This is a genomic window from Streptomyces sp. MUM 2J, from assembly GCF_022414535.1.
GTDB lineage: Bacteria > Actinomycetota > Actinomycetes > Streptomycetales > Streptomycetaceae > Streptomyces.
On sequence record NZ_JADWYM010000016.1, the window covers coordinates 57,672 to 115,342 of the forward strand.

A 57,671-nucleotide genomic window follows, 5' to 3' on the forward strand; every position below is an offset into this window, starting at 1 on the left:
ATGAACATCCCGACCATCGACTCGACGTCCGTCACCGCGGGCGGGCGCCCGGAGACGGTCGTGCCGAACACCACGTCCTGACGGCCTGTGAGCTGGCCGAGCAGCAGCGCCCAGGCGCCCTGTATCAGGGTGTTGACGGTGATGCCCAGCTCGGAGGCGCGCCGGACGAGTTCATGCGCCTCGTCGAGCGGGAGATCGATCTCGACCTGGTCCCGGCGGCCGTCGTCCGCGGTCGCGGAGTCGGGAGCGAGCAGGGCCGGCTCCTCGATCCCCTCGAGTTCGGCCGCCCACGCCCGTGCCGACTCGTCCTGGTCCTGCCGGGCGAGCCAGGCGAGGAAGTCACCGAAGTCGCGGACGCCGGGCAGGACGGTCGGGTCGCCGCCGGAGGCGTAGAGCATCAGCAGGTTCTGCAGGAGCAGAGGGGTGGACCAGCCGTCGTAGAGCGCGTGGTGGGCCGTCAGCACGAGTTCGGGCCGGTCGGGGTCGAGGGCGGCCAGTGCCAGCCGGATCAGCGGTGGGTTGTCCGCGTCGAAGTAGGTGGTCCGGTCCTGGTCGAGGAACCGTTCGAACGCCTCGGTGCGTTCCGGCTCGTCGACCGCGGTCAGGTCGAGGTACCGCCACGGCAGGGTCACCGACTCCGGTACCACTTGTACGACATCGCCCTCCGCCCGGTTGACGAACGCCGCGCGCAGGGCGGGATGGTGATCGAGCAGCGCCTGCCCGGCCCGGCGCATCCGCTCCGGGTCGACCTGGCCGGACAGGTGGAACACCAGCTGTATGTGGTACGGGTCGAAGGACGCCCCGGCCAGCATCGCCTGGAAGAGGATCCCGGACTGTGCCGGGGTCGCCGGCCACACCCTGGCCAGCTTGCCGAAGCGCGCCTCCCAGGCGTCGATCTCCTCCTGGCCCACAGCGACCAGGGGCGCGTCGCTGGGGGTCAGCCCGCCGGCGTCGGGGGTGGTGGCGTGCCGGGCCAGGGCGGTCAGCGCCTCGACCCACAGCCAGGCCAGTTCGCTCACCTCCTCCCGGGTGAGCACCCCGGTGGGGAAGCCGAAGTAGGCGGTCAGCTCCGCCCCGCCGCCGTCCCCGTCGCCGGCGTCGGTGGCCACCGCGTTGATCTCCAGTGCGGACAGCACCGGCATGTCCGCGTCGGGCGCGGCGGTCAGATCCCGGTACGTGGTGTCCGGAGTCCAGCCGAGGCCCCGCAGTTCCTCGGGGATGTCCGTGCTGGATGCCTTGCCGAGGTAGTTGAACCCGATCTGCGGTCGGCGTGTTCCGGCCAGCTCGGTAGCGGTCCGGGGGTTGAGGTGGCGCAGCAGGCCGTACCCGACCCCGTTGTCCGGCACGGCCCGCAGTTGTTCCTTGACGGCCTTGACCGCCTTCCCGGCGGCCCTGCCGCCGGCGAACGCCTCCGCCACGTCGATGCCGGCCACGTCCAGGCGCACCGGATACATCGAGGTGAACCATCCGACCGTGCTCGACAGGTCCGCGCCGGGCACGAGGTGCTCCTCGCGGCCGTGGCCCTCGAGGCGTACCAGTGCCGAGGATCCGGAGGTTCCCCGTGATCCGCGCCAGCGCGCCAGCGCCAGCGCGAGGCCGGCGAGCAGTCCGTCGTCGACACCGCCGTGGAACAACGCGGGCACCGTGTTCAGCAGGGTCTCCGTGACGCCGGCCGGCACCTGGACCCGAACGGTGTCGACGGTGGCCGCGACATCGCGGACGCGGTCCACCTCACGCGCTCCCAGCAGCGGCTCGTCACCGGCCAGGATCTCCCGCCACACGGGGAGTTCCGCCACCCGCTCGGGGTCGGCCGCCTCGTCCGCCAGGGCACGCATCCATCGCCGCAAGGAGGTGCCCGCACCCGCCGGCTCGGGGGTGTGGCCGCCCCGGACCCGCTGCCAGGCCGAGATCAGGTCCGGGACCAGGATGCGCCACGACACCCCGTCGACGACCAGGTGATGCAGCACGATCAGCAGCCGGTCCGCCTCCGCGTCGGAGGTGAACCACACGAACTGCGCCATCACGCCCGCGTCCGGGTCGAGACGGTCCGCGGCCGCGTCCAACTCGGCCCTCACGTCCACGTCGCCGTGGGCGACCTGCCGCACCAGCGCCTCTGCGTCCACCGTGCCGGCCGGCTGCATCCGCAGGCCCGGCCCCGTCCGGTCGAGCCGGGAACGCAGCACATCGTGCCGGTCCAGCACCGCCTGCAACGTGGCGACGACTCCGCCACGGTCGATGTCCTCGGGCAGGGTCAGCATCGCCGACATGCAGAACCGGCCGATGCCACCACCGAGTGCGAGCACATGCGCGGCCGTCGGCGGGAGCGGAGCCCAGCCGACGCCACCGCCGGGGAGCTCGGCCAGTGTCTTGCCCTCCTCTTCTTCCCGGCCCTCGACCAGTTCCGCGAGCCGGGCGGCCGTGCGGTGCTCGAAGACCTCCCGCGTACTGATCACGACACCGCGCGTCCTGGCCCGCGCCACCACCTGGATGGACCGGATGCTGTCCCCGCCGGCGGCGAAGAAGTCGTCGTCGACGCCCACCTGCCCTGTGCCCAGGACATCGGCGTACACCTCGGCCAGCACCCGCTCCGCCCCGCTGCGCGGCGCCCGGTACCCGGTGCCGGAGAACTCCGGCTCGGGCAGCGCGGCCCGGTCCAGCTTCCCGTTCGCGGTCAACGGCAGCCGGTCGAGGACCACGAGCCGGGCGGGCACCATGTAGTCGGGCAGCCGCTCGGCCGCGAACCGCCGCAAACCCTCCACCGGGACACCGGCGCTCACGTCCCCGTCACCGTCCGCGCCCCCGGAGCCGGCCCGCGCCACATAGCCGACGAGCCGTGTGGTCCCGGTGCGGTCCTCGCGCACCACGACCGCGGCCCGGCCGACCGCGGGGTGCTGGGCGAGGACCGTCTCGACCTCGGTGGGCTCGACACGGATGCCGTTCACCTTGGCCTGGTGGTCGGCTCGTCCCGCGTACCTCAGCCGGCCGTCCGCGTCCCACCGGGCCAGGTCCCCGGTGCGGTACATCCGCGCCCCGGCGGGGCCGGAGGGGCAGGCGACGAATCGTTCCGCGGTGGCAGGGCCGTCCTGGTGATAGCCGCGGGCGACCTGGCCGGCCACGTACAGTTCACCGGTCACACCCTGCGGTACCGGCGTCAGTTCCGGCCCCAGGACGTGGGCGCGCATGTTCGCCAAGGGCGTTCCCACCGGTATCGCGCCGGTCTCGGTCCACTGCGGAGGAACCGTGAAGGTGGAGGCGTAGAAGCTCTCCGTCTGTCCGTAGGCGTTGACGACACGGACCCCGGGCAGGGCGTCGCGTACCCTGTGGACCAGGTCACAGGAGAGCGCCTCGCCGGCGAACACGACGGTTTCCACGTCGATGTGGGGCCCGTCCGCGTCACCGGCGGCCATCTGGTCCAGCAATGCCGAGAACACCGCCGGCACGGCGCTGACGGTGGTGCCCGACCAGCCGCCGCGCTCGGCGAGTTCGAGCACGTCACGCACGATCTCGACGCTGGCGCCGGTGGTCAGCGCGGTGAACATCTCGAACACGGAGACGTCGAAGTTCACCGAGGTCGCGGCGAGCATCCGGGAGCCCGCGGCGACATGGGTCCGCCGACGCAGGTCCTGCACACCGTTGACCACGCCCGCGTGCGTGATGGCGACGCCCTTGGGGGTCCCGGTGGATCCGGAGGTGAACATCACGTAGGCCAGGTCCTGCGGCCCTGCACGGACGTCCCGGGCTACGGCGCCGGGGCCGTCCAAGTCCAGGTCATCGAGGTGAAGTACGCGCTGCCGGCACGTCGCCACGGTCGCCGCCGTCGCACGATCGGTCAGTACCAGGGCCGGACCGGCCGTGTTGAGCAGGAGGTCGACTCGCGCGGCCGGGTAGTCGGGGTCGATCGGCAGGTAGGCGCCACCGGCCTTGAGCACGGCGAGGAGTGCGACCACCAGGTCCGCGGAGCGTGGCAACGCCACGGCGACCAGGGCATCCGGCCCGATGCCGCGGTCCTGCAGGACCGCGGCCAGCCGGCCCGCTCGGGCGTTGAGTCGCCGGTACGACAACGAGGTCTGCCCGGACACCACGGCTGTCGCGTCCGGTGTCCGCGCTGCTCGGGCGGCAACCAGCTCCGGCACCGTCGACGACGGCAGCGGCGCCGTCGTCTCGTTCAGCCGAGTCAGCCGGTCCCGTTCGGCACGGCTGAGCACGTCCACTGAGCCGAGCCGCGTGCCGGGTTCGGCGACCACCTGCCGCAGCACGCGCACATAGCGGTCGGCCAGGCTCTCGGCCGTGGAGTGGTCGAACAGTTCCGCGGCGTACTCGAGGCGCCCGTACGCGCGCCCGGACGGGTCCGGGACGATGTTGAAGAACAGGTCGAACTTCGCGGTGCCGGTCCCCGCCGGGACGGGGGTGACCCGCAGGTCCGGCATCTCGATCTCCGACCACGCGAACTGCCAGGCCAGCATGACCTGGAACAGCGGCTGGTAGGCGGTGGTCCGGTCCGGATCGAGCAGTTCCACCAGATGCTCGAACGGAACGTCCTGGTTGTCGTACGCGGCAAGGGCCCGGTCCCGCACCTGCTCCAGCAGATCGCCGAACGACGGGTTCCCCGACAGGTCGACGCGCAGAACCCAGGTGTTGGCGAAGAAGCCGATCAGGTCCTCGAGTTGCTCGTCGGGGCGCCCCTCGATCGGGCTGCCGATCGAGAGGTCGTTGCCGGCGCCGAGGTGGTGCAGGAGTACCGCGAGCACGGCCTGGGCGACCATCGGCGCCGTGGCGCCACGGTCCGCGGCCAGCTTCCCGATGCCCGCGACCAGTGCCGGTTCCAGCTCGAAGTCGACATGGCCGCCACGGTGGCCTGGCGACGTCGGCCGCGGCCGGTCCAGCGGCAACTGCGTCGGCTGCGGCACCTCGGCCAGTTCCCGTCGCCAGTACTCCAGTTGCTCGGCGGCGACGCTGCCCGGATCCTTCTCGTCGCCCAGCATCCGCCGTTGCCACACCGTGTAGTCCTTGTACTGCACCGCAAGCGGCTCCCACTCCGGGGCGTGGCCCTCCCTCCGAGCGGTGTAGGCCGACAGCAGATCCCGCGTGAACGGCGCCATCGACGCCCCGTCCGCGGCGACGTGGTGGAGCACGAACACCAGCACGTGCTCCTGCGGGGAGACGCGGAAGACGGTGGTCCGCAAGGGCAGGTCCGTGTCCAGCGCGAACCCCGCTCGCACGACCTCGCGCATCGCGTCGTCCAGTGCGTCCGCGGCCACGTCGACGACGCGGAACGGGACGACCGCCTCCTGCGGGGGCAGGATGCTCTGCTCCGGTGTGCCGTCCTCGTTCTCGACGAGCAGGGTGCGCAGGCTCTCGTGCCGGGTCACGACGTCGGTCAGCGCCGCGGCCAGGGCCGTCGTGTCCAGCGGTCCGTCCAGGCGCAGCACGAACGGGATGTTGTACGTCGCGGACGGCCCTTCCAGACGGTGAAGGAACCACAGCCGGCGCTGGGCGAAGGACAACGGGATCATCGTGCTACTCCTCAACGTTCATCTGTCGCAGCTTGAGGCGGTTCGACCTGCCGGACTTCCCGATCCGGGCCGCCAACTCGGTGACGGTCCGATGGCGGAACACCGTCGTGACCTTCACGTCGACACCGAGCTCGTTACGCAGGCGACCGACCAGCCGGGTCGCCAGCAGCGAATGCCCGCCGTTGTCGAAGAAGTCCGCGTCGACGCCGACCTCCTCCATCCCCAGCAGCTCGGCGAAGAGCCGGCAGAGGACTTCCTCGTTGTGATCGCGCGGCCCCCGCCCGGTCGCGGCCTCGGTGCGGTCCGGCGCGGGGAGCGCGCCACGGTCGAGCTTCCCGCTGGGTGTCCGGGGGAAGTGGGCGAGCGGCACGATCGCCGAGGGGACCATGTACTCCGGCAGATGCTCGCGAGTCAGCTCCGTCAGGGCCGTGATGTCCAGCTCGGCCGGATCCTTCGTACCGTTGCCCGGCACCACGTACGCGACCAGCCGGTGGTCATCGGCGCGGTCCTCCCGCGCCACGGCCACCGCGTCGTCGACATCGGGGTGCGAGGTCAGTACGTGCTCGATCTCGCCGAGTTCGATGCGGAACCCGCGGATCTTGACCTGGAAGTCGGAGCGGCCGATGTACTCGACCTGACCGTCCCGGTTCCATCGCACGACGTCGCCGGTGCGGTACATCCTGGAACCCGGCTCGCCGAAGGGGCAGGCGACGAAGCGGTTCGCGGTCAGCCCGGTCTGCCCGAGATAGCCCCTGGCCAGCTGGACGCCGGCGAGGTACAGCTCACCGGTGCCCCCGGGCGGGACCGGGGCCAGCGCCGGGTCCAGCACGTAGACCCGGGTGTTCCAGATCGGCGTGCCGATCGGCAACCGGTCCGCACCGGGAACGTGCCGGCAGGCCGTGACCTCGACCGACGCCTCGGTGGGCCCGTAGAGGTTGTTCGCGGTGCAGCCGGGCAGCAGTTCGACGAACCTGTCGGCCAGCGCGGCCGGGAACGCCTCGCCCGCGACCTCGATCCAGCGCAGGCTGGTGCAACCGCGCGCCGAGGGCTCGGCGACGAACGCCTCCAGCAGGGACGGTACGAAGTCCGCACCGGTCACCCTCTCTCGCCGTACCAGTTCGGCCAGGTAGGCCGGGTCCCGGCGGCCGTCCCGGCGCGCGATGACCACAGCGGCCCCGACCTGGAGCGGCGCGAACAGCTCCGGCACCGACACGTCGAAGCTCGCCGTCGTGCTCAGCAGCACCCGGTCCTCGACACCGACGTCGAAGTGCGCCAGACCCCATCTGAGCCGGTTCATGATCGCCCGGTGTGCGACCGGCACACCCTTCGGACCACCGGTGGAACCCGAGGTGAAGATGGCGTACGCGGCATTGTCCGGCGACAGCTTCCGCTCCGGGTTCGTCTCGGGGTACGCGGAGACGTCGGGAAGCTCTTCGTCGAGCACCAGCAGCGGTCCGGCCCCCTGAAGCACATGTCGTGCCCGGTCCTCCGGCAACCCGGGGTCCACCGGCACATAGGCCGCACCTGCCTTGACCACCGCGTAGATCGCCACCATCAGATCCACGGACCGGGGGATCCTCACAGCGACCAACCGTTCGGGGCCCGCGCCCCGCTCGACCAGCCAGTGCGCCAGCCGGTTCGCCCGCCGGTTGAACTCCCCGTAGGTCAGCTTCTCCCGCTCGCCGATCAGCGCCACACGGTCCGGGGTCCGTGCCACCTGCGCCTCGAAGGCACCCGGCAGGGTGTCCACGGCCACCGGATGCACCGTGTCGTTGATCCGGTCCACCAGCCACTCCCGCTCCTCCTCTGCCAGCACCTCGACGGCACCGACGGGCACGTGCGGGTCCTGGAGCAACTGGTCCAGGACCCGCACGAGCCGGGCGGCGATCGCCTCGGCCGCGACGCGGTCGAGGAGGTTGGTCCGATGGTCGAGGGAGAGCCGCAGGTAGGGGTCGGAGGCGTTGAGGGTGAGCGGGTAGTGCGAGCCCGCGAAGGGACGGATGGCGTCGATCGTGAAACCCGCCGAGGCGTTCGCGTCGACGATGCCCTCGCGGTCGACCGGGTAGTTCTCGAACACGACGATCGTGTCGAACAGGACGGGCAGCCCGGCGTCCCGCTGGATGTCGGCCAGACCGTAGTAGTGGTGGTCGAGCAGGGTGATCTGCCGGTTCTGCAGATCGGTGATGACGTCGCTCACGCGGTGGTCCGGCCGGCACAGCGCCCTGGTCGGCGAGGTGCTGATGAACAGGCCGACCATTTCGTCCGAGCCGGTCAGGTCCGCCGGCCGGCCGTTGACGGCGGCGCCGAAGACCACGTCGTGCTGCCCGGTCAGCTTCGAGAGCAGGATCGCCCACGCGCCTTGCAGCAGCGTGTTCAGCGTGACCCCGAGTTCGGCGGCCCGCCCGGCGAGTTCCCGCCCCTTGTCGACCGACAGCGGTACCTCGACCCGTCCGAGGGAGGAAGCCTCTCCGGTGAGCGGCATGTCCGCGGTCACGCGGGTCGGCTCGTCGAATCCGTCGAGCTCGGCCTTCCACCGGGCAGCCGACGCGTCCCGGTCCTGGCGGGACAGCCAGGACAGGTAGTCGCCGTAGCTGCGGACCGGAGCGAGCTCGGCGGACCCGGCGTACAGCCGGATCAGGTCCGTGATCACCAAAGGCGACGACCAGCCGTCGAACAGGGTGTGGTGCGCCGCGAGAACGAGCTTCGCCCGCTGCGGCCCGCAGGTGAGCAGGGTCAGGCGGAGCAACGGCGGCCGGACGGGGTCGAACCGGTCGGCCCGGTCGGCGGCGAGGGCCCTGTCGAGCGCCGCGTCCTGCTCGGCCTCGCTCCGACCGGTCAGATCGATGTGCCGCCAGGGCAGGGCGACGTACTCCGCCACGACCTGCGCCGGTTCGCCGTCGGCCGTGGTGACGAAAGCGGAGCGCAGGTTCGGATACCGCTCGAGCAGCGCCTGGCCGGCCGCCCGCATGCGCGCCGGGTCCACGTGCCCGGACAGGTGCAGGACGAACTGCATGTGGTACACGTCGAAGCTGCCGTCGGCGAGCGCCGCCTGGAACTGGATGCCCAGCTGCCCCGGGGCCTGCGGCCACACCTCGACCAGCCGGCCGTAGCGCTCCTCCCAGGTCTCGATGTCGTCCTGCCGCACCGGGACCAGCGGTGCGTCCGAGGGCGTGAGCCCGCCGATCCGCGGGCGAACGGCGTACGCGGCCATGCCGTGCAGCACCTCGACCCACAGCTCGGCCAGTTCGGTGGTCCGCTCGCGGGACAGCACCCCGGTGGGGAACCTGAAGGTGGCCTGCAGTTGCGTGCCGTCGGCGGTGTCGGTGGCGACCGAGCTGACCTCCAGGGCGGACAGCGCGGGCAGGTCCGGGTCGGGCTCCGCGATCAGCTCGGCGGACCAGGACGCCGGTCCCCACCCCTGTGCGCGCAGGGCCTCGGGCACGTCGGCGGCGGAGATCCGGCCGAGGTAGTTGAACCCGATCTGCGGCTCCGGGTGGTCGGCGAGTTGCCCGGCGGTCTCCGGGTTCAGGTAGCGCAGCAGCCCGTACCCCAGGCCCTTGTCCGGGACCTGACGCAGTTGTTCCTTGACCCGCTTGATCGCCGTCCCGGCGGCGGGACCGCCTGCCAGCACATCGGCCGGGTCCACGCCCCGCACGTCGACCCGTACCGGGTACATGCTGGTGAACCATCCGACGGTCCGGGAGAGGTCGGCCCCGGGGACGACGTCCTCCTCGCGGCCGTGTCCCTCCATCCTGACCAGGGTGGAGCGGTCCGCACCGCGCCACCGGTTCACCGCCAGCGCGAGCGCGGCGAGAAGCACGTCGGTCCCGGTGGCCCGGAACGCCGCGGGGAGTTCGGTCAGCACCGCCGCAGTGACCTCGGCGGGCAGTTGTACCCGCACGGTGTCGAGTGTGGACCACACATCCACCGCCGGGTCGAGGGCCCGCGTACCCAGCAGGGGGTCGGGCGACTCGAGCAGGTCCCGCCAGTACGCCAGTTCCGCTTCCCGCTCCTCGCTGAGCGCCTCGTTCCGAAGCGCCGACGCCCAGCGGCGGGCCGACGTGCCCACCGCGGGCAGCTCGGGCTCCTCGCCCGAACGGACCTGCTGCCACGCCTCGGCGAGGTCCGACATCAGGATGCGCCAGGAGACACCGTCCACCACCAGGTGGTGCAGCACCACGAGCAGCCGGCCCTCGCCCGACGGCGCGGCGAACCAGACGAAGTCCGCCAGGGTCCCGGCTTCCGGGTCGAGCCGGCCGACCGCGTCATCCAGTTCCGCCCTGGCCGCCCGAAGCGAGGACGGCTCGTCCCACCGGCCGTCGCAGTCGACCCGGCGGATGAGGCCCGCCGCCCGCACGGTGCCCGCCTCGCGCGCCTCCAGTGCCGCGGCAGGCACCGTTCGCCCGTCAGGGAGCGGCGTCCGGTGCGTGCTCCCGGCGTGCCGGCCGGAAGTCCTCGTACTGGGCGTACTCGGGCTTTCGGCCGGTGCGGCGGGAGTGCGTGCCGGGCGCCGCGACGGGGCGGACGTCGCCTGTTGCGGCACTGGGCAGGGTTCGTCGCCGCGCACCAGCCGCGCGCGCAGGAGGTCGTGCCGGTCGAGTACGGCGTCCAGCGTCGCGGCAAGGCCGTCCGCGCTGATTCCGGCGGGCAGTTCGAGGACCATCGACATGGCGAACCGGTCCGTCCCACCACCGCGCCCGAACACCTGTCGCGCCACCGGTTGCAGCGGCATCGGCCCGACGCCGCCGCGCTCGTCCTCCGCGAGCAAGGGCAACCGGTCCCGGCGCTCGGTGGCCACCTCGGCCAGCCGGGCCGCCGTGCGGCACTCGAAGATCTCCCGCGTGGTGAGTTCCACACCCCGGGCCCTGGCCCGGGCCACCGCCTGGATCGACCGCAGGCTGTCCCCGCCCATCGCGAAGAAGTCGTCGTCGACGCCGACCCGGTCCACACCGAGCACGTCCGCGTACGCGGCTGCGATGATCTTCTCGGCCTCGGTGCGGGGCTCCCGGTAGACCTCGCCGAGGAACTCCGGTTCGGGCAGGGCCGGGCGATCCAGCTTGCCGGTCGGCCCGAACGGCAGCCGGCCGAGGGTCACGAAGGCCGACGGCACCATGTAGTCCGGCAGCCGTGCCGCGACGAACCTGCGCAGCTCGGCGGAGGAGGCGCCGGCCAGCACATCCACGTCGCCGATACCGCCGAGGCCGTCGTCGCCGACGGCCCCCTCGCCGGTATGCACCACGTAGGCGACGAGTTGCCTTCCGCCCGGGGGCGTCTCCCGGCTGATCACCACGGCCTCGCTGATCCCGGGGTGCTGTGTGATCGCAGCCTCGACCTCGGCCGTCTCGATGCGGAAGCCGCGCACCTTCACCTGGCCGTCTCCGCGGCCGACGCACTCCAGCTGCCCCTGCGCGTTCCAGCGGGCCAGGTCGCCCGTGCGGTACATCCGCTCGCCGGCGGGGCCGAACGGGCTGGCGACATAGCGCTCGGCGGTCAGTCCGGGGCGGCCGTGGTACCCGCGGCCCAGGCAGGTCCCGGCCACGTACAGCTCGCCGATCACGCCCTGCGGCACCAGGGCGAGTCCCGGACCGAGGACGTAGGCACGCATGTTCCCCAGCGGGGTGCCGATGGGGGCGACGTCGCCCCCGGGCCACTCCTCGGACGCCGCCAGGGAGAACGTGGTGGCGTAGAAACTCTCGCTCTGCCCGTAGCAGTTCACGATCTGAACGCCGGGAAGGGCCTCGCGCACCTTCCGCACCAGCCGGCCCGGGAGCACGTCGCCCGCCAGCACGACCGTGCGCACGTCGGGCACCTTCTCCAGGTGGCCCACCAGTTCCCCGAGCACCGAGGGGACCCCGCTGACCACGTGTCCGTCCCAGCCGTTCCGCTCGCCGAGCGCCAGCGCGTTCTCCACCACCTCGGCCGTGCCGCCGGTGGTCAGGGTGGTCAGCAGCTCGAAGACCGAGACGTCGAAGTTGACCGAGGTGCCGGCCAGCATCCGCCACCGGGGCGGCGCGTCGAGGACGCGCACCAGTTCCCGCACGCCGTCCACCACGCCCCGGTGGGTGATGGTCGCGCCCTTCGGCTTGCCCGTGGAACCGGAGGTGTACATCACGTACGCCGGGTTGTCCGGGCCGAGCGGCGAGACCCGGCCGGCGTTGTCCGGCGCCCCCGCGGGTACGTCCCACTCCGCGCGACGGTCGAGGTCGACCCAGGCGATGCCGCCGTGCGGCAGGTCCTGCCACGTCGCGGTGTCGGTGACCGCGAACCCCGGGGCGGCTTCGGACAGCACGGTCTCCGCTCGCCCACTGAGGTACTGCGGGTCCAACGGCACGTATCCGGCACCGGACTTGAGAATCCCGAGCAGACCCACCACCAGAGCCTCCGTGCGCGGCAGCGCGAGGACCACCAGGTCCTCCGGGCCGGCCCCGCGCCGGACGAGTTCCCACGCGAGGCTGTTCGCCCGGTCGTCGAGCTCCCGGTAGGTCAGCGTCCGGCCGTCGCACACGATCGCCGGGGCGTCGGGCGTCTCGGCCACCTGCCTCTCGAACAGTTCGGGGACCGTCAGCCCGGACCCCGCCGCGGCACTGCCGTCGAACCGGGTGAGCAGCAGGTGCCGCTCGGCCGCGTCGAGCACGTCGACGGTGCCGACGGCGCGCTCCGGGTCGGCCACGAGCCGGCCCAGCACGCGGACGAACCGCTGTGCGACGCCCTCGGCCGTGTCCCGGTCGAACAGGCTGGCGGCGTACTCCAGACGGCATCGCGCCCCGCCCGAGCCGTCCGGGAGCAGGTCGAAGAACAGGTCGAACTTGGCCGTCCGGGTCTCGAGTCTCTCGGCCCGGACACCGAGGCCGGGGAGTGCGAGATCCGGCACGGGCGGCTGCCAGGAGAGCATGACCTGGAAGAACGGGTTGTAGGCGGTGGAACGGTCCGGATTGAGCAGTTCCACCAGCCGCTCGAACGGCATGTCCTGGTTGTCGTACGCGGCCAGGGACCTGTCCCGCACCCGCTGGAGCACCCGGCGGAAGGCCGGGTTCCCGGACAGGTCGACGCGCAGCACCCAGGTGTTGACGAAGAACCCTACGAGGTCCCGCAGTTCCTCGTCGGTGCGGTCCGTGATCGGCACACCGATGGGCACGTCGTCGCCGCACCCCAGGTGGTGCAGGAGCACCGCCAGCGCCGAGTGCATGACCATCGACACCGTGACGTCCAGCTCCGTGGCCAGCTTCTCCACGGCCCCGAGGAGGCCGGGATCGATCGAGAACCGGACCCGGTCGCCGTCGGTGCTCATCGCCCTCGGGCGCGGGCGGTCCGTCGGCAGGGCCAGCGGCTGCGGCAGGTCGGCCAGAGCCTCGCGCCAGTAGGCCAGTTGCCGGGACGACAGGCTGAGCGGATCGGACTCGTCGCCGAGCACGTCCAGCTGCCACAGTGTGTAGTCCGCGTACTGCACCGGGAGCGGGTCCCACGCCGGGCTCGTCCCCTCGGCGCGGGCCGCGTAGGCGGTGGCGAGATCGCGGAACAGCGGCCCGAAGGACTCCCCGTCCACCGCGATGTGGTGCGCTACGACCACCAGGGTGTGGTCCCGTGCTGCGCACCTCACCAGCCTGACGCGGATCGGCACGTCGCGGGCCAGGTCGAAGGTCCCGGTGGCCACCTCGTCGACCGCCGCCGCCCGCTCCTCCTCCGCGACCTCCACGACCGGCAGCTCGAACGGCCGCTCCCCGGACGCCAGCACTCTCTGGTGCGGGACGCCGTCATCGTCCTCGACGATCACCGTGCGGAGGACCTCGTGCCTGTCGATGACGTCGCCGACCGCCGCCTGCAGCGCACCCGCGTTCAGCTCACCGGTCAGCCGCAGGGCGAAAGCGCCGTTGTAGGTCGGCGAAGGGCCTTCGAACCGGTCCACGAACCACAGCCGGCGCTGCGCGAACGACAACGGGATCATTGTTTCTCCAAATCGGCGGAACCACGAGGAGCGGGTCGTCACTCAGCTCAGGTCGAGCAGGGTCAGGAGTTCGTCGTTGTAGAAGTCGTCGATGGAGCAGGCCCCCGACAGGGTCGAGAAGTACCGGTCGACGTGCTCCTGGTGACCGGCCAGCTTCCGCAGCATGTCGATGCGCCCCTGGGGCTTGAGCTCGGCCACGTTGAGCGCGCCCTGGTAGTGGCCGAGGGCTTCGCCGCTCAGGTCGTTCTCGTAGCGCCTCAGCGCCGTCCCGAGCCCGGCGTCGTCGTGCAGTCGCTCCCCGATGTGGCCGGTGAGCGACTGGGCCTGGACGAATGCTTCGGTGATGCCGCGGGCGGTGATGGAGTCCTTGTGGTTCACGGCGTCGCCGACCAGCACCCATCCGGGCCCGTAGGCCTTGCGGAAGTAGTTCTCCTGGTGTCCCGTGCCGTACAGCTGCTCCACTCGTTCGCCCGCCGACATCCGCTCGTACAGTCCGGGTGCGGTCGTGCGGAAGCTGTCGAGGTAGAAGGGTTCCGCTCCTTTGCGGACCTCGTGGTACTCGTCCTGCGGGAAGTAGGTCATGAGCAGCGTGAGGTCGTCGTTGGTGGGAATGACGCCGATCCAGCGCCCCGGCCGCTCGTACAGCTCGAAGTGCGACGGAACACCGGCCCAGTAGCTGTAGTAGGTGCAGGACACCCGCGGGTGTTCGATGACGTTCGGCGCACCGGCCCTGCGGGCCACCAGCGAGCGCATGCCGTCCGCGCCGACGACAAGGCGCGCCCGGTCCGTCGCCTCGGCGCCGCCGGGCGTCGTGTACCGCACGCCGACGACCCGGTCGTCCTCCCAGACCAGGTCCTTGACCGTGCAGCCCTCCCGGAACTCCGCACCGGCCGCCACGGCACCGTCGGCGAGGATCGGGTCGAGCACGAAGCGCCTCGGCGCGTACGTGTACCGCAGGCCGTCGACCGGCAGGGAGAAGCCTTCTATGCGGACACCGGGCCCCTCGTAGCTCTGGCGGGTGATCGGCCGGCAGCCGGCGTCGCGGAGCCTGCCGAGCAGCCCCCACCGATGGAGCAGCCCCATGCCCTGCATGTGGATGTAGTGCGAAGACAGCGTGTCCCGGGGGAACCGCGCTTTTTCCAGAAGCAGGACACGATACCCCTGCCGTGCGAAAAGCATGGCCGTCGGCGAACCCGCGCAACGGGCACCGATGACAATCACGTCGTACATGGCGCGCCTCTCTTACAGGTAGTCTCTGGACGCAACGCGGACGCAGCCGGAAGATCCCTTGTGGTCGAGTGCGCCACCGGCACGGCGAACAGAACGACCGGCGCCGAGCACGCATGTGGTGCCGGCCATCCGGACCGTCCCGGAAAGGAAGGCCGGACGAATACGGACCGGGGCGGCGACCCGGCCCGACGCTACGAGGCCACCGCACCCGAGGATTCGATGTACGCGGAGATCAACGCCACCGTCGGGTTGAGGAACATCTGGTCCATCGGGACCTCGACACCCAGTTCCTCCATGTAGGCGCCCTGAATCCTGACCATGATCAGAGACTGGCCGCCCAGGACGAAGAAGTCGTCGTCGGCCGATATGTCATCGCGCTGCAACTCCCGGCACCAAATGGCGTGCACGCTGTCGGCGATCACGACAGTCCTCTCTGGTTCTTCAGCAAGGTCTCCGTGGACTATGCCGCCGTGTTGCTGTCGGTGTACTGGTTCTCGATTGCATCCACCAGCGCCGCGCGGTCGATCTTCCCGTGCGGGCTCAATGGAATGCGCGGGACGTTCACGAACCTGGCCGGAACCATGTTCCGCGGCAGCGTCCTCAGCAGGCCGCCGCGCACGTCGTTCTCGGCGAGGTCGTCCGACGCCGGGACGATGAACGCCGTCAGCTCGGCTTCTCCGGCCTCGGTGTACCTGACCGCCACGGCGGCCTCCCGGACCCCCGCCAGCCTGCCGAGCGCGCGCTCGACGTCGGTGGGGTCGATGCGCATGCCCCGCACTTTCACCTGCGCGTCCATCCGGCCGGCGACGACGAGTTCGCCTGCCTCGGTCACATAGCCGCGGTCGCCCGTGCGGTACAGCCTGAGCGGCTCCCCGCCGACGTCGATCGTCGTGAACCTCTCGTTCTCCGGGCCGGAGGAGCCGAGGTAGCCCGCGCCGACGCCGGCTCCGGCGATGCAGATCTCGCCGTACTCCCCCGCCCCGACACCGCGCAGTTGTTCGTCGAGGAGGTGGATGTCGGTGTTGTAGGCCGGCCTGCCGACCGGTGCGATCCCCTCCGGGCCGGGCCAGTGGTCGGCGAGGTCGTACGACGTGGCGACGTCCGTGCACTCGGCGACGCCGTACTGGTGCAGGAGGGTGCACCTGTTGTCCTCGCGCCGCGCCCAGTCCGTGAGCCGTTCGGGCCTCAGCGCCTCCCCGCCGAACAGCACGTAGTCGAGCCGGGCGAGCGCGTCGCCGCCCCGCGCGGTCTCCCAGTCCACCAGCAGGTACAGCGTGCTGGAGGCGCAGTGCACCACGCGTATCTCGTGCTCGGTCAGCATGCGGTGGGCCATCAGGGCGTCGAAGTTCCGGCTCGCCATGAGGTACTGGGTGGCGCCGCAGAACAACGGCGTCATCAGGGCGCGCTGGGAGAGGTCGAACCCGAACGCGCTGACCACCAGGTGGTGCGACCCACGGTGCAGGCGGTACTCGACCGTCAGCCAGTTCAACAGGTTGAACCAGCCCTCGTGCCGCGCCGCGGTCAGCTTCGGCGTCCCGGTCGACCCGGAGGTGAAGACCGCGTAGCAGATGTCGTCCCCGGTGACGGGGACGTCGGGCCGGGTCACCGGGTGGCCGGCCAGCCGGCCGGACAGCTGCCGGAGGTCGACGACCTCGGCCGGCGCCGGCTCGACCAGCGCGACCGTCGCGGGGGACGCCACGATCAGCGCCAGGCCGGGGATCCGGCCCAGCAGCAGCCGGAGTCTCGCCGACGGGTAGGCCGGGTCGAGTGGCACGTAGGCCGCACCCGCCTTCAACGTGCCGAGGATGGCGACGAGCATGTCGATCGAGTAGTCGAGGCAGACACCGACCTTCGCACCGCGCGCTCCACGAGCGAGGAGGAAGTGCGCGAACCGGTTCGCCTCCGCGTTCAGCTCCGCGTACGTCATCCGCCGGCCGGCATGGAAGACGGCGACGGCGTCCGGGGTGGCGTCCGCGTACGCCTCGAACCGCCGGTGGACGACGGGCGCCGGGGGCAGGTCGACCCGCTTGCCCTGAAGGATCATCAGCTGGCTCCGATGTGAGAGGGCGCCCGGTCGGTCGAGCCGCCGGCACGCCGCCGGGGATGGGGCCTTGGCCGGCGCCTCTAGGCGGTGCGCCGGCCGGCGGCGTCGAGCATCCGGGTCACCCACCTCTCCACGGGCAGGCCCTGCGCGGCGGCCACCTGCGAGTAGTAGTCCAGCTGGCTGGCGGACAGTTCGATGGTGAGCGTGGTGACCTTCCTGCGCCGCTCGCCGGCGCCCGCCGGCCCGGCCGGTGGGGGAACCTCCTGGCGCTCTTCGCCGCCGCCCGGAACGGCGCCGCCCGTACCGCGCTGCTCGGCCAGTCCGGCGCGGACCGCCCTGCGGAGCTCGTTGCGCGACCACTTGCGCCGGTCGGCCTCGCGCAGCCAGTAGTCCTGCTCCGGCGGCGACAGGCTGGTCACCTCGGCGTGGTGGGCGAAGCTGAGGCTGTCCCGCCTGCGGTGGTGTTCGAACCGCCGGGCCACCCATGCGTAGTTGCGCAGTGTCTGGTAGTCGAGTCCCGTTCGCTCGACCGCCTCCCGGTAGCGCCGCGCCCCGTAGCTGGTCGCTCCGAAGACCAGCCAGTCGCCGAGCCACCACGCCGAGGAGTTCGTGAGCTCACGCAGACCGGTCCCGATCCGCTCCCAGGACCGCTCCGGCAGACCCTGGGGGAAGGTCATCCCCGTCTTGCGGAGCGTGGCTTGTCTCCCGACGAAGGACAGCACCGCTTCAGGCTGCGCGGGCTCGTCTCCGGCTCCCGCCGGCCCCGCCGTGTACCGGCTCACCGTTCTCACAGGACGCCCCTCACCACATTCATCTCCCCACCGGAGTCCTTGCCTGGGTGTGCACCGTGCGGGCGACGTCGGGCAGCACGGGCCCGCGGCGCCCTCCACCGGGGTTCCCCCGGTTCATGTGGCGGGCAGGTGCGTGCCGTCGGACCGATCCGGGTCACCCGCCACGGGCCGTGGGCCGTGACGTCTCCGGCGTCCGACCGGCCTTCAGCCCTCCGCCATCGCCTCGCGCAGACTCCTCGGGCGCAGGTCGGTCCAGTTCCGCTCGACGTACTCCAGGCACTCGGACCGGGACGCCTCGCCGAGGACCACCCGCCAGCCCGCCGGAACCTCGATGAACACCGGCCACAGGGAGTGCTGTTCCTCGTCGTTGACCACCACGCAAAAGCGGCCGTCCTCGTCATCGAAAGGGTTCGTGCTCATGCCACCGTCCTCACACGTCGCGGGGTGACCCGGCAGGGAAGAACGCCAGGCCGAGTTCGAGGAAAAGGATCAGGGACGGGTTCACCGATGGGCGTCGTCCCGTCGACAGGACATCCCGGCATCCGCAGCGCCCCTGGAACGTCGACGCCAACTTAGATCCGGGCCGCCGACCGCCACAAGGGTGGCAGGACGCTGACCTCCCGGTCGTCCGCCCGCACCTGTGTCCCACCGGGGTTCTTGTGCCACCATGACCGACCAGTGGCCCAGCGGCGGGCGACGGGACCGGGCGGACCCTCTGCCCTTTCGCGCTTCCGCCCCGGTTGCCGAGCCGGGCCGGACGGGCGCCGGCCCGCGTCGCCACCTGCGTCTGAGCACCAGCGCATCAGTTTCCCCTACCACCTGTAATCCGCGTTCGGCCCACACCGTGCGATTCCCCTTCGGAAAAGGCCCTTCGGTGTGTTCCGCGGGGCACGACGGCAGAAAGCTCATCGACGGACCTACGACTGGTGATCGGTCTTGAAGTCAGAATCCGAGTACGCGACAGATCCAGACGACGACACACGACGGTCGCTGTTGCGCCACATGCTGGTGGCGAGGGGCGTCGACGAGGAGGCCCGGCAGCTCCAGAAGCAGGGGGCGCTGGACCTCTGGCTGTCCTGCCAGGGGCAGGAGGCCGCGCAGGTGGGCTCCGCCCTCGCGGTCGGTCCGGCCCCGACGGTCTTTCCCAGCTACCGCGAGCACGCGGTCGCCCTCCTGCGCGGCGTGACACCGGCCGAACTGGTCGCGCAGTGGGGTGGCCGGACGTTCTGCGGATGGGACCCGCGCAGGCTCCGGTTCTTCCCCTACACACTGGTCCTGGCCGCGCAGACGCTGCACGGCGTCGGCTACTCGATCGGGCAGCGGTTGCAGGGCCGGGAGGAGTTCGTCGTCGTGTACGTAGGCGACGGCGCCACCAGCGAGGGCGACATGTCGGAGGCGATGAACCTCGCCGCCGTCGAGTCGGCGTCCGTGCTGTTCGTCTGCCAGAACAACGGCTGGGCCATCTCGAAACCGTCCCGGGAGCAGATGCGCACCTCGTTGGCCGAGCGTGCCCGGGGCTTCGGCATCGAGTCCCACCGGATACCGGGCCGGGACCCGGAGACCGTCTTCTCCACCTGCTCACGGGCCGCTGCCCGGATCCGCGCGGAGCGGGCTCCCCATCTCGTGGAGATCCAGGTGGAACGCATGCACGGTCACTCGACCTCCGACGCCCAGGAGGTGTACCGCAGCCGCGACGACATCGCACGGGCCAGGGCGGCGGACCCGGTGGCCGCCTACGCGGCCCGGTTGAGCGCTCTGGGCCTGGTGGACACCGCGTGGTTCGACGCCGTCGAGGCGGAAGTCCGTGAACTGCGCGAGCGGTTGATGAAGGAGTACGCGTGATGAGCACCACGTCGGTGCCCCTGGCGGAGGCGATCAACGCCACCCTCGCCGATCTCCTGGAGCAGGACCCGGCCTTGCTGCTGCTCGGCGAGGACATCGGACGCCTCGGGGGCGTCTTCCGGGTGACCCGGGGACTGCGGGACCGCTTCGGTGCGGACCGGGTGCGTGACTCGCTCCTCGCCGAGTCCACGATCGTCGGCCAGGCGGTCGGCCTGGCGATGAGTGGGCTGGTGCCGGTCTGCGAGATCCAGTTCGACGGGTTCACCTATCCCGCGGTGAACCAGTTGGTGACCCAGGCGGCCCGGATCGGCGAACGATGGAACGGGCGGGTCAGCCCGAGCCTGGTGGTGCGCATCCCGAGCGGCGGCGGCATCCGGGGCGTCGAGCACCACAGCGAATCCAACGAGGCGCTGTTCGCCCGTGTCCCGGGGATCTCGGTGGCGTGCCCGTCCACGGGTGAGGACGCCGACCAGATCCTGCGGTACGCGGTAGGGCTCGGCTCGCCCGTGGTGGTGTACGAGCCGATCCGCCTGTACTGGCGGAGGAGCACGCCCCCGCGGGACCCGGAGCCCGCACGGTCACCGACCGGGGCCCGGGTGGCGCGGCGCGGCACGGATCTGACGATCGCCACGTTCGGCGCGGTCACCCACGAGGTACTGGAGGCGGCGCACGCGCTCAGCCCCGGTGTCGACGTCGAGGTGGTGGACCTGCGCTGGGTGGCCCCGATCGACATGGACACCGTGCTGGAGTCCGTCGCCCGCACCGGGCGGCTGCTGATCGTGCACGAGGGGTCGAAGGACGTCGGCATCGGTGCCGAGATCGCGGCGTCGGTGTCCGAGCACGGATTCGGCGCGCTCCGGCGCCCGGTCCGCCGGCTGGCGCCGGCCCGTCGCGCCTACCCCCCGGCGGACTTCGAGAAGGACTACCTGATCGGTGTGCAGGAGATCAAGGACGAGGTGCTGGTGATGACGAAGTGACCCACTCCCCGGTGGACATGCGGGTGCCCGGCTTCGGGCACGGTCTCGGCGAAGCCCTGCTGATCGAGTGGGTCGCCGCCGTCGGCGACCTGGTCGAACGCGGGGACGTCATCGCGGTCATCGAGACCGACAAGGCCAGCACGGAGATCGTGGCGGAGCGCGCCGGACGGGTCACGGCCCACTCCGCGACGGCCGGCACGGTCCTGAAGACCGGTGACCCTCTGTACCAGTTGGCGAGCGGCTAGTGCCGCGGCGGGCACCGTTCGCCCGTCAGGGAGCGGCGTCCGGTGCGTGCTCCCGGCGTGCCGGCCGGAAGTCCTCGTACTGGGCGTACTCGGGCTTTCGGCCGGTGCGGCGGGAGTGCGTGCCGGGCGCCGCGACGGGGCGAACGTCGCCTGTTGCGGCACCAGGGGGTGTTCCCCCGCCCGAGACCCGAGATCCAGTCCCCTTGATCCCGTGAACGGAGAAGGAACATGAGCGACATGGAGAGCCGCATCAGGGACGCGATGCTGGCCAAACTGCGTGAGCGCGACCCGTCGTTGGGCCCCGACGACCTCACCCGGCCGGTCGCCGACCTCGACCTCGACTCCCTCGACCTGGTCGAGCTGCACCAGCGGCTGGAGCGCGAACTCCAGGTCAAGGGCGACCTCCAGGAGACCTCGGGCTTCGCCTTCCTGGACGACTTCAGCAGCTACTTCCTGAAACTGGCGAGCGGGGAATGAGTGCGGGCATCGTCGATGTCGCCACGGCGAAGCCCGGCCGGAGGGTCGCCAACGACGACTTCGCGTCGATCGGCCTCACGGACGAGTGGATACGACGCCGCAGCGGCATCGCGTCCCGCTCCTGGCTGCCGGACGGAACACCGTTGGCGGACGTCGCCGCGGAGGCGTGCGCGCCGATCGTGACCCGGATGGAGGACCCCTCCTCGATCGGCGCCCTGGTCGTCGTCAGCACCTCGGTGCGGCAGCGCGTCCCGGGCATCGCGCAGAAGGTCGCACAACGCGCCGGTCTCGGCGCCGATGTGCTGGCCCTCGACATGAACGCGGCCTGCTGCGGCTTCGTCTACGGGCTGGTCACCGGGCTCTCGCTCTGCGAGGCGGGACAGGCACGGTCGGTCCTGGTGTGCTCGGTGGAGGCCATGTCCCGGCTCGTGGACCGCACGGACCGGCAGACGGCGTGCATCTTCGCCGACGGCTCCGCGGCCGTGCTGCTGGAAGACCGCACGGAGTTCGCGGGCTTCCGCCAGATCGCCGGCTGCGACGGCTCCCGGGAGGCGCTCATGCGGGAGACCGACGAGGGCGGCATCCACCTGGACGGCCTGCAGGTGTACGACCGGGCCGTGCACAGGATGTCGGAGTCGGCGCGGTTCCTCTTCGAACACGACCCCGCGCCGACCGTCCTGGTCGGCCACCAGGCCAACGGCCGCATCCTGGAGCAGGTCCGCGGCTTCACCACCGATCTCGGCGTGCCCTTCGTGAATCGGATCGAGCACCTCGGCAACACGTCGTCCGCCTCCATCCCACTGGCGTTCGCCGAGGAGATGAACGCCGGTTCCCTCCCCGCCGCGGGCCGGCTCGGGGCCGTGGCCTACGGCGCCGGTGAGGCGTGGGGCGGGGTGGCGGTGGACTACCGGGTGCCGAGCGCCACGGCCCTCTGATCACGCCGGACACCCCGAAAACCCATTCGATCACGGGAGGTTGTCATCTACTCGCCCGACGCCTGGGTCCTGCGCTCCGGCGCAGTGACCGGCCCTCACGAGGGCAGCCCCGGCAACGCGCTGCGGCGCGGTCCGTTCACCTTCGGCCCGCTGGACGAGGGTGAGGCCCTGGTGGAGCCGATCCTCGGCTCCTGGGAGGCCAACGTCGATCACGCGCTGGCCCGTTCACCGATCGACGTGTGCAGCAGCCGTGGTGAGGACACGGTGGTCGTCGGCAACATGGGCGTGGTCCGCGTGCTCAAGGTGAATGCGGGCAGCCGTGACGTCCGGGTCCGCGAAGGGGACCTGTGCATGCTGATGCCGTTCGGCAAGCTCGACCGCTTCGGCTACGCCGAACTCGCCTACGCCTATGACGCCCCCCACACCATCGGCCTGCTGGCCAAGCAGTCGAAGATGCACGTGCGGGTGCTCCTGCCCGTCCCTGACGGCACGGCGTACTCGCTGCCCCAGTGGGCCACGTACGGTCGGTACTTCACCGCCTGGGACAACTGGCACAAGGCGTACGGGTGCTGGCGGACGCAGGTGGCCGACGACGACCCGGCGAACCACCTGGTGTTCGGGTGGGGCGGCGGCGTGGCCTTCGCCGAGCTGATGCTGGCCAAGCGGGCCGGGTTCCGGGTGGCGATGACGGCGGGCTCGGACGAACGTGTCGCCTTGCTGCGAGAGAACGGGATCACCCCGGTGGACCGCCGGCTGTTCCCCGACCTGTCCCTGCCCGCCCGGGAGGAACGCGGGGACCGGGAGAGACACCAGCGGCGGCGGACGTCGGTCAAGGAGTTCCTGGGCCTCGTCAACGAACTCAGCGACGGGCGCGGAGTCGCGATCTTCGTGGACAACATCGGTCAGCCCCTGTACGACGTCACCCTGACGGCGCTGGCCCGCGCGGGGGTCGTCACCACGTGCGGCTGGAAGGCGGGGATGCGCCTGACCCATCTGCGGGGTGCCGAGTCCATCAGCCGGCACATCCATGTGAACACGCACGTCTGGCAGTTGCAGGAATCACCGGCCATCCGGGACTTCCAGGAGGCCGAGGGCTGGATAGCGCCGAAGGGGTCGGACGTCGTCTACGACTTCGACCGCGTGCCCGAACTGGCCGACGACTACGCGAACGGCAGGATCACCTCGTACTTCCCCATGTACCGCGTGAACCCGGTCTGACCGGCCCGAAGAAGAAGGGTGCCATGACAGCGGAGCTGCTCAAGCGCATACGGGACTTCACCGCGAACGAGCTGGCCGGGAAGGACACGCACTTCGACGAGCTGCCGGAACAGCCTACGGTCGAGGCGTCCCGGCTGCACGACCTCGGCCTCGCCAACTGGTGGGTGCCGGTGCAGTACGGAGGACTGGGTGTCTCCTTGACGGAGAGCGTCGACATCGTGTCCGAACTGGCCTACGGCGACGCCGGTTTCGCGTTCGGTGCCTTCCTGCCCGTCCTGGGCGGCATCATGCTCCAGCACTTCGGCACCGAGGAGCTGGCCCGCCCGGCGCTGGAAGCGCTGGCGGCCGAAGGCGGTCGGATCGCCGTACTCGGCAGTGAGGAGGAGGCCGGCAGCGAGCTGGTCAGGATCACCACCACCTTCCGCACGGAAGGAGACCGGCTGGTGCTCAACGGCGACAAGTACTTCTCCACCAACACCGACACGGCCGGACTGCTGCTGGTGCTCGCCCGCTCGGCCGACGACACCGCGGACTTCGCCGTCGTCGCGATACCCCGTGACACTCCCGGAGTCGAGATCGTCAAGCGCTGGGACCTGCTCGGCGTCCGGGGCACCGGCACGTACCGCGTACGCCTCGACGACTGCGCCGTCCCCTCCGCCAGCCGCCTCGACGGCGGCGGGCTGCGCATCCTCGAGGCGGGCCTGAACGCGAGCCGCATCCTGATCGCGGCCTGCGCGGTGGGAATCGCCAGGCGCGTCAGGGACCTGTCGATGGAGTACGCGGCCGTGAAACGCCTCAAGGGTGCCCCGCTCACCGAGAACGCCGTATTCGCCGGAAAGCTCGGGCAGATGGAGACGCTGATCGACGTCATGCGCAACCAGTGCCGGGCGGCCGCGGGCGAGTTCGACCACCTCCTGATCACGTCCGCGCGTGGCGGAACCGGTCTGCACCGGGTCGGCACGCTCCGCTCCGCACTGGCCGCCAAGCTCTTCTGCGGCCAGGCGGGCTGGGAGGTGGCCTCGACCGGCTCCGAACTGTTCGGCGGTCTCGGCTACACGCAGGACCACCCGATCGGAAAACTGGTCCGTGACATGCGTTTCGTCGCCGTTGTCGAAGGCGGCGAAGACGTCGTACGTGACCTCATGTACGCCCGCTACGTGGTTCCCGCCCGGAAACGGCGGTGAGGAGCGGGAGGTCACGCGGCCGGTGGGAGCGGGGCCGGTGGTGCACGGGCCGGCGCTCACCGGCACAGCGGACCGGCAGCGGCAAGGAACGACGTCACGGACGCGCCCCGGGCCGGTGCGAGCGCGGCGCACGGCCCGCCGGCCTGGCCGCACCTCTGCCAGGGCAGGGTTCCGCCTGACGCGTGCCGCCCGCTTGCGGTCCACGGACGGCGCCGGCGCGGCGCACCGTCTCCTCACGCTGTAGCGGCGCTGACGAGCACCCCGGACGTGCCGCCGCCGTCTTCGGGGTCGCGCTCCCTCTCCCGCGGCTCGCGGGCTCTCCTGCGGAGGGGGCACCTCCCGAGGTCATGCTCGCTCCGTTCCCCGGGGCACGCTTGCTTCCGCCTCCCCGCGCACCCATGACCGGCGGCAGACCTCACCCGCTCACGTCCCGCCACCACGCTCACTCCTGCGTGCGTGCACCGGGGTGCCGCCACAGGGCGATGCCGACCCCTCTGCCCGCCGCCGGACAAGACGCCGACGGAGAGAGCGTCCGGCCGCGCAGCTCCGATGTCATCGGGTGACATACGTGATGCCATGGGGTGCCAGGTGATGCCATGGGGTGCCACACGATGCCATCCGGCGTGTTCCCGATACAGGAGGGAGTGCGAGCGCGAGCGGCGCCACCATGGCTGCCCTCTCCTTTCCACCGTCGCGGCGACTACGCCATTTCAAGCCGGATTCCCAGATGGCGCCATTTAAGCTTGCAGACAGCGCCATAGTGGTGCCATCATGGCGGCATGGACCTCACCCCGTATGTCGACACCCTCCGGCGCGAACTCGCGGTGGCCGCCGAAGCCGGAGGGGAAGACGCACGCAAGGTGGCAGAGCGGCTCACTGCTCCTCTGGAGTCGGCGACCCGTCTGACCATGCTCAATGTCCTCTCGGCGGCGATGGACGAGATCACTCGCGAGCTCGCTCCCGGGTCGGTCGACGTACGGCTGCGCGGGCTGGAACCCACCTTCGTCGTGACACCACCGCCCACCGACGACCCCGCAGAGCCCGTCGAGGCCGTCGAACCTCCCGTGACGCAGATGCCGGCCGACAGCGAAGGAGGCGGCCCCGCCCGCATCAACCTGCGCCTGCCGGCCCACCTCAAGACACGCGCCGAGGAGGCCGCGAAACGCGAGGGACTGTCGGTCAACACCTGGCTGGTCCGGGCCGTGTCGACCGCGGTCGAGGGGGACTCCCGGCCGCGCACGACGGAGAAGACACGCACGGTCGGACAGAGCCTCACGGGCTGGGTGCGCTAGTGCCGCGACGGGCGACGTTCACCGCGTCGCGACGCCCGGCACGCTCCCCCGCCGCCCCAGGGGCGTGGGCGGTCCCCCCACCCGCCGCACCGGACGCCGCTTCTTGACGGGCGAACGTCACCCGCCGCGGCACCGGTCGCGTCCACTCCCGCACCACTCCGCACCACGTCCCACCCCAGGGACGGACCAACGAGCCACGAGGACGGTACAGCCATGCCTTCTTTCGACACTCCCGAAGCGATTTCGGTCACGGCACACGTGTACTCCGGTTCCATCCTCTTCACCACGGGCGACCGCACCAGCACCGTCGTCAAGGTGGAGCCCCGCGACCCGAAGCACGACGAGGACGCGCGGGCGGCCGAGCGGACCGAGGTCGCCTACGCGAGCGGCGCACTGACCGTCAGGACCCCCAAGGCCAACCTCATCGGGCGCTCCGGCACCGTCGACGTGACGGTGGAACTGCCCACGGGCTCGAACATCGACGTCTCCGGTGCGGGGGCCCAGGTGCTCGGCGAGGGCCGGCTGGGCGACGTCCGCCTGAAGACCACCTCCGGTGACGTGCGTCTCGACACGACCGGGCCGCTCCAGCTGAGCGCCTCCCACGGCTCGATCACCGTGAACCGGGTCGAGGGCACGGCCGAGATCACCACCAACTCCGGCAACCTGCGCGTCGGCCTCGTGGACGGCCCCGCCGTCCTCAAGAACGCGCACGGCAGTACCACCGTCGATGCCGTGACCGGCGAGTTGCGGGTGAACGGCGTCAACGGCGGCGTGGACATCGCGCGCGCCGAGGCGTCGGTCACCGGCACCACCACCAACGGCCACCTCCGCGTCGCGGACGTTGCCCGCGGCAGTGTCCACCTGGAGACCGCCAACGGCCCCATCGAGGTGGGCATCCGCGAGGGCACCGCTGCCTGGCTCGACGTCGCCTCCAAGCGCGGACAGGTGCGCAACACGCTGGCCACGACCGACACCCCGGAGCAGACCGAGGAGACCGTCAGCGTCCACGCACGGTCCAACTGGGGCAACATCGACATCCGCCGAGCCCGGGCCTGAACCCCCACCCGCTCACCCCGCGCCACTTCAGCCTCAAGCCCACGTCACTTCAGCCTCAAGAAGGAAGGGTTCCCATGGCTTCTTCTGTCATGCCCTCATCCAGGAAGGGTGAGGGCACGCCGCCCCCGGTCGCCATTTCCGCCGTCGGGCTGCGCAAGTCGTTCGGCGACAAGACCGTCCTCGACGGCATCGACCTGCACATCCCGACCGGGTCCGTGTTCGCGCTGCTCGGGCCGAACGGCGCCGGCAAGACCACCGCCGTGAAGATCCTCTCCACGCTCATCACCGCCGACGCCGGTGAGCTGCGCGTCGGCGGCCACGACGTGACCACCGCCCCGCAGGCCGTGCGCGCCGCGATCGGCGTCACCGGGCAGTTCTCCGCCATCGACGGCCTGATCACGGGCGAGGAGAACATGCTTCTCATGGCGGACCTGCAACACCTCTCCAAGCAGGAGGGACGGCGGGCCGCCGCCGGACTGCTGGAGCGCTTCGACCTCACCGAGGCCGCGAAGAAGCCCGCCTCCACCTACTCCGGCGGCATGAAGCGCCGCCTGGACCTGGCGATGACGCTGGTGGGCAACCCTCGGATCATCTTCCTCGACGAGCCCACCACCGGCCTCGACCCCCGCTCCCGCCACAGCATGTGGCAGATCGTCCGCGAGCTGGTCTCCGACGGCGTCACCGTCTTCCTCACCACGCAGTACCTGGAGGAGGCCGACGAACTCGCCGACCACATCGCCGTCCTCAACAACGGCAAGATCGCCGCCCAGGGAAGCGCCGAGGAACTCAAGCGACGCATCCCCGGCGGGCACATCCGGCTCCGCTTCACCGACCCGGCGGCATACCAGGCCGCCGCCGCCGCGCTGCGCGAGGTCAACCGCGACGACGAGGCGCTGGCCCTGCGCATCCCCAGCGACGGCAGCCAGCGCGAGCTGCGCTCCGTCCTCGACTGGCTGGACTCCGCCGGCATCGAGGCGGACGAGCTCGCCGTGCACACCCCCGACCTCGACGACGTCTTCTTCGCCCTGACCGGCGGCACCGACCAGCACAAGGAGACTGCCCGATGAGCGCCCTCTCCCTCGCCGTACGCGACTCCTCCACGATGCTGCGCCGCAACCTCCTGCACGCCCGGCGCTATCCCTCGCTCACCCTGAACCTGCTGCTCACGCCGATCATGATGCTGCTGCTGTTCGTCTACATCTTCGGCGACGTGATGAGCGCGGGCATCGGCGGTGGCCATGCCGACCGCTCCCAGTACATCGCCTACATCGTTCCCGGGATCCTGCTGATGACCATCGGCAGCACCGTGATCGGGGCCGCGGTGTCCGTCTCCACCGACATGGCCGAGGGCATCATCGCCCGGTTCCGCACGATGGCGGTCCACCGCGGCTCGGTGCTCATCGGGCATGTGGTCGGCAGCGTGATGCAGGTGCTCGCCAGCCTGATCCTCGTCGGTGCCGTCGCCGTGGCCATCGGCTTCCGGTCCACGGACGCCACGGCTCTGGAATGGCTGGCGGCGTTCGGGCTGCTGGCCATGTTCGCCCTGGCGCTCACCTGGATCGCGGTCGGCATGGGACTGGCCAGCCCGAACGCCGAGGCGGCCAGCAACATGGCCATGCCGTTGATCCTCCTGCCGCTCATCTCGACCGCCTTCATCCCGGCCGATACGATGCCGGGCTGGTTCCAGCCGATCGCCAAGTACCAGCCGTTCACCCCCGCCATCGAAACCCTGCGCGGCCTGCTTCTGGGCACCGGGATCGGCCACAACGGATGGCTCGCGGTCGCCTGGTGCGTGGCTCTCTCCGTCCTCGGCTACTTCTGGTCGAGGGCGCTCTTCAACCGCGACCCGAGGTAACCGGGACGGCCACGCTCCGCGGCAAGAACCGCTCCGGAGTGAAGGGCCGCGAGGGTGCCTCGTGGCCGGCGGAGGTGCGGTGGCCGAGGCTGTGTCCAGCCTCCGCGAGTCGTACCGGCTGACCAGCGCAGCCGAGCCTCAGGGCCGTCCGCGGAGCGGGGGAGCAACTGTCCGCGATCGGGGTGCGCCGGGCATACCGACCGATGCGAGGCGTCCGGGGCTGTCAGCCGGACCAGCCAGCTGATCTTCGTCCGGTACGCTTCGCGCGTCCGGGGCGACGACAGTGTCGGGGCCCGTTCCCATCCTTCCGAGAGTGAAGCGACCCCCATGGATGACCCGATACGCCACGACGTGGTGGACCTCGCCGCGGCCGAGGGCCTCGGTCGGCACCGCGGCACGGTCCTGCCGAAGCGGCTGAGTGCAGCGATGATCTGCAACCTGATGTTCATGGTGATCGTCGGGCTGTTCCTCTTCGTACTGCCCGCTGCCTGGTTCGTCTGGGTTGCGCTTCAGACCCCCAACTTCTCCCGCAAGGCCGCCGCCCGGCGGCTGCACTTCTTCGAACACGGGTTGGTCGAAATCGACCGCAAGGGGGAGCTGGCCGCGTTCCGCTGGGACTCGATGATGGCGCTGCAGGAGATCACCGAGACGTATGTCAACGGCTTCCACACCTCCACGACGTACCGGTACACCTTGCACAAGAAGGATGGAACGGTCCGGAAGATCACCGACTTCTACGCCGAACCCGGCACATGGGGCCCGTTCATCCAACAGGAGATCGCCTCGGCCCAGCTGCCGGGCATGCTCCGGATGCTGGACGAGGACCAGCAGCTCGTCTTCGGCGACATCTCCCTCAACCGGGGCGGTATCGCGACACCCAAGCGCGGTGCCGTGGCCTGGGCGGAGATCGAGGATGTGCGTGTCGACAACGGCGTGGTGGCGCTGCGGAAGTCCGGCAAGTGGCTTTCCTGGTCGAGCAAGCCGGTGAAGACCATCCCCAACTTCGTCCTCTTCCTCGCCCTGGTGGACCACCTCCGCCGTTCGGCGGACGCGGCCGTCCGCTGACTTCCCTCGCGCCCCACGGCAGGTGAGGGACCTGTTCCAACCGGCCTCCGGGCGGTCGCGGGGACGAGCCGCTACCGCGGCAGGGCCTACGCCGCGGCCACCTGCCCGAGTGGTCGCGGTAGGCGCCGCCGCATCACGACGTCCGCCAAACGGCGTGGCCTCTGCCGGATGGCGGAGCCGCGGCGGGCGTGGACACCATTCCGCTGGTAGTACTCGGTAGGACGACGGCTTTACCGAGAAGGGGCGATGGCTGCGGTGACGGACGGACCGATGCATCCAGGACACCCGCTGGCGGCGCCCGTGGATCTTGGTGGTACCGGGTACTACATCCACTGGGGTGTGCTGCAGATCTCGGCGGCGAACGCCGTGGTCATCGTTCTCATGCTGATCGTTTTCGTGCTGGCGCTGCTCCTGCCCTTCCCTCGCGGTCGGCAGCGGCGATGAGCGGCACGGCAGAAGACCGGCCGGACAGCTCGGACGGTGGGCGCACGGGAGGATGGACCGGCGCCGTGCGGCGGCGTGCCGTGCGCGCGGTGCCGCCGGACAAGCTGCTCCCCACCACTCAGCCGGAGTACGTGGCTTCCTGGATCTACGTGTTCGGGGTCCTCACGCTGTCCAGCCTGGTGGTGGTCGTCGTCACCGGATGCGTTCTGGCGCTCTTCGGGCCCGCGTGGTGGCACGACTCGGGCACGGGCAGGTACGTCAACAGTCTTCACCTGTGGAGTGTCGAACTGTTCATGTTCTTCATGGTCGTCCACCTGTGGGGCAAGTTCTTCATGGCCGCATGGCGCGGTCGTCGGGCACTGACGTGGGTCACCGGAGCCGTCGTCTTCCTTGCCTCCATCGGGGCCGCCTTCACCGGCTACCTGGTGCAGCAGAACTTCGACTCGCAGTGGATCGCGGACCAGGCCAAGGACGGCCTGAACTCGGTGGGCATCGGTGCCTGGTTCAACGTACTGGACTTCGGCCAGATGTTCATGTGGCACATCGTGCTGCTGCCCTTGGCCGTGGTCGCCCTCGCGGTCTGGCACATCCTCCTGGTGCGCCTGCGCGGCGTGGTGCCGCCCATCGGAGCCGCCACAGCCGAAGCGGTGCCCGGCACCGGCAGGTCGCGGGAGCCCGCATGAGAGGACGAGGGACCGGCCGCGAACCGGTGCCCGGCCCCGACTCCTTCCCCCGGCGGCCGTACGACTTGGTCAAGGAGTTCACCATCGCCCTGGCGGCGGCCGTCGTGCTGACGGTCGGCCTCGCGGCGCTCTTCTCCTCACCCGACGAAAGCCCGATCACCCTGGCCCGTTGGGCGAGGAGCGCGCCCGACGACTTCGCCGCAACCGCCGTCGCCGAACTGGCCGCCACCAGTGGCACCGCACAGTACGGCCCCCCGTACACCTCCACCCCCGGTGCCGAACAGAAGATCGGTCCGGTGAGCCTCCAACGCGCGGCCGGGGTGACCATCCCGATCAACACGGCACGCGACTTCGTGCTCCGCCCGCTCACCGCTGCGCCGGAGCCTGCTTCCGTCTCCGACGGGCTGGCCACTTGGCGCGATGCACCCGCCGGACGTCGACGGCAATGGGCCACCGCCTACGCCGAAGCGCTCGACAGGGCCGGAGGCGACCCGGCCGACGTCCCGCCCGGTGACTACGGCCCCGTCCCGGTGCTCACCTCCCGACTGCTGGAACTCGCGCAGGCGGGGGCACTCGACGGCGAACTGCTGGCCGCCGGCCATTTCTACCAGACGGACTACACCAGACCACTGCTGTTCCTGGGGGACGGCTCGTACCTCGAAGACCAGGCCCGGGCCCGGCACCTGGCCGGTGACCAGTGGGGGATGATGAACGAGACCGGCAACTACCCGGGCCAGCCCTGGCTCTGGCTGTACACGCTGTGGTACCAGATCGAACCGTTCAGCAGCTCCGGCAACGCCGACGCCCTGGTCTGGGGCCTGATGGCACTGCTCACCCTCGTGTTCATCCTGGTCCCGTTCATCCCGGGCATCAGATCGATCCCACGATGGAGTCGTGTCCACCGGCTCGTCTGGCGCGACTACTACCGCTCGCGCCGAACGGCACGGCGTCACTGACGATACGGGCCCGCCACGCCACGACCGCGGATCAGGGCCCGTCCCCGGCAGCACGGAGCCCCGTTCGTCCTCCCTCTGCCCTGCGGCCGTCCGGGCCACCAGCAGCCAAATCGACGCATCGTCCACCGTCCACGGCCGGTGGACACACCATCCCGAGACGAACCGCGGGTATCCGGGGAAGCCGCACCAACCGGTTCGGGGATTTCGCCGATGACCGGGACGGGTGCCCGAAGATCGCGAAACAACGGGAGAACAAATAGGAGGAGTTCGCTCCGTTTCCGTGGTTCGCCGCCGGTATCCGGCGTATCGCCAGCACCCCCCATGCGCTCGAGTCGGTCTGCGCCGGATCCGGAGAGCGGTCACCTATCGCGGAAACCTCCCGGACGGGCAGGTCGCGTCGGAATGCGCCCGCAGGACGATTGCGTCGCGATATCCCACCGGCAAGGGGCGGGCCCGTTGCGCGATGCGCCGGAAGACCGCGCTGAAACCTTCTGACATCATCTTCGACAACCGCCACTCGGCGCCCCGCGAGTAGCCGGCAACCCCAATTTCAACCCTCGTTTGACAGACCCACTACTGTGGCAGTTGGGACCAGCGTGTCACCAAGGCCCTCCTGAATGAGAATCACCAGACTCTGCGAGATTCGGAACAAATCAACTCGGGCCGATCACCCTTCCGAATTACAGGCGCTTCTGCCGTCGAACAAGAAGGACAATTCCGTCTCGGCAATGCCTGTGCGCCTCTATTCACGCCGGACTACGTCATTTTTCGCTGCAACGACACAGTGCGCCCAGCTGAATCAAGTGACGTTCTCCGGAGGCACGTTGTACTTTCAATTGGCGAAGGCATATTCCAGCCGGCGGTCTTCACCGTTGAGAGGGACACGCATGACGAGTCACGCACCCGAAGCCGATCTTGAGGACGTCCTCGGCCAGGCGCTGCAGGCCACAGGCACGGGCGAGCGCTGGACGGCCGACACGGACGAGATGTGGTGCCGCCTTACGCCGCGGTCCGCGGCTCAGCGCGAACAGGGCTGGAAGCTGCATGTGTCGGCGACGGCCGCCTCCGCGCCGGACGTCCTCACGAAGGCCCTGGGCGTGCTGTTGCGGGAGGAGGCGGCATTCAAGTTCGCCCGGTCGCTCGAACAGGTGAGCGCGCTCAATTCCCGTGCCACCCCGCGGGGAAACTCGGGCAAGTTCATCACCGTGTACCCGCGCTCCGACGCCGACGCGGCCCGGATCGCGCAGCAACTGCACAGGGCCACGACGGGCCTGACCGGCCCGCGGATCCTGTCCGACCAGCCGTACGCCGCGCACAGCCTCGTGCACTACCGCTACGGCGCCTTCGTCGGCCGGCGCCGGCTGTCGGACGAGGGCCTGCTCGTGTGGTTCATCGAGGACCCCGACGGCAATCCCGTGGAGGACAAGCGCACCGGGCAGTACTCCCCGCCCCCTTGGGCGGTCAGCCCCTTCCCCGCGTCGGTACCGGTGCCACCGCGGACGGAGAAGGCCGCGAGCCGCCCGGTGGTGATCGGAGGCCGTTTCTCGGTACGGGAGGCGATCCGGCACACGAACAAGGGGGGCGTCTACCGGGGTACGGACGTCACCACGGGTGCACCCGTGGTGATCAAGGAGGCGCGGCCGCACGTGGAGGCCGACACCTCCGGCTGCGACGTGCGCGACTGGCTGCGCGCCGAGGCCCGGGCGCTGGACAAGCTCAAGGGCACGAAACTGGCGCCGGAGCCGCTTGCGATGTTCGAGCACGCCGGGCACCTGTTCCTGGCCCAGGAGGAGATCCCGGGCGTGCCCCTGCGCACCTGGGTCGCCGAGCGCTTCCGCGACGTCGGGAGCGAGCGGTACCGCGCCGACGCGCTGGCTCAGGTCGGACGTCTGGTGGAGCTGGTCGCAGCGGCCCACGCCCGCGGCTGCGTGCTGAGGGACTTCACTCCTGGCAACGTCATGGTCCGCCCGGACGGTGAACTGCGCCTGATCGACCTGGAGCTCGCCGTCCTGGAGGACGACGTCCCGCTGCCGACCCGTGTGGGAACCCCGGGCTTCAGCGCCCCCGAGCGTCTGGTGGACGCACCCGTCTCCCCGACCGCCGACTACTACAGCCTCGGTGCCACCGTGTGCTTCGTGCTGGCTGGGAAGGTGCCGAACCTGCTGGCCGAGGAGCCCACCACCAGGACCGACGAGCAGAGGTTCGCCGCCTGGCTGGACGCCTGTGCCGACTCGCTGGTGCTGCCGGACGGCCTGCGGGAGATGATCCTCGGGCTGATGAAGGACGATCCCGCCCAGCGCTGGGACCCCGCCAGAGCGCGTGCGGCCCTGCGCACGACGGACACGGCGCGGGCGGGGTACCCCGCCACCGGGTCGGCGCGCCGGGGCGAGCCGGACGACGCGATGAACGGCGCGGTGGCGGGGATCGTGGACCACCTCGTCGATTCGATGACACCGAGCGACGACCGGCGGTTGTGGCCCGTGTCCACCAAGGCCGGCGAGACCGGCCCCTGCACCGTGCAGCAGGGCGCGGCCGGTGTCCTGGCGGTCCTGACGCGGTACTTCGAACTCACCGGCGACCCGCGCCTGCCGGAGCCGATCTCGACCGCGGGCCACTGGATCGCGGCCCGTACCGACGCCCACTCCGTCCGTCCCGGCCTGCACTTCGGCGGCCGGGGAACCGCCTGGGCGCTGTACGACGCCGGACGTGCCGTCGCCGACCGCGCGCTCATGGACCACGCGGTGGCTCTGGCTCTGGCCCCGCAGGAGCGGACGCCCAGTCACGACATCACCCACGGCTCGGCGGGCAGTGGACTCGCCGCCGCCCACCTGTTCAACCGTACCGGCGACCCGCGCTTCGCCGGGCTGGTCGTCGACGCGGCCGACCGGCTGGCCGCAGCCGCAGAGCAGGACCCGCCCGGCGTGAGCTGGCCGGTTCCCGCGGAAGCCGTTTCCGAGGAGGCCGGCAAGCGGTATCTGGGCTTCGCGCACGGAACGGCCGGCATAGGCTGCTTCCTGCTCGCCGCGGCGGCCGTGTCGAAGCGCCGGGACCACATGGAGCTGGCCGTGGCGGCGGGAGAGCACCTGGTGGCCAACGCCGTGACGGTCGGCGAGGCGGCCCAGTGGCCTGCCCAGGCCACGGACGTGCCCACGGCCCCGTACTGGTGCCACGGTTCGGCGGGCATCGGTTCCTTCCTGGTCCGCCTGTGGCAGGCCACCGGCGACGCCCGGTTCGGCGATCTCGCCCGCGGCGCTGCGCACGCCGTCGTGGAACGCGCCTCCCGCGCAGCCCTCACCCAGTGCCACGGGCTGGCGGGGAACGGCGACTTCCTCCTCGACATGGCCGAGGCGACGGGGGACCCCGCCTACCGTGCCATGGCCGAGGGCCTGGCCCGTCTCGTCGTCTCCGAACGGGCCCACCGCGACAGCCACGTCGTCTTCCCCAACGAATACGGGGACGTCTCGACGAGCTGGAGCGACGGATCCGCAGGAATCCTCGCGTTCCTCCTGCGGATCCGACACACCGACGACCGGCACTGGATGGTCCAGCGGCCGGTTTGAGCGGCAGGGAACCCCTGTCGCCACCTCACAGAGAAGGAGAATGTCATGGAGAACCAGGCTCTCGAGCTGCTGGCCCACCTGCACGCCCTTCCGGAGACCGACCCGGTCGGCATCGACGGAGCACCGTTCGCCTCGACGTGCGAGTGCGTCGGCCTGCTGACCCTCCTCAACACCGTCTGCGTGGGCGTGAGCTGCGCCTAGACAGGCAGTGTCCTCCGGCCGGTGACTGCCCCGGGCAGTCACCGGCCGGAGCGACCTCATGTCCCGCGCGGCCCTCCACCGCCTCGCCTCGCACCCCGAGCACCGGGGCGGACGGCCGCGCATCGAGCCCGGCCCCGACTGCGCTCGGGGCCGGCGCGCGTGTCACCGACTCCGGGCACGGGCCGGCCGTACCGCTGCGGCCGGCCCGTGCCACGCCTCTCGCCCCGCCCGTGCGCGCCCGTGTCCGCGGACGACCACCTCGTAGACGAGGACCCGACCATGCAGCCACCCGCCGGTGACGACGCTCCGGCCCAGGCATCCGTCCTGACCGCCGCCCTCACGAACCCGAACGCCACGCACTCCGCGACCGATCCGGCGTACGCCATCAGCACGCGCGGTCTGGTCAAGACCTACACGGGCCCGGACGGAACCGCCACGCACGCCGTTCGAGGCCTGGACCTGGACGTGTTCCAGGGCGAGGCCTTCGCCTTCCTCGGCCCCAACGGTGCCGGGAAGTCCACCACCATCGCCCTGCTGTGCGCCCTGGCCCGCCCTACCGCCGGACAGGCCACCGTGGCGGGCGCCGATGTGCTCAGCCGTCCGGAGCAGGTACGGCGGCGGGTCGGGATGCTCTTCCAGCACAGCGCCCTGGACCCGGACCTGACAGCCGAGCAGAACCTGCACATCCACGCGCGGCTGTACGGAATGCGCCGCCGGCTCGCCCGTCTGCGCACCACGGAGACGCTGGACATGGTCGGACTGGCCGACCGGCGGCGCTCTCCGGTCCGCACCCTGTCCGGCGGCATGCGGCGCCGACTGGAGCTCGCCCGTGGCCTGCTGCACGCGCCCCAGGTGCTGTTCCTGGACGAGCCGACCACCGGACTCGATCCCCATGCCCGTGCGCAGGTCTGGGATCACCTGCGCGCGCTGCGCGACCGGCACGGCAGCACGCTCTTCGTCACCACCCACTATCTGGAGGAGGCGGAGCACTGCGACCGCCTCGCCATCATCGACGACGGGCGACGCGTGGCACAGGGCACGCCCCACGCGCTGAAGGCCGCCATCGGAGACGACCGGGTGGCGTTGCGCACCGGCGACGACGCGGCCGCGCGACAGGTCGTGCGCCGGATCGCGCCACCGGGCGCGGTCGTCACCGTGGACGAGGACGGCGTCTGCCTGCGGGTGCCGGACGGCAGCGCCTGGATTCCCCGCCTGTGCGCGGCGCTGGAAGCCCACGGCATCGCCGTGCATGCGGCCACGGCGACCCCGCCGACGCTCGACGACGTCTTCTTCCACCACACCGGCCGCAGCATCCACACCGCCCGACCGGACCGCACACCGGCCGCCCCCGTCGCGGGCGGGGCCACGGCAGAAACGGAGACGGGCCCGTGAGCGCACCCGCTCTTCAGACTTCGAACGCCTCTGACCCTCCTGGAGCCTCCGGCAGCCCGGCTCGTGAGCCGCTGACCCATCTGCGCCGTGAACTGCGGGCGATCCACGCCCTGGTCCACCGCGATCTGCTGCGCCTGTTCGCTCAGCCCACCCACACCGCCCTCATGCTGATCCAGCCGGTGCTCTACCTGTTCATCCTGGGGGGCGGTCTGGCCGCTCTGATCCCCGACTCCTCGCTGGGCGTCGGGTACCAGACCTACCTCTTCCCCGGCATGCTGATGATGACGGTGCAGACGCCGGCCATCATGGTCGGTATCCGACTGATCACCGACCGGCAGAGCGGCTACCTGCGGGAGCTGCTGATGGCCCCGGTCAGCCGGCCCACCCTGCTCCTGGGGAACTGCGCGGGTGGCACCGTGGTCGCCGCGGTCCAGGGTGCCGTACTGCTCGGCCTGGCCGGTGCGGTCGGCCTGCCCTACGACCCGCTCCTCCTGGTGACGCTCCTCGGCGGCATGATCCTGGCCTCCTTCACCATCACGGCCCTGGCCCTGGCGCTGGCCGTGAGCCTCCGGCGGGCCGAGGTGTTCCACATGCTCCTCGGCCTGGTGATGATGCCCCTGCTGTTCCTCTCCGGCGGATTCTTCCCGCTCAGGAACCTGCCGGGCTGGGCCCAGGCACTGGCCGGCGCCAATCCGCTCGCCTACGGAGTGGATCTGCTGCGCCGTTCCATCGCGCTGCGGGTTCCGGACCGGGCAGCCGTGGCGGGCATCGAGTGGTTCGGGCGGCAACCTCCCCTGCTCCTCGAGGGCGCCCTTCTCATGGCCGGCGGCACCGTGGCCCTGCTCTGGGCCGCCCACCGCTTCAGCCGCCCCGAGTGAACGAGATGCGGGGCCGATCCCGAGAAGCACAACTCGTGATCGCGTGACGAGCCCTTTCCACCTGAGTGAGCCTCCCTCTTTCCGAACGCCAGGCGACCTCGATGGCACGATCGGGGGTGGACCGCACCCGATGCCGCATGGAAGGGTCGGTCGGCCGTCCGGCTCGGCACCGGCCGCGTGGACCCGGGGCCGCTCGTTCAGGCGGCGTGCGGCTGCCAGGCCTCCTGGAAGCGGCGGCGGGCGCGGTACAGGCGGGAGCGGACGGTGCCCACGGGCAGGGAGAGCGTCGCCGCCATCTCGTCCTCGTTGAGGCCGTAGAACCGCAGCGCGAGGACCTGACGGTGCTGTTCGGAGAGCCGGTCGAGCACGTCGTTGATGTGCACGGCGTCCAGGGGGTTCTCCAGCGGTCCGGAGTCCACGTGGAGGCTGGCGGCCTCCTCGCGCAGCCGCTTGGCGGTGCGGACGGCCTCGCGGGTCGTGACGGCGCGGACCCAGCCGAAGAAGGCTGCGGGTTCGCGCAGTGAGCCGAGGCCGCGGTAGATGGCCAGGAGTGCCTCCTGGACGGCGTCGGAACCGTTGTCGCCCGCGATGGGGAAGCACACCCGGGCGACGTACGGCGTGATCTCGGTGAGCAGGTCGTTCATCGCGCGATGGTCTCCGGCCCGGGCACGGGAGACCAACGCGGTGACGACTGTGGGGGGTTCGTTCTCGGACTTCATCGTGGAGGGCTGCTCCTTGGCTGAGGGAGGCCGGGTGCGTGGTGCGCGAGCGGCTCCCGTGCGAGCGAGCGGCGGGTGACGGTCGCGCCGGACCTGTGAGCGGCGGGGGACCCCACCGCGGGCTTCAGGCCGTCGGCACGGGGACGGGCCGTTCCTCGTCGGCGAGGGAGAGGAGCGTGACACGGACCTCGTCGCGCAGCTCCGCCATGAACGCCGGGCTGAAGCAGGCCGTGTGGTGGGGGAACTCGACGGCCAGTCGCCCGTCGAAAGAGACCACGCAGGCCATCAGCGGGCTGCGGCCGGCCTGGGGGAAGTAGTGCTCGCGGGCGGGCACCAGCCGGACGTCGGTCATGCGCAGGCCGTCGGGGAGCCGTGGGCCGGGTACCACGCCCATGTTCGTGACGATGACCGTGCCCAACTGGAGGGTGGGGTGCCGGGGGACGTCCGGCATGATCCGCATCTCGTGGAAGTGCTCGCCCCGGTCGAGGAAGTCCCGTACCCCTTGTCCCACTTGACGGGCCAGCGCGACGGGGTCGCTGTCGCCGGCCACCTCCACCGCGCGGACGTGGGCGGTGACCGCGGCGACCATGACGTCCGGGGACAGCGCCGGCGTGAGGCGCGAGCGCAGGTCGACGGGTGACATGCAGCGCAGGACGCGGGGGCCGGTGCCGTCGAGGCGGCGCCGGGCCGCGATCAGGACGGCGGCGCCGACCAGGCCGTGCACGGACAGCCCGGCGGTACGGGCCGAGCGGCGCAGCCGACCGGTCTGTCCGGCGTCCAGGAGCAGGCGCTGGATCTCGATGCGCTGCTGCTCCCCCGTGGTGTCACCGGTGGCGGGGACGTCGTAGGCGAGGAGTTCCACCGGGCTGCCGGTCTCCTCGATACGGCGTTCGAGGTACCGCGTGACGTCCGCCGGGTCGGCGGGCGGAAGCAGGGTGCTGACGGGAGCGGGGAGGCTGGTGGCCGCCTCCGGGGCCGGGAGGCCGGCGGCCGGACGGCCTGCCCCGGCGGGGTCGGCGCACTCCCGGTAGCGGTCCCACACGGCGTTGAGCAGGGCGATCGCGCTGTGTCCGTCGGTGATGACGTGGTCGACGACGAGGACGAACAGGTGGCGTTCCCCACCGGGGGCGCTGACGAGGGTGGCCCGGGCCAGTGGGCCCCCCACCGGCAGCGGGTCGTTGAGTTCCTCCGCGTACTCCTCGTCCCCGCCGGTCCGGGCGCGCAGCCGCGGCCGTTCCCCCTCGGGCAGCAGCGCGAGGGCGTAACCGGTGCCCGCTGGGACGATCCTGGTCAGCAGGGTCGGCCGCTCGGCGGTGACGTTGTCGAACGCCGCCGCCAACGCGGCGGTGTCGACGGGCCCGTCCAGGGCGCACGACACCACGGCCCGGCTTCTCTGGGCGACGTACAGCCCTTCCACGGGACACAGCTCGCGTTGCATGCACACAGCCTTTCTCTCCGCCGGCTCACGCACCGGGCAGGATCACGCGGAGAATCTCCGCGCCTGCTTTCCGAATTCCCCGCGCACGCCGGACGGGCATGTCATGAGACCGCCCCGATCGAAGCAAGCGCTTTTTCAGCACGGGAAACAGACGGACGGGCTCCTGGTGTCGCCAACCGGTGTACAGGGGACCGACCATCGCCCAGGAAAGGGTTTTCTCGTCCTGGTCCGCGTTCCGTGCTGATTTCTGTCGCTGTCCGTGCCGGACACCGCGGCACCTGCCCAAGGAGCCGCCCGACCCACCTCTTCGCCCCTCCCGTTACGGCGTCACCCGAAGGGCGGCGCCCAGTCCCCCACGACCGGCGCGATGCCGGGCGGGCAGAGAGCCCGGCACGGCCGCGACCGACTCGTCCGGCATGGCCGCCACCTCGGCACAGGTCCCCCGCCGAGGGGGGTCCGCCGCCTCCCCGCTCCCCGCATATTTCCACATCACGACTAAGAACAGACGTATGAACAGGGCAAGTTGACTGATTCATGCCGTGGCAACGGCATACCGCACGGCGTGCCGCGGCACCGTCGCGGGCGCGAAGCAACGGCCGGGTCGGACCCGGGCGGGAGGGCGGTACCCCGACGACCAGGGCGGCCGCTCCCGGCCACAGGTACCTCACGCCGGTGTCGCGTCACCGGCGCACGCCCCCTTCGCGCCCTACGCGCGACCGCTTCCCACGGCCTGCCTCGCGTGGCAACAGCGCCTCGGCAGAGGATGTCTCAAATCAATTCCCGCCGCCGGTAACCGCGGCCGGAGCAGAAACGGAGTATTTCCCCAACGTTTTCCCGGAGCTGTTCGGAGTGGCCCGGGACGCCCTTGACTGGCCCACTGCCGGTCATGCAGAGTGAGGCGGCGGATGATGATCGTTCATTCTGGCACTGTTTCTGCGCTCTGCCATACACCTCGACTTTCCCATCGAATGCACCGCATTGACGCTGCGTCCGCCATCCGGAACTCAGCCGGTACTTCCCGGTGAACCTGTGAAACCGCTCGCCATTGAGGGTTGGTGCCATGTCAGTCCACGAGCACGAACATCGGCCGCTGTCGGGCGCCCAGGAGGGACTCTGGTTCGCGGGGAGGCTCGCACCGCACGCCGCCGCCTACAACACGGGTGAGTACGTGGAGATCCACGGCCCCGTCGACCCCGACCTCTTCGAGGTCGCACTGCGCCGTACCGTCGCCGAGGCCGACACGTTCGCGTTGCGCTTCTCCGACACCCCGGACGGCCCGCGCTGCCGGTCCGCCACGGCTCCGGACGACTGGCCACTGCACCGCGTCGACGTCAGCACGGAACCCGATCCGGGGGCCGCGGCCGAGGACTGGATCCGCCGGGACCTGGTCATACCCGTCGACCTGGCCTCGGGGCCCCTGTTCTCGCACGCGCTGATCAGGCTGGCCGCCGACCGGTTCATCTGGTTCCTGAAGGCCCATCACATCGTGCTGGACGGCTACGGCTACAAACTGGTCGCCCGCCGCCTCGCCGAGACCTACACCGCGCTGGCGGACGGGCGCGAACCGGAGCCGGCCGGCTTCGAACCGGTGGCCCGGCTGCAGGCGGAGGAGGCCGCCTACCTCGCCTCGGAGCGGCACGCACGCGACCGCGAGCACTGGGCGGCCCGGCTGGCCGGCCTGCCCGAGCCGGTACGGCTGACCGAGCGCACCGCCCCGCCCGAGGCGCCGTTCCTGCGCAGCACGTACGACCTGTCCCCGGCCGAGGCCGACGCGCTGAACGCGGCGGCGGCCCGGCTGCGGGTCTCCCGCACCGATCTGCTGGTCGGCGCGGTCACGGCCTACGTCCACCGCATGACCGGTGCGGAGGATCTCGTCCTGGGCCTCGCCACCATGAGCCGACCGGGTTCGGCGGCGCTGCGCACACCGGGCACCGCCTCGGACATCCTGCCGCTGCGGGTGGCCGCCCCGGCCGCCGCAACGGTGGAGGACCTGGTGCAGCACGTGGTCGGGGAGCTGCGCCCGCTGCGGCGGCACCAGCAGTACCGCGGCGAGTTCCTGCGCCGGGACCTGGGGCTGCTGGGCGCGGGGCGCCGGGTGCACGGGCCGGTGGTGAACATCGTGCCCTTCTCCGAGGACCTGGTCTTCGACGGGCATCCCACCACCTCCCACCACCTCTCCGGCGGCGCGGTGGACGACCTCCAGATCACCGTGCGGCCGGGCGCCGGGGCGGGCGGCCTGTGGCTCGCCTTCGACGCCAACCCGGCGACGTACGAGCAACACGAACTCGACACCCATCTACGACGGTTCCGTCATGTTCTGCGGCAACTCACCGAGGCACCCGGGACGTTACCGCTCGCCGAGGTCTCCCTCCTGCTGCCCGGCGAGGAGCCGCAGACCGCACCGGCCCGCGCCTATCCCGTCACCACCACGCTGACCAGGCGCTTCGAGGACCGGGCGGCCTTGGCCCCGCACGCTCTGGCGGTCACCTGCGAGGGCGAGAGCCTCGACTACGCCGGCCTCAACGCCGAGTCCAACCGGCTGGCCCGGCTGCTCGTGGAGCACGGCGCGGGACCGGGCCGGGTCGTCGCGCTCGCGCTGCCCCGGGGCATCCGGCTGGTCGTGGCCCTGCTCGCCGTCCTGAAGTCGGGCGCCGCCTATCTGCCGCTGGACACCGGGCACCCCGCGCAGCGGCTGCGGCTGGTCACCGAGGACGTACCGCCCACGGTGCTCGTCACCGACGCGGACACCGTCAAAACGCTGCCCGTGCTCCCGGTGCCCACCGTCGTGCTGGGCGCCCCCGAGACCGCCCAGGACCTCGCCCGGCGGGCGGCCGGTGATCTCACCGACGGCGAGCGCACCGGGACCACCGGCCCGGGCGACACCGCGTACATCATCCACACCTCTGGCTCCACCGGCCGCCCCAAGGGCGTCCCGGTACCGCACGCGAACGTGCTCAGGCTGTTCGCGTCCTGCGCGGAGCACTTCGACTTCGGCGAGGACGACGTGTGGACGTTGTTCCACTCGTACGCCTTCGACTTCTCCGTCTGGGAGATCTGGGGCGCGCTGCTGCACGGCGGGCGGCTCGTCGTCGTGCCCCACGCGGTCAGCCGGTCGCCGCGGGATCTCCTCGGGCTGCTGCGGGCCGAGCGGGTCACGGTCCTCAACCAGACCCCGTCCGCGTTCGAGCAGCTGATGCTGGCGGACCTGGACGGCGAACCCACCGCATCCGCCCTCAAGTACGTGGTTTTCGGCGGGGAGGCGCTGCGGCCGGATCGGCTGCGGCCGTGGGCGGACCGGTACGGCCTCGACGCCCCGGCGCTGATCAACATGTACGGCATCACCGAGACCACCGTGCACGTCACGTTCCAGCGGCTGGCCCGGGCCCATCTCGACGATCCGCGCCGGCCGAGCGTGATCGGCGTTCCGCTCGCCGACCTGTGCGTCCACCTGCTCGACGCGGCACGCAAGCCCGTACCGCCGGGTGTCGTCGGTGAGATGTACGTGTCCGGCGCGGGGCTCGCCCCCGGATACCTCGACCGGCCGGAGCTCACCGCGGAACGGTTCGTCGAGGACCCGTTCGGACCGCCCGGAGGCCGGATGTACCGCACGGGCGACCTGGCCCGGCGCACGTCCGACGGCGTGCTGGAGTACGTCTCCCGCGCCGACGAGCAGGTGAAGATCCGCGGTTTCCGGGTCGAGCCGGGCGAGATCCAGGCCGTGCTGGCCGAGCACCCCGGGGTGGCCCGCGCGGCGGTCGTCGCGCGCCGCGGCGCGGACGACCGGCCACAGCTCGTCGCCTACGCCGTCCCCGCCGACGGCCGTCGGCCGCGCCCCACCGAGCTGCGCGCCCACCTGGCCGAGCGGCTGCCCGGCCACATGGTCCCCGCGGCCTGCGTCCTGCTCGACGCGCTGCCGCTGACGGCGAACGGCAAGCTCGACACGCGGGCGCTCCCCGAACCGGATCTCGCCGACGCCGCGGCCGGGCACCGGCCCTCGACCCCCGAACAGAAGCTCGTGTGCCGTCTGTTCGCCGAAGTGCTGCGGCTGCCCGCCGACGCGGTGGGAGTGACCGGCAACTTCTTCGACCTCGGTGGGCACTCGCTGCTCGCCGTGCGCCTGCTGGCCCGGCTGCGCGCCGAGACCGGCCACGAGCTGCCCATCAGCGTGCTCTTCGACACGCCGACGCCCACCGCTCTGGCCGTCCGGCTCGCCGAGGACGCGGGCCGGGAGCCCCGGTTGCCCGCTCTGGAGGCACGCCGGCGTCCCGCGCGGGTGCCGCTCTCCTTCGCCCAGGAACGGATGTGGTTCCTGAACCGCCTGGACGGCGCGGCGGCGACGTACAACATCCCCCTGGCCGTGTCCCTGGAGCACGAGGTCGACGTGGCAGCACTGCGCGCGGCCCTCGCCGACGTCGTGGACCGGCACGAGAGCCTGCGCACGGTGTTCGCGGACGACGGGCAGGGAGCGCATCAGCTGGTCCTGCCGCCCGACGGGACCCGGCCGGAGCTGCGGATCGTGGACTGCCCGGCCGAAGAGGCCGCCGCGCAGGTGGCGCTCGCCGCCCGCCACCGCTTCGACCTGACCCGGGACGGCGCGCTGTGGGCCGCGCTGATCGGCACCGGCGCCACACGCACCCTGCTGCTCGTGCTGCACCACAGCGCGGCGGACGGCTGGTCGCTGCGCCCCCTCGCGGACGACCTGAGCGCCGCCTACGAGGCGCGCCGCGAGGGCCGGGCCCCGCACGGGAAGCCGCTGCCGGTGCAGTACGCCGACTTCGCGCTCTGGCAGCGCGGCGTGCTGTCGGCCGCGCCCGACGGTCCGGGCCGCCTGGAGCAGCTGACCGAGTTCTGGCGCGGGGCTCTGGCCGGTCTGCCCGCCGAGACCACGCTGCCCGCGGACCGGCCCCGGTCCCCGGTCCCCGGAGGCGGAGGCGCCCATGTGACGGCGGCGCTGGGCGCCCCCGCGCACCGCGAGCTGCTGAGGCTGGCCGAGGCGGAGGACGTCAGCCTGTTCATGGTGCTGCACGCCGCCCTGGGCGCCCTGCTCTGTCGCTGGGGCGCGGGCGACGACCTCGCGGTCGGCACCCCGGTGGCCGGCCGCTCCGACCCCGCTCTGGACGACGTGATCGGGCTGATCACCAACACGCTGGTGCTGCGCACCGATGTCTCGGGCGACCCGGGCTTCCGTGAGCTCCTCGGCCGCACACGGCGGTTCGACATCGCCGCGCTGGACCACCAGGATCTGCCGTTCGACCTTCTCGTCGACGGCCTGAACCCGCCGCGCCACCCCGCCCGGCACCCCCTGTTCCAGGTGATGCTGGCCCTGCAGAACAACGAGCCGGCCGTGCTCCGCCTCGGTGGGCAGGCCGCTCCCCTGCGGCCGACGGCGACCGGCACAGCCAAGTTCGACCTCTTCGTCGACGTCCTCGAACGGCGCGGCGGACACGGCGCTCCCGAGGGACTCGACCTCCACGTCGAGTACGCCACGGACCTGTTCGCGCCGAAGACCGCCGCCTGCTTCGCCGAGGCGCTGTCGGCCGCCCTGGAGGCCGTGTGCGCCGACCCGGGCCTGCGGGTGAGCGCCCTGCCCGCTCCCCCGCCGCGCGCCACCGGCGAACTGCCCGGTGGGCCGGGCGACCCGGTCACCAGGGCTCTCGGTGTCGCGGGTGTCCGCGACGCCGTCGCCCTGGCGCCGGACGCGCTGTACGTGGTGCCCGGCCGGGCAGGCGCCGCCGACCAGGTGGAGCAGGCGCTCGACGCAGCCCGTGTCACCGCCGTCAACGCGCTGCCCCGCACCCCGGACGGCGTCCTGGACGCCGACGCGCTGCGCGCCCTGCCACCGGTCGACAGCACCGCGGCCACCCGGTGGCAGCGGGAACTCGCCCGCCTGGCCGGCGTCCGCGAGGCGGCCGTACGGCTGGAGGAGATCCCCGATGAGCCGGGCCGCATCCACACCGGGCTTCCGCGCCCTGCCCGGCAGGAGCAGGAGCCTCACGGCACGGAGCCCGGCGGCACGGTCCCGGCCCTCAGCGAGGGCGGCCCCCTTCCCGAACCGACGGTGCCCGGCTGGGCGCAGGCCCTCACCCGGGCCGCCGCCCTGCCGCACGGTGAGATCGTGCACGTGCGCGCCGACGGCGGCGAGACCCGCCGCGGCTACGCCTCCCTCGCCGACGAGGCCTCCCGGGTCCTGGGCGGACTGCGCCGCCAGGGTCTGCGCCCCGGCGACCAGGTGATCCTCCAGTGCTCCGACACCGAGGACTTCGTGGCCGTCCTGTGGGGGTGCATCCTCGGCGGATTCGTCGCCGTACCCCTGACCGTGCCCGCGTCCTACACGACGCCGTCGGCCGCCGTCACCAAGTTGGAGGGCATCTGGCGGATGCTGGACCGGCCGTGGATCGTCGCCTCGCCGGATGACGCTGCCGGGCTGCGCGCCCTGGCGGACCGCGACGGCTGGCCGGACCTCCGGCTGACGACCGCGGACGCCCTGCGCGAGGCGCCCGAGGACCGGGACTGGCATCCCGCCCGGCCCGACGACCTGATCCTCATGCTGATGACGTCGGGCAGCACCGGCCTGCCCAAGGCCGTGCGGATCACCCACCGGGGAGTGCTGACCCGGTCGGCGGCGACCGCGGCGATGAACGGCCTCGGCGAGCACGACGTCAGCCTCAACTGGATCCCGCTGGACCATGTGACCGGCGTCGTGATGTTCCACCTGCGCGATGTGTACCTCGGCTGCCGGCAGGTCCACGCGCCCACCTCGTGGATCCTCCAGGACCCGCTGCGCTGGGCCGACCTGGCCGACCGGCACCGGGTGACCGTCACCTGGGCGCCCAACTTCGCCTTCGGGCTCTTCGCCGAACAGGCGCACCGGTTCGGCGGGCGCACCTGGGACCTGTCGCCGATGCGGCTGGTGATGAACGCGGGCGAGGTCGTCGTGGCCTCCGCCGCGCGCCGCTTCCTGCACGTGCTGCGCCCGTACGGTCTGCCGCAGGACGTGATGCACCCGGGCTGGGGCATGTCGGAGACCTGCTCGGTGGTGACCGACAGCGTCCTGCCGGCCGAACCCGAGGGTCACGACGAGGCGTTCGTCAGCTGTGGCCTGCCGTATCCCGGGTTCGCCATGCGGGTCGTCGGCGAACACGACGCACTGCTCGCGGAGGGCCGGGTCGGCCGGCTCCAGGTACGCGGCACGTCGGTCACCCGGGGGTACCACGACAACGCGAAGGCGAACGCCGAGTCGTTCACCGCGGACGGCTGGTTCGACACCGGGGACCTCGCGTTCCTGCGGGACGGCGAGCTGTACATCACCGGCCGCGCCAAGGACGTCATCATCGTCAACGGGGTCAATCACTACAGCCACGAGATCGAGGCCTGCGTCGAGGAACTCCCCTGCGTGACACGGAGTTTCACGGCTGCGGTCGCTGTGCGCAGCGACCCGTCGGCGCCCACCGACGAACTGGCCCTGTTCTTCCGCCTCACCGAGGGCCAGGACCCGGCCACCGCCCTGCGGGAGATCGGCGGCAAGGTGACCCGGGAGAACGGGATCTCCCCCGCCTTCCTCGTCCCGGTCTCCGCCGAGGACATCCCCAAGACGGAGATCGGGAAGATCCAGCGCACCAGACTCCGCAAGAGGTTCGAGGCGGGCGACTTCGACGAGGCGGTCCGCGCCTCCCAGGTGCTCCTGGGCACCGCAGCCACGCTGCCCGACTGGTTCCTGCGGCCGGTGTGGCAGCGGGCCGACGCCCTGCACCCTCCCCTGCCCGTCCGGGGCCGGCACACGCTGGTGCTGGGCGACGGCCCGACGGCCGTGCGCGTGGCCGAACGGCTGCGCGCGGAGGGCGGCTTGTGCACGCTGGCCGGCGAGGGCCCGTCGTACGAGCGGCTCGACGCCGCCGCCTACCGCGTGGGGCCGGACGGCTTCGGGAAGCTGCTGGACTCTCTCGCGGCCGACGGACGCGAGCCGGACCGTGTCCTGCTCCTTCCCGCGGAGTCGGCGGATCCAGCGGAGTCCCTGCTGGCCTTCGCCCGCGCGCTGATCGACCGGCACGACCCCGGGCGGCCCCTGCCCCTGCTGTTCGCGACCACCGGGGCCCAGGCGGTGACCGCACAGGACCGGCCGGGGTGGACGCACGCCACGGCCGTGGGGCTGCTCAAGTCCCTGCGGGAGGAGCACCCGTGGCTGCGGGCCGTCCATGTGGACCTGCCGCCGGGCGGTGCGCCGGACATCGACGTGCTCCTCGCCGAGGCCGCGACCGCGCCCGTGGACGCGGAGGTCGCCCACCGGGGCGGGCAGCGCCATGTGCGCCGTCTGGCGCCGCTGCCCGACCCCCTGCCGCGGCGCACCCCGCCGGGCGACGCCGGTTTCCATCTGGTCACCGGCGGCCTGGGCGGCGTGGGCGTGGAGCTCGCGGAACACCTCCTCAAGTCCCCGGGCGCGAGGCTGCTGCTGCTCGGCAGGACCGCCTCCGGTGAGGCGGAGCGCCTGCGCGGGCTGGGAGACGTACGGTTCGCCGCGGCGGACGTCACCGACGCCGGGCAGGTGCGGGCCGCCGTCCGGGAGGCGGCCGAGGCATGGGGGGTGCCGCTGACCTCGGTGCTGCATCTCGCGGGCGTCTTCGACGAGCGGCCCGTGCGCGATCTGGACCGGGGCGGCTGGCGGGCGGCGCTGACCGCGAAGGTGCGGGGCGCCCTGGTCCTGCACGAGATCGCGGCGGAGCACCCGGTGGACTCCTTCATCCTGTTCTCCTCCGTCAACGGCTTCTTCGGCGGTGCCATGAACGCCGCCTACTCGGCCGCCAACGCCTTCCTCGACGCCCTGGCCGTGCACCGGCGCGGTCTCGGGCTGCCCGGGCAGAGCCTGGCGTGGAGCATGTGGCGCGAGCGGGGCATGAGCCGCGGCTACGGGCTCACCTCGCTCACCGAGGCACGCGGCTACCGCGTGCTGGACACGGCCGCGGCGCTGCGCTCCTTCGACTTCGCGCGGTCGCTCGACGAGCCCCACCTGCTGATCGGCGCGGATCGAACCGCCCCCTGGGTGCGCAGCCATGTCGTGGCCCCCGTACGGCAGGTGCGCAGACTCGCGGCCCGGGTGGCCCTCGACGAGGGCACCGATCTGGGTGCCCTCTGCCTGGCGGCCACCCGCGACGCACCGGCCGGAACCCGGGTGCTGCGGTCGGCGGGAACCGCTCCGGGGCGGTCGGCCGACGCCGAGGGCGACGAGGCCCTCCGGCGGCTGGAGGCGCGGCTCGCCGAGGTGTGGTGCCGGGTGCTGGGCCGCGACCGGGTGGACCGTGACGAGAACTTCTTCGACCTGGGCGGCAACTCCCTGCTCATGGTCGGCGCGCAGGCGGCGATCGACGAGGAACTGGGCTGCCGGTCGGAGGTGGTCGACCTGTTCGCGCATCCGACCGTGCGCGCGCTCGCCCGGCATCTCTCGGACCGCGGCACCGTGGCGGCTCCGCAGCCGGATGCCGCGCCGACCGGCCTCGACCGGGCCAGGCAGCAGGCACAGCGGCAGCGGGCGGCCCGCGGCGCCCGCCGCTCCGTACGGGAACGCGCACAGGAACGGAAGGACCGAGCCGATGGATGACCACCTGCCCCGGCCGCAGGAGGAGCCGCCCGCCGTTGCCGTGATCGGCATGGCGGCACGCTTCCCCGGCGCGGACGACGTCGACGCGTTCTGGGAGAACCTCGCCGCCGGCCGTGACTCGATACGGCCCGTCACCGACGAGGAGTTCCTCGCGGCGGGCGGTGACCCGCGCGACCTCGACGACCCGGGCCTGGTACGCGTGGCGTCGGTGGTCGAGGGCATCGACCGCTTCGACGCCGGCTTCTTCGGCTACAGCCCCGCCGAGGCGGCCGTCGTCGACCCGCAGCAGCGGCTGCTGCTGGAGACCTCCTACCACGCGCTGGAGGACGCGGGCTGCGTGCGCGAGGCCCGGGACGGGGTGACGGGCGTGTACGCGGGCGGCGCCGACAGCCGCTACTACCCGGCCCACATCCACCCGCGGTACGCCGGGCAGCCGGGCTCGGTGGACCTGGTGCACGCGGCGACCGCCAACTCGCTGGGCACGCTGGCCACCCGGATCTCCTACGAGCTCGGTCTGACCGGGCCCGCCCTGTCCCTGCACACCGCCTGCTCGACGGCGCTGGTCGCACTGCACACCGCCTGCCAGGACCTCCTCGGCTTCGAGTGCGATCTCGCGCTGGCCGGTGCGGTCTCCCTCAACCCCTCCGCGTTCCTGGGCTACCGGCACGTGCCGGACGGCCCCTTCTCCCCCGACGGCCGCTGCAGGGCGTTCGCGGCCGACGCGGCCGGGACCTCCTCCGGCGACGGGGTCGGCGCCGTGGTGCTCAAACGCCTGGAGGACGCCCTCGCCGACGGGGACCGGATCCGCGCGGTGATCCGGGGTTCCGCGGTCAACAACGACGGACGCCGCAAGGTCGGCTTCACCGCGCCCAGCGCGGCCGGGCAGACAGAGGTGATCCTCGCCGCGCAGGCCCAGGCCGATGTGGACGCGGACACCATCGGCCTGGTCGAGGCGCACGGCACCGCCACCCGTATCGGCGACCCGATCGAGGTGGCCGCGCTGACCGAGGCGTTCCGGCAGAGCACCGACCGACGCGGGTTCTGCGCACTGGGCTCGGTCAAGACCAACATCGGTCACCTCGGCGCGGCGGCCGGAATCGCCGGGTTCGTCAAGGCCGCCCTCGCCCTGGAGCACCGGCGGATTCCGCCCAGCCTGCATTTCGGCGCGCCCAATCCGCTGATCGACTTCGCGTCGGGCCCGTTCCGGGTGCCGACCGCCCTGGAGGAGTGGCCCGCGCAGCGGCATCCCCGGCGTGCCTCGGTGAGTGCCTTCGGCGTCGGCGGCACCAACGCCCACGTCGTCCTGGAGGAGGCGCCGCCAACCCGCGAGACGCCGCGGCCGCCGGAGACTCCGCGGCGTCATGTCCTCCCGCTGTCCGCGCGGACGGCCGGAGCCCTGCGTGGCCAGGCCGAGGCCCTGGCCCGGCACCTGGAGCGCCGGCCGGGCACGCGCCTGGACGACGTCGCGCACTCCCTGCGCACCGAACGCCCCCCGATGCGCCACCGGTCGGCGGTCGTCGCCACCACGCCGGCCGAGGCGGTCGCCGCGCTGCGCTCCCTGCAGCCGCTCCTCCCGCCGGTGCCCGACGAGCCGCCACGGGTGGCGTTCCTGCTGCCCGGTGGCGGCACCCAGTACGTCGGCATGGGTGCCGAGCTGTACCGCGATCACGACGTCTACCGCGACGCGGTGGACCACTGTGCGCGCGTGCTGCGGCCGGTGACCGACGGGGATCTGCGCACCGCGCTGTTCGACCGCGTCGAACCGGGCAGCACCGAGGCCTTCCTGGCGCTGGTGGTCACCGAGTACGCGCTGGCCCGCACCCTCATGGAGGCGGGGGTGCGCCCGGACATGTTCATCGGGCACTCGCTCGGCGAGTACACGGCAGCCTGCCTGGCCGGCGTGATGGAACTCGACGAGATGCTGCCGGTGGTCGCGGAGCGCATCCGGCTCATCGCCGCCTGCGGCGGTGCCACGGTCGGTGTCGCCGCTCCGGCCGCCGACCTCGCACCGCTCCTCGGCCCGGATCTGTCGTTGAGCGCCGTGAACGGCCCGGCCGCCTGCACCGTCGCCGGGCGGGCCGACGCGGTGGACCGGCTGGAGGCCGAACTCACCCGCCGTGGTGTGCCGTTCAGGCGGCTGCGCATGCCGGCCGCCGCGCACTCCCACGTCCTCGACCCGATCCTGGACAGGTTCGCCGGTCAGCTGCGCACCCTGCGCCTGCGACCGCCGTCCATCCCGTACGTCACCAACGTCACCGGCACCTGGGTCGCCGGCGCCGATGCCACGGACGTCCGGCACTGGGTGGACCACACGCGGCGCACGGTCCGCTTCGCCGACGGCGTCGGCGCGCTGTGGGAGCGCGGCCGGCCGGTGCTCGTCGAGGTCGGACCGGGCGACAGCCTGACGAAGCTGGCCCGTGCCCGGCTGGCGGACCAGGACCCGGTGACGGTCACGACCATGCGGCACGCCAAGGCCGACGCGCCCGACGGCTTCGTGCTGGCCGGGGCTCTGGGCCGCCTGTGGGCCGCCGGGGTGGACGCGGCCCTGCCCCGGGACGCGGAGCCGGACCTTCGCCGGGTGAGGCTGCCCGGGTACGCCTTCGACCGGCACCGGCACTGGATCGACGCGCCCGGAGCCCGCACCGGCCCGGGTGCGGGCTCCGATGCCGCGGAGAACCCCGGGGACCCCGGCGCCGAACGTCTGCCGCGCCCCCACCTGACCGTCGAGCACCGGGCACCGCTCACCCCGCGGGAACGCGCGGTCACCCTGCTGTGGGAGGAGACGCTCGGCATCGAGGGCATCGGCGTCGACGACAACTTCTTCGACCTGGGCGGCGATTCGATGCGTGCCGTGCTCCTGGCCGGCCGGCTCCGTTCGGCCGGCGTGCTGGACCTGCCGGCGGCGGCGCTCCTCGCCGCCCCGACGGTCGCCGGGCTGCTGGCGGGTGCCGGGGACCGGGGCGCGCCGCCCGATGCGCTGCGGCCCCTGCTGCCGCTGCGCGCCGAGGGTGACCGGACCCCGCTGTTCTGTGTCCATCCCGGGGCAGGGGTCGCCTGGCGCTACACCGGGCTGCTGCCCCATCTCGGCGCCGACCAGCCGCTGTTCGGCATCCAGGCGGACGGCCTCGACGGCAGCCGTCGGCCCGCGCCGGACGCACCGTCGATGGTGGCGTCGTACGTGGAGCTGGTCCGCGAGGCCCGACCCGGCGGCCCCTACCGGCTGCTGGGCTGGTCCTACGGCGGATTCGTGGCGCACGCGATGGCCTGTGCCCTCCAGGAGCAGGGCGAGGAGGTCGAGTTGCTGGCCCTGCTCGACGCGCCGCAGCCCCAGGGCACGGTGCACGATCCGGCGCAGGCGGAACGCCAGGTGGCGGCGCTGCTCCAGCGGGTGGCGGGGCTGCCGGTCGACGACGCGTTAGACGTCGCCACCGTGTTGCGCGGGATCCCGGAGCAAAGCGGCGGGGCCCCGTCACCGGTGACCCGTGCCGAGGCCACGGCGATCGCCGGCGTCATGCGCAACAACCTCCGCATCGCACCGCAGTTCCGCCCCGGTGTCTTCCGCGGCGACGCGCTGTTCTTCAGCGCCGCCCAGGACGACGGCGCCGACGGCGGCGACCTCGCACTCGCGCCGGACAAGGCCGACGGCTGGCGGCCGTACGTCAGCGGCACGCTCACCGACCACTCCGTTCCCTGCGGCCACTACGAGATGACCGAGCCGGAGCCCATGGCCGTGATCGGCGCGGAGCTGGCCAAGGCGCTCCGCCCCGTCTCGGAGTGAGCCTCGGTGCCGTTGCCCTCCTACCCGCCCTCGCACGGACCTCCCGCCTCCCCCACCGAACGCTCAGGAGAGCTGCCTTGTCCAAGGACCTGTACGAACTCGGCGACGCCCCCGAACTCGGCACGGCGCCCAAGCGGATGTACGCCTCCCTGATCCGGCGTGAGCGCTATGGCGAGCCGGTCGACGCCTTCCGGACCGAAGTGGTGGACGTACCGCCGGTGGGACCGGGCCAGGTGCTGGTCAAGGTGATGGCGGCCGGCGTCAACTACAACAACGTCTGGGCCGCGCTGGGTTCGCCGCTGGACGTGATCGGGGCCCGGCAGAAGGCGGGCTCCACCGAGGACTTCCACATCGGCGGCTCCGACCTGTCCGGCATCGTGTGGGCGGTCGGGGAGGGCGCGCGGGGGGTCCGGCCCGGTGACGAGGTCGTGGCCCTCGCCTGCCGCTGGGACGAGTCCGCCGAGGACATCCGGCTGGGCGCCGACCCGGTGACCTCCTCGTCGCTGCGGGTGTGGGGCTACGAGGAGAACTACGGCTCGTTCGCCCAGTTCGCGGTCGTCGACGACTACATGTGCCACCCCAAGCCGGCACGGCTGTCCTGGGCCGCCGCGTCCTGCTACATGGCGACGGCGGCGACCGCCTACCGTCAGCTCTTCGGCTGGCACCCGCACACCGTCCGGCCGGGCGACCCCGTGCTGGTCTGGGGCGGTGCCGGCGGCCTCGGCAGCATCGCCATCCAGCTGGTGCGGCACGTCGGCGGGATTCCGGTGGCCGTCGTCTCCAGCGCGGAGCGCGGCGAGTTCTGCATGCGGCTGGGTGCCCAGGGGTACATCGACCGGCGCGAGTTCGACCACTGGGGACGGTTGCCCGACACCTCCGACGACAAGGCGATGAGCGCCTGGCTGTCGGGAGCACGCGCCTTCGGGCGCCGTTTCTGGGAGGTGCTCGGCGAGCGCCGGGCCCCGCGGATCGTGCTGGAGCACTCCGGGGCCGACACCGTTCCGACCTCGATCTACCTGTGCGACAACGCGGGCATGGTCGTCATCTGCGGCGGCACGACCGGTTACAACGGCGATGTGGACCTGCGGTTCCTGTGGATGCGGCAGAAGCGGTTGCAGGGATCGCACGTCGCCAGTCTGCGCGAGGCCCGTGAGGTGACCCGGCTGATCGACCAGGGCGCGATCGACCCGTGCCTGTCGCGGACGTTCGGCTTCGAGGAGATCGGGCTGGCCCACCAGCTCCTGCACGAGAACCGGCACCCGTCGGGCAACATGGCGGTACTGGTCAACGCGGGCGCGTGACACGCCCGAGGGGCCCCGCGACGCCGTGTCGTGGGGCCCCTCTCCCTGCCGTCAGCCGCGGTCTCGAAGCAGCTTCTTGATGATCTTCCCGGCCGGGTTGCGGGGCACCTGCTCGATGAACTCGATCCGCCGGGGCCGCTTGTAGGGGGCGAGGTTGCCCGCGAGGTGGGCGAGCAGCTCCCGCTCGCCGGTGCCGTCCTCGGCGACGACGTACGCCAGCGGGATCTCGCCGTAGTCCTCGTCGGGGATGCCCACGACCGCCGCGTCCCGGACCGCCGGGTGGGCCAGCAGGACGCGCTCGACCTCGGAGGGGTAGACGTTCTGCCCCGCCCGGATGATCAGGTCCTTGCTGCGGTCGACCAGGTGGATGCGGCCGTCCCCGTCGACGAAGCCGAGGTCACCCGTGCGCGCCCAGCCGTCGAGGAACACCTCCCGGGTGGCGGCGGGATCGTCCCAGTAGCCCTGCATGAGACCGGGTCCGCGGACCACGATCTCCCCGATCTGCCCACGCGGCACCTCCCGGCCCGTCCGGTCGACGGCCCGCGCCGACATGCCCGGCACGACCCGCCCGCACGGGATGCGCTCGGTCACCTCCGCGGGCGCGGGGTGCTCGTCGGGGCCGAGGGTGACGAAGGGGCCGCCGACCTCCGTCATGCCGTACACCTGCCGGAAACCGCAGCCCAGGCGGGCCACGGCGGCGGCGTACACGTCCGGCGGCATCGGAGCGGCACCGTACAGGATCTCCCGCAGCGAGGCGAGGTCCGTGCTGTGGGACGCCTTCGCCTGGAGCATGAAGCGCAGCATCTGCGGCACCAGCCACATGTGCGTGGCCCGGTGCCGCTCGACCGCTGCGAGGGCCTTCTGGGGGGTGAAGCCCGGCATCAGGACGACGGTCGCGCCGGCCGCGAGATAGGTCAGGGAGACGACCATGCTGCCGTGGTACAGGGGGCAGCAGTTGACCATCACCACATGGTCCTCGGGGCGGGCCACGGCCAGCCAGCCGAGGCCGATGGCGCGGAAGGACCCCTCGTCGACGGTGACGCCCTTGGCCCGTCCGGTGGTCGCCGAGGTGTGCAGGATGGCGACGGGCTCGGTGTCGGGCAGGACGGGCAGCTCGGCCGGTGCGGCGACCGTACCGAGTGCGGCGAAGGCCGGCTTGTCGAGGGCGATGCGGATGCGGACGCAGCCCGGCAGCACGGGATGCCGGTCCAGGAGATCCGACTCGCCCAGGACCGCCACGGCACCGACCCGTTCGACGATCCCGGCCACCTCGGGCGCGGCGAGGCTGTGGTTCAACGGGACGAACAGGGCCCCGAGGCGGGCCAGCGCGAAATAGCTCTCCAGCACCTCGACGCGGTCCTGGGACAGGACGGCGACCCGGTCCCCGCGTTCGATGCCGAGGCCGGCCAGGCCCCGGGCGAGTTCGGCGGTACGGTCGGCGAACTCGGCCCAGGTGACGCTGCGGTGCTCGTCGACGAGGGCGACCCGGTCGGCGAAGCACTGGCGGTTGCGCTCCAGCAGCTGGGTCAGCCACATCACGCGCCGCCCGAGGAGCCGGCGACGGCGCGGTCGGCCAGGAAGTTCTCGTAGTCCCCGATGGTGCGCAGCGTCTCCATGTCCGCGGCGGTGATCTCCACGCCCGTGCGCTGCTCGACGAGCAGCACCAGCCGCACCAGGTCCCCGGAGTCGATGCCGCTCGCGGCGAGGTCGACGTCGTCGCCGAGGGTGTCGGCGTACTCGCTGGTGCCCGTGAGTTCGACCAGCAGTTCCCGGATGGTGCTCATGGTGTTCCCCTTTCGTCGGCGCCGCCGCGCGCGTCGCGTCCACTTCTCACCCGGAGAAGAGGGACCCGGGGGGCCTCGCTATCCCCGCCACCGCGGGTGACGTGTGTCACGCCGGCAGATGGAGACGTCCGGGATAGCGGGCGGGGTCCGCCGCCTCTTGTCTCAGTGAGGGCGACAGGCGAGGGAGTGATGCACGTGATCGGCCAGGGCACAGCCACGGCGGAACCGGAGTCGGGTCCGCCGGGTGCCGACGACGAGCTGGCCCGCTTCGAGGCTCTGCTCGCGGCGGGCGAGACGATCGAACCCCGCGACTGGATGCCCGACGGCTACCGCCGGATGCTGCTCCGGCAGATCGCACAGCACGCCCACTCCGAGATCATCGGCATGCAGCCGGAAGGAGCCTGGCTGACCCGCGCGCCGTCGCTGCACCGCAAGTCGGTGCTGCTGGCGAAGGTCCAGGACGAGGCGGGCCACGGCCTGTACCTGTACGCCGCCGCCGAGACGCTCGGCGTGGACCGCGCGGAGCTGCTGGACGCACTGCACCGGGGACGGCAACGGTATGCCGCCACCTTCAACCACGCGGCGCTGACATGGGCCGACACCGGTGCCGTCGCCTGGCTGACGGACGGCGCGGCAGTGGTCAACCAGGCCCCGCTGTGCCAGACGTCGTACGGTCCCTACGGCCGCGCGATGCGCCGCGTCTGCCAGGAGGAGGCGTTCCACGTCCGCCAGGGCTACGACCTGATGCGGGCCCAGTGCGAGGGCACGCCCGCCCAGCGGGAGATGGCTCAGGACGCGGTGAACCGCTGGTGGCTGCCCGCGGTGGCGCTGATGTTCGGCCCACCCGACACGGCCGCCTCGGGCGGGGGCATGGCGGCGGTCGGTGCGTCGGTCTCGCGCCAGGCCATCGCGTGGGGCATCAAGCGGCACACCAACGACGAACTGCGCCAGCGCTTCGTCGACCACTGCGTGCCGCAGGCCGAACGGCTGGGACTGACCCTGCCGGATCCGGGGATCCGCTGGAACGAGGAGCGCGGCCACTACGACTTCGGGCCCATCGACTGGGAGACGTACCGGGAGGCGCTCGGCGACGACACGCACGTCGCCCGGCAGCGCCTCGCGCACCGGGTCGCCGCGCACGAGGACGGCGCCTGGGTGCGCGAGGCGGCAGCCGCGTACGCGGCGCGGGAGGAGGCGCGGTGAGCGACGTGGAAGGGAACACCGTGAGTGGTGCGGAAGGGGCGCTGGCCTCCTGGGAGGTGTTCCTGCGCCCGCGCCGGGG

At 71.9% G+C, this 57,671-nt stretch carries 35 protein-coding genes (2 of these 35 cut by a window edge); 24 read left to right on the plus strand and 11 right to left on the minus strand.

Features of this window, described 5'->3' with window-relative positions:
- The 7 genes from I3F54_RS32110 to I3F54_RS15885 form a co-directional block, all read right to left on the minus strand.
- Positions 1 to 5,513: the 5' portion of a non-ribosomal peptide synthetase gene (locus I3F54_RS32110; protein WP_275676243.1), read on the minus strand. The gene continues 2,272 nt to the left of window position 1, outside the view; the window shows 5,513 of its 7,785 coding nt (coding positions 1-5,513); the start codon lies at positions 5,511 to 5,513; its stop codon lies beyond the left edge, outside the window.
- A gap of 4 nt (positions 5,514 to 5,517) precedes the next feature.
- Positions 5,518 to 13,455 (minus strand): non-ribosomal peptide synthetase, encoded by a 7,938-nt coding sequence (locus I3F54_RS15860; RefSeq protein WP_240119410.1) that lies wholly within the window; start codon positions 13,453 to 13,455, stop codon positions 5,518 to 5,520.
- A 42-nt stretch (positions 13,456 to 13,497) separates the two neighbouring features.
- Positions 13,498 to 14,685 carry an NAD(P)/FAD-dependent oxidoreductase gene (locus tag I3F54_RS15865; protein ID WP_240119411.1) on the minus strand — a complete coding sequence of 396 codons (1,188 nt, stop codon included), beginning with the start codon at positions 14,683 to 14,685 and terminating at the stop codon, positions 13,498 to 13,500.
- 191 nt (positions 14,686 to 14,876) lie between these two features.
- Positions 14,877 to 15,092, minus strand: coding sequence for a phosphopantetheine-binding protein (locus I3F54_RS15870; RefSeq protein ID WP_240119412.1), 216 nt, complete (start codon positions 15,090 to 15,092; stop codon positions 14,877 to 14,879).
- A gap of 53 nt (positions 15,093 to 15,145) precedes the next feature.
- Entirely contained in the window at positions 15,146 to 16,729 is a 1,584-nt protein-coding gene (locus tag I3F54_RS15875) for an amino acid adenylation domain-containing protein (protein WP_240119413.1), read from the minus strand.
- Between the two features lie 80 nt (positions 16,730 to 16,809).
- Positions 16,810 to 17,451 (minus strand): LmbU family transcriptional regulator, encoded by a 642-nt coding sequence (locus tag I3F54_RS15880; protein WP_308373550.1) that lies wholly within the window; start codon positions 17,449 to 17,451, stop codon positions 16,810 to 16,812.
- Between the two features lie 273 nt (positions 17,452 to 17,724).
- Positions 17,725 to 17,940, minus strand: coding sequence for an MbtH family protein (locus I3F54_RS15885; protein WP_240119414.1), 216 nt, complete (start codon positions 17,938 to 17,940; stop codon positions 17,725 to 17,727).
- A gap of 516 nt (positions 17,941 to 18,456) precedes the next feature.
- On the opposite strand from I3F54_RS15885, the gene I3F54_RS15890 reads away from it, so the two are divergent.
- The 19 genes from I3F54_RS15890 to I3F54_RS15980 all read left to right on the plus strand — a co-directional run bounded on the left by I3F54_RS15890 (position 18,457) and on the right by I3F54_RS15980 (position 37,780).
- Positions 18,457 to 19,362 carry a thiamine pyrophosphate-dependent dehydrogenase E1 component subunit alpha gene (locus tag I3F54_RS15890; RefSeq protein WP_240119416.1) on the plus strand — a complete coding sequence of 302 codons (906 nt, stop codon included), beginning with the start codon at positions 18,457 to 18,459 and terminating at the stop codon, positions 19,360 to 19,362.
- On the plus strand, positions 19,362 to 20,339 hold the full coding sequence (locus I3F54_RS15895; protein ID WP_240119417.1) for an alpha-ketoacid dehydrogenase subunit beta: 978 nt from the start codon (positions 19,362 to 19,364) through the stop codon (positions 20,337 to 20,339). The genes I3F54_RS15890 and I3F54_RS15895 overlap by 1 nt, the downstream gene beginning before the upstream one ends.
- Positions 20,336 to 20,584, plus strand: coding sequence for a lipoyl domain-containing protein (locus I3F54_RS15900; RefSeq protein WP_240119418.1), 249 nt, complete (start codon positions 20,336 to 20,338; stop codon positions 20,582 to 20,584). Before I3F54_RS15895 ends, I3F54_RS15900 begins: the two co-directional genes overlap by 4 nt.
- A 228-nt stretch (positions 20,585 to 20,812) precedes the next feature.
- Complete coding sequence (locus I3F54_RS15905) at positions 20,813 to 21,061, plus strand: phosphopantetheine-binding protein (RefSeq protein WP_240119419.1); 249 nt, start codon at positions 20,813 to 20,815, stop codon at positions 21,059 to 21,061.
- Positions 21,058 to 21,996: a ketoacyl-ACP synthase III gene (locus I3F54_RS15910; protein ID WP_240119420.1), complete on the plus strand. Its 939-nt coding sequence runs from the start codon at positions 21,058 to 21,060 to the stop codon at positions 21,994 to 21,996. Before I3F54_RS15905 ends, I3F54_RS15910 begins: the two co-directional genes overlap by 4 nt.
- Positions 21,997 to 22,080: 84 nt before the next feature.
- Positions 22,081 to 23,214, plus strand: coding sequence for a zinc-binding dehydrogenase (locus I3F54_RS15915; RefSeq protein ID WP_240119421.1), 1,134 nt, complete (start codon positions 22,081 to 22,083; stop codon positions 23,212 to 23,214).
- A gap of 23 nt (positions 23,215 to 23,237) precedes the next feature.
- Positions 23,238 to 24,398, plus strand: coding sequence for an acyl-CoA dehydrogenase family protein (locus tag I3F54_RS15920; protein ID WP_240119422.1), 1,161 nt, complete (start codon positions 23,238 to 23,240; stop codon positions 24,396 to 24,398).
- A 779-nt stretch (positions 24,399 to 25,177) separates the two neighbouring features.
- Positions 25,178 to 25,690, plus strand: coding sequence for a toxin-antitoxin system HicB family antitoxin (locus I3F54_RS15925; RefSeq protein ID WP_240119423.1), 513 nt, complete (start codon positions 25,178 to 25,180; stop codon positions 25,688 to 25,690).
- A gap of 213 nt (positions 25,691 to 25,903) precedes the next feature.
- Entirely contained in the window at positions 25,904 to 26,746 is an 843-nt protein-coding gene (locus I3F54_RS15930; protein ID WP_240119424.1) for a DUF4097 family beta strand repeat-containing protein, read from the plus strand.
- A 74-nt stretch (positions 26,747 to 26,820) separates the two neighbouring features.
- Positions 26,821 to 27,813 carry an ATP-binding cassette domain-containing protein gene (locus I3F54_RS15935; protein WP_240119425.1) on the plus strand — a complete coding sequence of 331 codons (993 nt, stop codon included), beginning with the start codon at positions 26,821 to 26,823 and terminating at the stop codon, positions 27,811 to 27,813.
- Positions 27,810 to 28,601 (plus strand): ABC transporter permease, encoded by a 792-nt coding sequence (locus tag I3F54_RS15940; protein WP_240119426.1) that lies wholly within the window; start codon positions 27,810 to 27,812, stop codon positions 28,599 to 28,601. Before I3F54_RS15935 ends, I3F54_RS15940 begins: the two co-directional genes overlap by 4 nt.
- Before the next feature lie 327 nt (positions 28,602 to 28,928).
- Entirely contained in the window at positions 28,929 to 29,666 is a 738-nt protein-coding gene (locus tag I3F54_RS15945; protein WP_240119427.1) for a DUF6585 family protein, read from the plus strand.
- 270 nt (positions 29,667 to 29,936) lie between these two features.
- Complete coding sequence (locus I3F54_RS15950) at positions 29,937 to 30,110, plus strand: hypothetical protein (protein ID WP_240119428.1); 174 nt, start codon at positions 29,937 to 29,939, stop codon at positions 30,108 to 30,110.
- A gap of 65 nt (positions 30,111 to 30,175) precedes the next feature.
- Positions 30,176 to 30,793: a cytochrome b N-terminal domain-containing protein gene (locus I3F54_RS32390; RefSeq protein ID WP_240119429.1), complete on the plus strand. Its 618-nt coding sequence runs from the start codon at positions 30,176 to 30,178 to the stop codon at positions 30,791 to 30,793.
- Positions 30,790 to 31,749, plus strand: coding sequence for a hypothetical protein (locus tag I3F54_RS15960; protein ID WP_240119430.1), 960 nt, complete (start codon positions 30,790 to 30,792; stop codon positions 31,747 to 31,749). The genes I3F54_RS32390 and I3F54_RS15960 overlap by 4 nt, the downstream gene beginning before the upstream one ends.
- An 887-nt stretch (positions 31,750 to 32,636) precedes the next feature.
- Entirely contained in the window at positions 32,637 to 35,309 is a 2,673-nt protein-coding gene (lanL, locus tag I3F54_RS15965) for a class IV lanthionine synthetase LanL (RefSeq protein ID WP_240119431.1), read from the plus strand.
- Positions 35,310 to 35,354: 45 nt separating this feature from the next.
- A complete protein-coding gene (locus I3F54_RS15970; protein WP_240119433.1) occupies positions 35,355 to 35,510 on the plus strand; it encodes a VenA family class IV lanthipeptide in 156 nt (51 codons plus the stop codon).
- A gap of 279 nt (positions 35,511 to 35,789) precedes the next feature.
- The gene (locus I3F54_RS15975; protein ID WP_240119434.1) at positions 35,790 to 36,902 is read left to right on the plus strand and encodes an ATP-binding cassette domain-containing protein; all 1,113 of its coding nucleotides are present in this window, start codon (positions 35,790 to 35,792) and stop codon (positions 36,900 to 36,902) included.
- The gene (locus I3F54_RS15980; RefSeq protein ID WP_374205929.1) at positions 36,899 to 37,780 is read left to right on the plus strand and encodes an ABC transporter permease; all 882 of its coding nucleotides are present in this window, start codon (positions 36,899 to 36,901) and stop codon (positions 37,778 to 37,780) included. Before I3F54_RS15975 ends, I3F54_RS15980 begins: the two co-directional genes overlap by 4 nt.
- Positions 37,781 to 37,977: 197 nt before the next feature.
- Here the strand turns inward: I3F54_RS15980 and I3F54_RS15985 are convergent, their stop codons facing one another.
- Complete coding sequence (locus I3F54_RS15985; RefSeq protein WP_240119435.1) at positions 37,978 to 38,499, minus strand: RNA polymerase sigma factor; 522 nt, start codon at positions 38,497 to 38,499, stop codon at positions 37,978 to 37,980.
- Between the two features lie 124 nt (positions 38,500 to 38,623).
- The gene (locus I3F54_RS15990; protein WP_240119436.1) at positions 38,624 to 39,937 is read right to left on the minus strand and encodes a protein kinase; all 1,314 of its coding nucleotides are present in this window, start codon (positions 39,935 to 39,937) and stop codon (positions 38,624 to 38,626) included.
- A 1,060-nt stretch (positions 39,938 to 40,997) separates the two neighbouring features.
- On the opposite strand from I3F54_RS15990, the gene I3F54_RS15995 reads away from it, so the two are divergent.
- The 3 genes from I3F54_RS15995 to ccrA all read left to right on the plus strand — a co-directional run bounded on the left by I3F54_RS15995 (position 40,998) and on the right by ccrA (position 54,605).
- Positions 40,998 to 49,526: a non-ribosomal peptide synthetase gene (locus I3F54_RS15995; RefSeq protein ID WP_240119437.1), complete on the plus strand. Its 8,529-nt coding sequence runs from the start codon at positions 40,998 to 41,000 to the stop codon at positions 49,524 to 49,526.
- A complete protein-coding gene (locus I3F54_RS16000; RefSeq protein ID WP_240119438.1) occupies positions 49,519 to 53,304 on the plus strand; it encodes a type I polyketide synthase in 3,786 nt (1,261 codons plus the stop codon). The genes I3F54_RS15995 and I3F54_RS16000 overlap by 8 nt, the downstream gene beginning before the upstream one ends.
- A 137-nt stretch (positions 53,305 to 53,441) precedes the next feature.
- The gene (gene ccrA, locus I3F54_RS16005; protein WP_240119468.1) at positions 53,442 to 54,605 is read left to right on the plus strand and encodes a crotonyl-CoA carboxylase/reductase; all 1,164 of its coding nucleotides are present in this window, start codon (positions 53,442 to 53,444) and stop codon (positions 54,603 to 54,605) included.
- 51 nt (positions 54,606 to 54,656) lie between these two features.
- Here ccrA and I3F54_RS16010 read toward each other — a convergent pair whose 3' ends face one another.
- Both I3F54_RS16010 and I3F54_RS16015 read right to left on the minus strand, forming a co-directional pair.
- Positions 54,657 to 56,141: a class I adenylate-forming enzyme family protein gene (locus I3F54_RS16010; protein WP_240119439.1), complete on the minus strand. Its 1,485-nt coding sequence runs from the start codon at positions 56,139 to 56,141 to the stop codon at positions 54,657 to 54,659.
- On the minus strand, positions 56,141 to 56,389 hold the full coding sequence (locus tag I3F54_RS16015; RefSeq protein ID WP_240119440.1) for an acyl carrier protein: 249 nt from the start codon (positions 56,387 to 56,389) through the stop codon (positions 56,141 to 56,143). The genes I3F54_RS16010 and I3F54_RS16015 overlap by 1 nt, the downstream gene beginning before the upstream one ends.
- 189 nt (positions 56,390 to 56,578) lie before the next feature.
- Between I3F54_RS16015 and paaA the strand changes: the two genes are divergently transcribed.
- Positions 56,579 to 57,592: a 1,2-phenylacetyl-CoA epoxidase subunit PaaA gene (gene paaA, locus I3F54_RS16020; protein ID WP_240119441.1), complete on the plus strand. Its 1,014-nt coding sequence runs from the start codon at positions 56,579 to 56,581 to the stop codon at positions 57,590 to 57,592.
- Positions 57,589 to 57,671, plus strand: partial view of a 1,2-phenylacetyl-CoA epoxidase subunit PaaB gene (paaB, locus tag I3F54_RS16025; RefSeq protein WP_374205930.1) — the 5' end (the start) only. Its footprint extends 241 nt past the window's final position; only the first 83 of its 324 coding nucleotides appear in the window; its start codon is at positions 57,589 to 57,591; the stop codon falls past the right edge of the window. Before paaA ends, paaB begins: the two co-directional genes overlap by 4 nt.

Coding starts and splice junctions, on each gene's coding strand:
- I3F54_RS15995 (WP_240119437.1), top strand. CDS start 40,998: ATGTCAGTCCACGAGCACGAACATCGGCCGCTGTCGGGCGCCCAGGAG.
- I3F54_RS16015 (WP_240119440.1), bottom strand. CDS start 56,389: ATGAGCACCATCCGGGAACTGCTGGTCGAACTCACGGGCACCAGCGAG.
- I3F54_RS15985 (WP_240119435.1), bottom strand. CDS start 38,499: ATGAAGTCCGAGAACGAACCCCCCACAGTCGTCACCGCGTTGGTCTCC.
- I3F54_RS15925 (WP_240119423.1), top strand. CDS start 25,178: ATGGACCTCACCCCGTATGTCGACACCCTCCGGCGCGAACTCGCGGTG.
- ccrA (WP_240119468.1), top strand. CDS start 53,442: ATGTACGCCTCCCTGATCCGGCGTGAGCGCTATGGCGAGCCGGTCGAC.
- I3F54_RS15975 (WP_240119434.1), top strand. CDS start 35,790: ATGCAGCCACCCGCCGGTGACGACGCTCCGGCCCAGGCATCCGTCCTG.
- I3F54_RS15960 (WP_240119430.1), top strand. CDS start 30,790: ATGAGAGGACGAGGGACCGGCCGCGAACCGGTGCCCGGCCCCGACTCC.
- paaA (WP_240119441.1), top strand. CDS start 56,579: ATGCACGTGATCGGCCAGGGCACAGCCACGGCGGAACCGGAGTCGGGT.
- I3F54_RS15905 (WP_240119419.1), top strand. CDS start 20,813: ATGAGCGACATGGAGAGCCGCATCAGGGACGCGATGCTGGCCAAACTG.
- I3F54_RS15940 (WP_240119426.1), top strand. CDS start 27,810: ATGAGCGCCCTCTCCCTCGCCGTACGCGACTCCTCCACGATGCTGCGC.
- I3F54_RS15865 (WP_240119411.1), bottom strand. CDS start 14,685: ATGTACGACGTGATTGTCATCGGTGCCCGTTGCGCGGGTTCGCCGACG.
- I3F54_RS16000 (WP_240119438.1), top strand. CDS start 49,519: ATGGATGACCACCTGCCCCGGCCGCAGGAGGAGCCGCCCGCCGTTGCC.
- I3F54_RS15885 (WP_240119414.1), bottom strand. CDS start 17,940: ATGAGCACGAACCCTTTCGATGACGAGGACGGCCGCTTTTGCGTGGTG.
- I3F54_RS15945 (WP_240119427.1), top strand. CDS start 28,929: ATGGATGACCCGATACGCCACGACGTGGTGGACCTCGCCGCGGCCGAG.
- I3F54_RS16010 (WP_240119439.1), bottom strand. CDS start 56,141: ATGTGGCTGACCCAGCTGCTGGAGCGCAACCGCCAGTGCTTCGCCGAC.
- I3F54_RS15935 (WP_240119425.1), top strand. CDS start 26,821: ATGGCTTCTTCTGTCATGCCCTCATCCAGGAAGGGTGAGGGCACGCCG.
- I3F54_RS15895 (WP_240119417.1), top strand. CDS start 19,362: ATGAGCACCACGTCGGTGCCCCTGGCGGAGGCGATCAACGCCACCCTC.
- I3F54_RS15875 (WP_240119413.1), bottom strand. CDS start 16,729: ATGATCCTTCAGGGCAAGCGGGTCGACCTGCCCCCGGCGCCCGTCGTC.
- I3F54_RS15930 (WP_240119424.1), top strand. CDS start 25,904: ATGCCTTCTTTCGACACTCCCGAAGCGATTTCGGTCACGGCACACGTG.
- I3F54_RS15970 (WP_240119433.1), top strand. CDS start 35,355: ATGGAGAACCAGGCTCTCGAGCTGCTGGCCCACCTGCACGCCCTTCCG.
- I3F54_RS15950 (WP_240119428.1), top strand. CDS start 29,937: ATGCATCCAGGACACCCGCTGGCGGCGCCCGTGGATCTTGGTGGTACC.
- lanL (WP_240119431.1), top strand. CDS start 32,637: ATGACGAGTCACGCACCCGAAGCCGATCTTGAGGACGTCCTCGGCCAG.
- I3F54_RS15910 (WP_240119420.1), top strand. CDS start 21,058: ATGAGTGCGGGCATCGTCGATGTCGCCACGGCGAAGCCCGGCCGGAGG.
- I3F54_RS15860 (WP_240119410.1), bottom strand. CDS start 13,455: ATGATCCCGTTGTCGTTCGCGCAGCGCCGGCTGTGGTTCGTGGACCGG.
- I3F54_RS15990 (WP_240119436.1), bottom strand. CDS start 39,937: ATGCAACGCGAGCTGTGTCCCGTGGAAGGGCTGTACGTCGCCCAGAGA.
- I3F54_RS15920 (WP_240119422.1), top strand. CDS start 23,238: ATGACAGCGGAGCTGCTCAAGCGCATACGGGACTTCACCGCGAACGAG.